This is a genomic window from Ruegeria sp. AE3 (assembly GCF_056542225.1).
This window is the reverse complement of the sequence record NZ_JBQFZL010000017.1, coordinates 1-51,383: the sequence shown is the minus strand read 5'-3', so window position 1 is coordinate 51,383 and position 51,383 is coordinate 1. Positions and strand designations below refer to the sequence as shown.

General features: G+C 55.4%; 53 protein-coding genes, 4 tRNA genes and 7 pseudogenes. 26 read left to right on the top strand and 38 right to left on the bottom strand.

The features are described 5' to 3' along the window. The first annotated feature begins 172 nt into the window (after positions 1–172). Positions 173–1,060 (top strand): LysR family transcriptional regulator, encoded by an 888-nt coding sequence (locus ACR0NZ_RS18900; protein ID WP_480521051.1) that lies wholly within the window; start codon positions 173–175, stop codon positions 1,058–1,060. A gap of 213 nt (positions 1,061–1,273) precedes the next feature. Here the strand turns inward: ACR0NZ_RS18900 and ACR0NZ_RS18895 are convergent, their stop codons facing one another. The 3 genes from ACR0NZ_RS18895 to ACR0NZ_RS18885 are packed head-to-tail and all read right to left on the bottom strand — an operon-like array spanning position 1,274 to position 4,211. After that, a complete protein-coding gene (locus ACR0NZ_RS18895) occupies positions 1,274–2,074 on the bottom strand; it encodes an outer membrane protein (RefSeq protein WP_480521049.1) in 801 nt (266 codons plus the stop codon). 60 nt (positions 2,075–2,134) lie between these two features. Continuing rightward, on the bottom strand, positions 2,135–3,718 hold the full coding sequence (locus tag ACR0NZ_RS18890; protein WP_480521047.1) for a sulfatase-like hydrolase/transferase: 1,584 nt from the start codon (positions 3,716–3,718) through the stop codon (positions 2,135–2,137). Positions 3,719–3,758: 40 nt separating this feature from the next. Next, positions 3,759–4,211, bottom strand: a complete 453-nt coding sequence (locus ACR0NZ_RS18885) for a hypothetical protein (RefSeq protein WP_480521045.1) — start codon at positions 4,209–4,211, stop codon at positions 3,759–3,761. A gap of 201 nt (positions 4,212–4,412) precedes the next feature. On the opposite strand from ACR0NZ_RS18885, the gene ACR0NZ_RS18880 reads away from it, so the two are divergent. The 3 genes from ACR0NZ_RS18880 (at position 4,413) to ACR0NZ_RS18870 (ending at position 7,603) form a co-directional block, all read left to right on the top strand. Then, the gene (locus tag ACR0NZ_RS18880; RefSeq protein ID WP_480521043.1) at positions 4,413–5,315 is read left to right on the top strand and encodes a LysR family transcriptional regulator; all 903 of its coding nucleotides are present in this window, start codon (positions 4,413–4,415) and stop codon (positions 5,313–5,315) included. A gap of 30 nt (positions 5,316–5,345) precedes the next feature. Next, positions 5,346–5,735, top strand: coding sequence for a DUF4440 domain-containing protein (locus ACR0NZ_RS18875; protein ID WP_480521041.1), 390 nt, complete (start codon positions 5,346–5,348; stop codon positions 5,733–5,735). 341 nt (positions 5,736–6,076) lie between these two features. Continuing rightward, positions 6,077–7,603 carry an amidase gene (locus tag ACR0NZ_RS18870; protein ID WP_480521039.1) on the top strand — a complete coding sequence of 509 codons (1,527 nt, stop codon included), beginning with the start codon at positions 6,077–6,079 and terminating at the stop codon, positions 7,601–7,603. A gap of 299 nt (positions 7,604–7,902) precedes the next feature. Here the strand turns inward: ACR0NZ_RS18870 and ACR0NZ_RS18865 are convergent, their stop codons facing one another. Continuing rightward, positions 7,903–8,718 carry a terminase small subunit gene (locus ACR0NZ_RS18865; protein WP_480521037.1) on the bottom strand — a complete coding sequence of 272 codons (816 nt, stop codon included), beginning with the start codon at positions 8,716–8,718 and terminating at the stop codon, positions 7,903–7,905. Positions 8,719–9,230: 512 nt separating this feature from the next. On the opposite strand from ACR0NZ_RS18865, the gene ACR0NZ_RS18860 reads away from it, so the two are divergent. Together ACR0NZ_RS18860 and ACR0NZ_RS18855 are read left to right on the top strand one after the other, a co-directional pair. Beyond that, the gene (locus ACR0NZ_RS18860; RefSeq protein WP_480521035.1) at positions 9,231–9,542 is read left to right on the top strand and encodes a helix-turn-helix domain-containing protein; all 312 of its coding nucleotides are present in this window, start codon (positions 9,231–9,233) and stop codon (positions 9,540–9,542) included. Then, positions 9,543–9,683, top strand: coding sequence for a hypothetical protein (locus tag ACR0NZ_RS18855; protein ID WP_480521033.1), 141 nt, complete (start codon positions 9,543–9,545; stop codon positions 9,681–9,683). It begins immediately after the preceding gene. Positions 9,684–9,782: 99 nt separating this feature from the next. Here the strand turns inward: ACR0NZ_RS18855 and ACR0NZ_RS18850 are convergent. Both ACR0NZ_RS18850 and ACR0NZ_RS18845 read right to left on the bottom strand, forming a co-directional pair. Next, positions 9,783–9,868: transfer RNA gene (locus ACR0NZ_RS18850), tRNA-Leu, on the bottom strand. 561 nt (positions 9,869–10,429) lie between these two features. Beyond that, positions 10,430–10,505: transfer RNA gene (locus ACR0NZ_RS18845), tRNA-Thr, on the bottom strand. 181 nt (positions 10,506–10,686) lie between these two features. On the opposite strand from ACR0NZ_RS18845, the gene ACR0NZ_RS18840 reads away from it, so the two are divergent. Next, on the top strand, positions 10,687–11,556 hold the full coding sequence (locus tag ACR0NZ_RS18840) for a hypothetical protein (protein ID WP_480521031.1): 870 nt from the start codon (positions 10,687–10,689) through the stop codon (positions 11,554–11,556). Positions 11,557–11,578: 22 nt separating this feature from the next. On the opposite strand, the gene ACR0NZ_RS18835 is transcribed toward ACR0NZ_RS18840, so the two are convergent. Further along, positions 11,579–12,484 (bottom strand): LysR family transcriptional regulator, encoded by a 906-nt coding sequence (locus ACR0NZ_RS18835; protein ID WP_480521029.1) that lies wholly within the window; start codon positions 12,482–12,484, stop codon positions 11,579–11,581. Between the two features lie 92 nt (positions 12,485–12,576). Between ACR0NZ_RS18835 and ACR0NZ_RS18830 the strand changes: the two genes are divergently transcribed. The 4 genes from ACR0NZ_RS18830 to ACR0NZ_RS18815 are packed head-to-tail and all read left to right on the top strand — an operon-like array spanning position 12,577 to position 18,183. Beyond that, positions 12,577–13,749 (top strand): pyridoxal phosphate-dependent aminotransferase, encoded by a 1,173-nt coding sequence (locus tag ACR0NZ_RS18830; RefSeq protein ID WP_480521027.1) that lies wholly within the window; start codon positions 12,577–12,579, stop codon positions 13,747–13,749. After that, entirely contained in the window at positions 13,746–14,948 is a 1,203-nt protein-coding gene (locus ACR0NZ_RS18825; RefSeq protein WP_480521025.1) for an acyl-CoA dehydrogenase, read from the top strand. The genes ACR0NZ_RS18830 and ACR0NZ_RS18825 overlap by 4 nt, the downstream gene beginning before the upstream one ends. An 11-nt stretch (positions 14,949–14,959) precedes the next feature. Continuing rightward, a complete protein-coding gene (locus ACR0NZ_RS18820; protein WP_480521023.1) occupies positions 14,960–17,149 on the top strand; it encodes a dehydrogenase E1 component subunit alpha/beta in 2,190 nt (729 codons plus the stop codon). Then, on the top strand, positions 17,146–18,183 hold the full coding sequence (locus ACR0NZ_RS18815; RefSeq protein WP_480496316.1) for an ACP S-malonyltransferase: 1,038 nt from the start codon (positions 17,146–17,148) through the stop codon (positions 18,181–18,183). The genes ACR0NZ_RS18820 and ACR0NZ_RS18815 overlap by 4 nt, the downstream gene beginning before the upstream one ends. Before the next feature lie 269 nt (positions 18,184–18,452). Here the strand turns inward: ACR0NZ_RS18815 and ACR0NZ_RS18810 are convergent. From ACR0NZ_RS18810 to ACR0NZ_RS18800, 3 genes and pseudogenes are all read right to left on the bottom strand, one after another. Beyond that, positions 18,453–19,288: pseudogene (locus ACR0NZ_RS18810) on the bottom strand (IS5 family transposase). A gap of 66 nt (positions 19,289–19,354) precedes the next feature. Then, positions 19,355–20,314, bottom strand: coding sequence for a cation efflux transmembrane domain-containing protein (locus ACR0NZ_RS18805; protein ID WP_480521021.1), 960 nt, complete (start codon positions 20,312–20,314; stop codon positions 19,355–19,357). A 566-nt stretch (positions 20,315–20,880) separates the two neighbouring features. Further along, on the bottom strand, positions 20,881–21,105 hold the full coding sequence (locus ACR0NZ_RS18800) for a hypothetical protein (protein WP_480521019.1): 225 nt from the start codon (positions 21,103–21,105) through the stop codon (positions 20,881–20,883). Positions 21,106–21,658: 553 nt separating this feature from the next. Here ACR0NZ_RS18800 and ACR0NZ_RS18795 point away from each other — a divergent pair. Further along, positions 21,659–22,414, top strand: a complete 756-nt coding sequence (locus ACR0NZ_RS18795; protein WP_480521017.1) for a MipA/OmpV family protein — start codon at positions 21,659–21,661, stop codon at positions 22,412–22,414. 90 nt (positions 22,415–22,504) lie between these two features. Here ACR0NZ_RS18795 and ACR0NZ_RS18790 read toward each other — a convergent pair. Further along, a pseudogene (locus ACR0NZ_RS18790) lies at positions 22,505–22,766 on the bottom strand (DDE-type integrase/transposase/recombinase); the annotation flags it as partial. 471 nt (positions 22,767–23,237) lie between these two features. Beyond that, positions 23,238–24,806 (bottom strand): hypothetical protein, encoded by a 1,569-nt coding sequence (locus ACR0NZ_RS18785; protein WP_480521015.1) that lies wholly within the window; start codon positions 24,804–24,806, stop codon positions 23,238–23,240. A gap of 218 nt (positions 24,807–25,024) precedes the next feature. On the opposite strand from ACR0NZ_RS18785, the gene ACR0NZ_RS18780 reads away from it, so the two are divergent. Continuing rightward, on the top strand, positions 25,025–26,764 hold the full coding sequence (locus ACR0NZ_RS18780) for an amidohydrolase (RefSeq protein ID WP_480521013.1): 1,740 nt from the start codon (positions 25,025–25,027) through the stop codon (positions 26,762–26,764). 522 nt (positions 26,765–27,286) lie between these two features. On the opposite strand, the gene ACR0NZ_RS18775 is transcribed toward ACR0NZ_RS18780, so the two are convergent. Next, a complete protein-coding gene (locus ACR0NZ_RS18775; protein ID WP_480521011.1) occupies positions 27,287–27,781 on the bottom strand; it encodes a hypothetical protein in 495 nt (164 codons plus the stop codon). Between the two features lie 339 nt (positions 27,782–28,120). Here ACR0NZ_RS18775 and ACR0NZ_RS18770 point away from each other — a divergent pair, with 339 nt between their 5' ends. After that, the gene (locus tag ACR0NZ_RS18770) at positions 28,121–29,092 is read left to right on the top strand and encodes a SphA family protein (protein WP_480521009.1); all 972 of its coding nucleotides are present in this window, start codon (positions 28,121–28,123) and stop codon (positions 29,090–29,092) included. Between the two features lie 9 nt (positions 29,093–29,101). Beyond that, complete coding sequence (locus ACR0NZ_RS18765; protein WP_480521007.1) at positions 29,102–30,070, top strand: hypothetical protein; 969 nt, start codon at positions 29,102–29,104, stop codon at positions 30,068–30,070. 222 nt (positions 30,071–30,292) lie between these two features. On the opposite strand, the pseudogene ACR0NZ_RS18760 reads toward ACR0NZ_RS18765, so the two are convergent. The 3 genes and pseudogenes from ACR0NZ_RS18760 to ACR0NZ_RS18750 form a co-directional block, all read right to left on the bottom strand. Further along, a pseudogene (locus ACR0NZ_RS18760) lies at positions 30,293–30,508 on the bottom strand (transposase domain-containing protein); the annotation flags it as partial. Between the two features lie 701 nt (positions 30,509–31,209). Continuing rightward, positions 31,210–31,698, bottom strand: a complete 489-nt coding sequence (locus tag ACR0NZ_RS18755; RefSeq protein ID WP_480521005.1) for an outer membrane protein — start codon at positions 31,696–31,698, stop codon at positions 31,210–31,212. Positions 31,699–32,014: 316 nt separating this feature from the next. Then, positions 32,015–32,650 (bottom strand): annotated as a pseudogene (locus ACR0NZ_RS18750) (IS6 family transposase); the annotation flags it as partial. A gap of 27 nt (positions 32,651–32,677) precedes the next feature. Here ACR0NZ_RS18750 and ACR0NZ_RS18745 point away from each other — a divergent pair. The 4 genes and pseudogenes from ACR0NZ_RS18745 to ACR0NZ_RS18730 form a co-directional block, all read left to right on the top strand. Beyond that, positions 32,678–32,854 (top strand): annotated as a pseudogene (locus tag ACR0NZ_RS18745) (IS21 family transposase); the annotation flags it as partial. 404 nt (positions 32,855–33,258) lie between these two features. Continuing rightward, positions 33,259–34,047, top strand: a complete 789-nt coding sequence (locus tag ACR0NZ_RS18740; protein ID WP_480521003.1) for a hypothetical protein — start codon at positions 33,259–33,261, stop codon at positions 34,045–34,047. A gap of 183 nt (positions 34,048–34,230) precedes the next feature. After that, a complete protein-coding gene (locus tag ACR0NZ_RS18735; RefSeq protein WP_480484943.1) occupies positions 34,231–34,920 on the top strand; it encodes a hypothetical protein in 690 nt (229 codons plus the stop codon). Between the two features lie 73 nt (positions 34,921–34,993). Further along, the gene (locus tag ACR0NZ_RS18730) at positions 34,994–35,242 is read left to right on the top strand and encodes a ParB N-terminal domain-containing protein (protein WP_480473583.1); all 249 of its coding nucleotides are present in this window, start codon (positions 34,994–34,996) and stop codon (positions 35,240–35,242) included. Here ACR0NZ_RS18730 and ACR0NZ_RS18725 read toward each other — a convergent pair. From ACR0NZ_RS18725 to ACR0NZ_RS18715, 3 genes are all read right to left on the bottom strand, one after another. Beyond that, positions 35,234–36,247: a fatty acid desaturase gene (locus ACR0NZ_RS18725; RefSeq protein ID WP_480521001.1), complete on the bottom strand. Its 1,014-nt coding sequence runs from the start codon at positions 36,245–36,247 to the stop codon at positions 35,234–35,236. The genes ACR0NZ_RS18730 and ACR0NZ_RS18725 overlap by 9 nt on opposite strands. A gap of 72 nt (positions 36,248–36,319) precedes the next feature. Further along, the gene (locus ACR0NZ_RS18720; protein ID WP_480473585.1) at positions 36,320–36,526 is read right to left on the bottom strand and encodes a cold-shock protein; all 207 of its coding nucleotides are present in this window, start codon (positions 36,524–36,526) and stop codon (positions 36,320–36,322) included. 504 nt (positions 36,527–37,030) lie between these two features. Beyond that, complete coding sequence (locus ACR0NZ_RS18715; RefSeq protein WP_480520999.1) at positions 37,031–37,420, bottom strand: MerR family transcriptional regulator; 390 nt, start codon at positions 37,418–37,420, stop codon at positions 37,031–37,033. Between the two features lie 98 nt (positions 37,421–37,518). Here ACR0NZ_RS18715 and ACR0NZ_RS18710 point away from each other — a divergent pair, with 98 nt between their 5' ends. The 3 genes and pseudogenes from ACR0NZ_RS18710 to ACR0NZ_RS18700 all read left to right on the top strand — a co-directional run. Continuing rightward, on the top strand, positions 37,519–37,842 hold the full coding sequence (locus ACR0NZ_RS18710) for a hypothetical protein (protein ID WP_480520997.1): 324 nt from the start codon (positions 37,519–37,521) through the stop codon (positions 37,840–37,842). Positions 37,843–37,846: 4 nt separating this feature from the next. After that, on the top strand, positions 37,847–38,065 hold the full coding sequence (locus ACR0NZ_RS18705) for a GDCCVxC domain-containing (seleno)protein (protein WP_480520996.1): 219 nt from the start codon (positions 37,847–37,849) through the stop codon (positions 38,063–38,065). A 316-nt stretch (positions 38,066–38,381) separates the two neighbouring features. Continuing rightward, positions 38,382–38,486, top strand: a pseudogene (locus ACR0NZ_RS18700) (IS5/IS1182 family transposase); the annotation flags it as partial. Between the two features lie 324 nt (positions 38,487–38,810). On the opposite strand, the pseudogene ACR0NZ_RS18695 reads toward ACR0NZ_RS18700, so the two are convergent. The 9 genes and pseudogenes from ACR0NZ_RS18695 to ACR0NZ_RS18655 all read right to left on the bottom strand — a co-directional run. Next, positions 38,811–39,077, bottom strand: a pseudogene (locus ACR0NZ_RS18695) (inositol monophosphatase family protein); the annotation flags it as partial. Then, positions 39,019–39,276, bottom strand: coding sequence for an ATP-binding protein (locus ACR0NZ_RS18690; RefSeq protein ID WP_480521055.1), 258 nt, complete (start codon positions 39,274–39,276; stop codon positions 39,019–39,021). The pseudogene ACR0NZ_RS18695 and the gene ACR0NZ_RS18690, both read right to left, overlap by 59 nt. 112 nt (positions 39,277–39,388) lie before the next feature. Then, a complete protein-coding gene (locus ACR0NZ_RS18685) occupies positions 39,389–39,736 on the bottom strand; it encodes a phage integrase central domain-containing protein (RefSeq protein WP_480520995.1) in 348 nt (115 codons plus the stop codon). Between the two features lie 220 nt (positions 39,737–39,956). Next, positions 39,957–40,031: transfer RNA gene (locus tag ACR0NZ_RS18680), tRNA-Phe, on the bottom strand. 79 nt (positions 40,032–40,110) lie between these two features. Then, positions 40,111–40,293: a DNA gyrase inhibitor YacG gene (locus tag ACR0NZ_RS18675; protein WP_480520993.1), complete on the bottom strand. Its 183-nt coding sequence runs from the start codon at positions 40,291–40,293 to the stop codon at positions 40,111–40,113. Then, positions 40,290–41,312 carry a ribonuclease E/G gene (locus tag ACR0NZ_RS18670; RefSeq protein WP_480520991.1) on the bottom strand — a complete coding sequence of 341 codons (1,023 nt, stop codon included), beginning with the start codon at positions 41,310–41,312 and terminating at the stop codon, positions 40,290–40,292. The genes ACR0NZ_RS18675 and ACR0NZ_RS18670 overlap by 4 nt, the downstream gene beginning before the upstream one ends. Continuing rightward, complete coding sequence (locus tag ACR0NZ_RS18665; protein ID WP_480520989.1) at positions 41,309–41,887, bottom strand: Maf family protein; 579 nt, start codon at positions 41,885–41,887, stop codon at positions 41,309–41,311. Before ACR0NZ_RS18665 ends, ACR0NZ_RS18670 begins: the two co-directional genes overlap by 4 nt. An 11-nt stretch (positions 41,888–41,898) precedes the next feature. Further along, positions 41,899–42,117 (bottom strand): translation initiation factor IF-1, encoded by a 219-nt coding sequence (gene infA, locus ACR0NZ_RS18660; protein ID WP_005978431.1) that lies wholly within the window; start codon positions 42,115–42,117, stop codon positions 41,899–41,901. 91 nt (positions 42,118–42,208) lie between these two features. Further along, on the bottom strand, positions 42,209–43,084 hold the full coding sequence (locus tag ACR0NZ_RS18655) for a carbon-nitrogen hydrolase family protein (protein WP_480520987.1): 876 nt from the start codon (positions 43,082–43,084) through the stop codon (positions 42,209–42,211). Between the two features lie 469 nt (positions 43,085–43,553). On the opposite strand from ACR0NZ_RS18655, the gene ACR0NZ_RS18650 reads away from it, so the two are divergent. The 3 genes from ACR0NZ_RS18650 to ACR0NZ_RS18640 all read left to right on the top strand — a co-directional run bounded on the left by ACR0NZ_RS18650 (position 43,554) and on the right by ACR0NZ_RS18640 (position 44,887). Further along, complete coding sequence (locus ACR0NZ_RS18650; RefSeq protein ID WP_480520985.1) at positions 43,554–43,790, top strand: hypothetical protein; 237 nt, start codon at positions 43,554–43,556, stop codon at positions 43,788–43,790. A 16-nt stretch (positions 43,791–43,806) separates the two neighbouring features. Continuing rightward, positions 43,807–44,235, top strand: coding sequence for a hypothetical protein (locus ACR0NZ_RS18645; protein ID WP_480520983.1), 429 nt, complete (start codon positions 43,807–43,809; stop codon positions 44,233–44,235). Between the two features lie 346 nt (positions 44,236–44,581). Continuing rightward, entirely contained in the window at positions 44,582–44,887 is a 306-nt protein-coding gene (locus tag ACR0NZ_RS18640; RefSeq protein WP_480520981.1) for a hypothetical protein, read from the top strand. Between the two features lie 208 nt (positions 44,888–45,095). Here ACR0NZ_RS18640 and ACR0NZ_RS18635 read toward each other — a convergent pair whose 3' ends face one another. The 9 genes from ACR0NZ_RS18635 to ACR0NZ_RS18595 all read right to left on the bottom strand — a co-directional run bounded on the left by ACR0NZ_RS18635 (position 45,096) and on the right by ACR0NZ_RS18595 (position 50,905). Then, positions 45,096–45,689 carry a GNAT family N-acetyltransferase gene (locus tag ACR0NZ_RS18635; RefSeq protein ID WP_480520978.1) on the bottom strand — a complete coding sequence of 198 codons (594 nt, stop codon included), beginning with the start codon at positions 45,687–45,689 and terminating at the stop codon, positions 45,096–45,098. Then, positions 45,682–46,080 carry a ketosteroid isomerase-related protein gene (locus ACR0NZ_RS18630; protein WP_480488382.1) on the bottom strand — a complete coding sequence of 133 codons (399 nt, stop codon included), beginning with the start codon at positions 46,078–46,080 and terminating at the stop codon, positions 45,682–45,684. Before ACR0NZ_RS18630 ends, ACR0NZ_RS18635 begins: the two co-directional genes overlap by 8 nt. After that, positions 46,077–46,535 (bottom strand): arsenate-mycothiol transferase ArsC, encoded by a 459-nt coding sequence (locus ACR0NZ_RS18625; RefSeq protein WP_209505795.1) that lies wholly within the window; start codon positions 46,533–46,535, stop codon positions 46,077–46,079. The genes ACR0NZ_RS18630 and ACR0NZ_RS18625 overlap by 4 nt, the downstream gene beginning before the upstream one ends. A gap of 3 nt (positions 46,536–46,538) precedes the next feature. After that, positions 46,539–47,018 (bottom strand): UPF0262 family protein, encoded by a 480-nt coding sequence (locus tag ACR0NZ_RS18620; protein WP_480520976.1) that lies wholly within the window; start codon positions 47,016–47,018, stop codon positions 46,539–46,541. Between the two features lie 98 nt (positions 47,019–47,116). Next, positions 47,117–48,418 (bottom strand): histidinol dehydrogenase, encoded by a 1,302-nt coding sequence (hisD, locus tag ACR0NZ_RS18615; protein WP_480520974.1) that lies wholly within the window; start codon positions 48,416–48,418, stop codon positions 47,117–47,119. 61 nt (positions 48,419–48,479) lie between these two features. Further along, positions 48,480–49,001 (bottom strand): GNAT family N-acetyltransferase, encoded by a 522-nt coding sequence (locus ACR0NZ_RS18610; protein WP_480520972.1) that lies wholly within the window; start codon positions 48,999–49,001, stop codon positions 48,480–48,482. Next, on the bottom strand, positions 49,002–49,478 hold the full coding sequence (locus ACR0NZ_RS18605) for a DUF2948 family protein (RefSeq protein ID WP_480520970.1): 477 nt from the start codon (positions 49,476–49,478) through the stop codon (positions 49,002–49,004). It lies immediately after the preceding gene. After that, a complete protein-coding gene (murA, locus tag ACR0NZ_RS18600; protein ID WP_480520968.1) occupies positions 49,475–50,743 on the bottom strand; it encodes a UDP-N-acetylglucosamine 1-carboxyvinyltransferase in 1,269 nt (422 codons plus the stop codon). The genes ACR0NZ_RS18605 and murA overlap by 4 nt, the downstream gene beginning before the upstream one ends. A 6-nt stretch (positions 50,744–50,749) precedes the next feature. Next, positions 50,750–50,905: a hypothetical protein gene (locus ACR0NZ_RS18595; protein ID WP_480520966.1), complete on the bottom strand. Its 156-nt coding sequence runs from the start codon at positions 50,903–50,905 to the stop codon at positions 50,750–50,752. Between the two features lie 83 nt (positions 50,906–50,988). Between ACR0NZ_RS18595 and ACR0NZ_RS18590 the strand changes: the two genes are divergently transcribed. Then, positions 50,989–51,063: transfer RNA gene (locus ACR0NZ_RS18590), tRNA-Thr, on the top strand. 247 nt (positions 51,064–51,310) lie between these two features. On the opposite strand, the gene ACR0NZ_RS18585 is transcribed toward ACR0NZ_RS18590, so the two are convergent. Beyond that, on the bottom strand, positions 51,311–51,383 hold a 73-nt coding region (locus ACR0NZ_RS18585; protein ID WP_480521053.1), incomplete at its 5' end, for a DUF3604 domain-containing protein.

The window sequence follows — 51,383 nt, the reverse complement described above, 5'->3', positions numbered from 1 at the left end:
ACCATTCCGGCCGACCGGAAATCTCGTATCGTACGGCGCGGCAATAGCATCCACCCTTTAGCTTTTCCATCATCCGATCCTCCAACTGCACCGCCGTAATGATAGGCATATTGCTAAATTTTTGACTTCATGCGACTCATTAATCCTGCCGTAACGTTAGAAAATCTATCATATGAATTGGTCGAGACTCCCGCCGTTGAACAGCCTGCGCGCCTTTGCTGCCGTAGCTACTGCAGGCAGCTATGCAGGTGCTGCAGGCCATCTGAACGTCACTCAGGCCGCTGTTAACCAGCAAGTCAAAGCGCTCGAAAACCGAATTGGTATTGCGTTAGTCCATCGGGTCGGTCGCGGCATTGAGCTGACGCGTTCCGGCGCCCAATTGGCACGGGATTTGGAAGCAGGCTTTGACATAATCAGCCGGGGCGTGGAACGCATTAATGAAGAGGCCATGCTCCGGCCGGTGCAGGTGACTATGCCACCGGCCTTTGCTGTTGAATGGCTCATGCCTAGGGTGGGCGAGTTTCAGCGGGCAAATCCGGAAATCACCCTGATGCTCAATCCGACGTCACAGATCGTTGAGCTCAGGCCGGGTGGGATCGACGTCGCCATAAGGTATCGAGATCAAAGGCGAGCCGAGCCGGATGTCGAGGCTGTCCTCAAGACAGACATGGTTGTCATCGGTACGCCATCGCTGATCGGGGCACGTGATCTGTCAGACTACAAGTCGCTTGCCGACTTGCCTTGGCTGCAGGAATTAGGGACCAACGAGGCGGCAGAGTGGTTCACTTTTCATGGCATCGTCCCAAAGCGACCTTTGGCGATTAACCACATGCCGGGCAACCTGATCATGCCAGCGGTCCGACGCGGCGATGGCATCACCTATACTGCCCGCGCCTTTTTTACGGAAGACATCACGGCTGGCCGGGTCGCTGTGCTCGCTTCCGAACCGCTTTTTGGCGTCTACCACATCGAAGCCTCACCAGGACGACAACGCCCCGAAGTATTGGCATTCATCAAGTGGCTCCGCTCGAAAGCCGAAGTCATTACAGTGTCGGACTGAAGTCGCCTGAGCTTTACGAGCGAACGGCCGCTCCGGGCTCGACCCGGTCATCTGAGAAATTTTGTCAGGAACTGAGAACGCCTCTCGCACCGAACGACCGAGTCGCGGGACGAAGCCGCCATACAAATACTTTGTCTTTGGCGGAATTTTGATAATCTCTAAGAGCGTCAGATCTACCAATCAAAATCACAAAACTGGCTGTATAGACCCAAATCAGAACCTGAATTTGACTCCAAGAACCGGCCCGTGCTGATCGACGTCATATTCGAACGCCCCCGTGGACAGCGTGTCGCTGTAGTCCATGCTGAAATATCGCCACCCAAAGAACAGCGAAGTTGTCTCCCACGGACGCCAATCTACACCAACATTGGCTCCGATTTGCAGGTCGTTGCCGCCTGCGCCAAAGCCGCCAAGCTCCAAGGATGCAATTGCAGTCCACCGCTCGTTAAGCACCCAAGTGCCGCGTGCACCGATTACCGGTTCCCACCAGCCTTCATCGCCGCCCAACACAGGGATTGGTGCCGGAGATGTTACTGTAATCTCCTGACGCAACGAGTTGTAGCGCGCGCCAGCCTGTAGATCGATGGCGTAGCGCTGCCCATTCCCCCTGATTGCGTCAACGGCCTTGTACGCTGCATATAAACCCAGCCATTCTTGACGAATATCAGCGCTGAACGAGGCGCTTCCAGGTGTGGGCAAGCTGCCATCGGCTTCAAGCGAAACATAGTTGGCGTCAATTATGAAACCCCAATCGGCGCGCCAGGCTTCGAATCTACCGGCTGCGGCGAAATCAAGGAGTTCCAGTGCATCGCCAAAATCGAGATCGAGTGGAACGGTTGTTCCTGCAACCGTTGAGTCTCCCTTTGTTTTAACCGGTAGAAACGCGTAGATCGAAAGGGTGTGACGCCATTCTGTTTCACTCTGGCCGCTGAGGGGAATTGCCTCGGATTGGGCGGCCGTACCAACGCTTAGAAGCGCAATGGTGATGGCAGTATTGAGCAAAGTGGTTTTCATTGTCTTGTCCTAAGAATGGAAGCGAAGCGGGCCATCTCAGGGATGACCCGCCAACCTGTTTCAATGACCTTCGGCGCTGAGGCGGGCCTCTTCTGGGGTCATTGGGGCGCGGTGCGGGAACTGCTCTACACGACCCATGTGCTGTTGCAGGATCTGCTGCATTGGCTGCACCACCCATAGACCTGGGTAGAGCGCCCCATACTTCTCGCCGGGATCGCGCATGACATTGTAGAAATCCATGCCAGGCAGACCGCCATGCCCCTCGGTGATGTGGATCTTGTGATCTTCGAAGCGGAAGGCTCCAAGCGTGTCGGCGCTGTAGTGAGCCATGAACTGGCGACGTCCGTGGCCTTCACCGTTCAGAAGAAGTGAAGTCTGATCCACACCGTCGGTGATCCGGTCGTCGGGTATCAGGTCCATCGCACCACCGATACGCGCAGCCGTGGTAAACCAATCGGTCACGTGCACAATATCCGTCGGATGCTGACCTGGCTCGATCATACCCGGCCACCAGGCCATTACTGGCACGCGCACACCACCTTCTAGTACGTCCCCTTTGGCACCACGCAGAAGCGTGTAACCGGCGGTTGGCCAGAAGGCGTACATTGGCCCGTTGTCGCTGGTCCAGACAACCAATGTATTCTCGGCAATGCCCTCAGCCTTCAGCGTCGTCAAAAGCTGATCGACATGCTGGTTATGCATCGCCATGAACGACGCTTGGCGATTGTTCTTGTCCACGTGATCGACGTCTGCAAACTCTTGGCTTGGCGCAATCTGCTGCGCGTAGGAAGCCCAGTAGATGTAAAAGGGATTCTCGTCGTTGGCGTGATCTTTTACGAATTGGGTGATCTGAGCGATGGACTCGTTTTCAAAGGCTTCTTGACGCTCGGGGGAAAGGTCACCTGCAACGCCTTCGATAGGAGTTCGTCCCTCACCCTTGCGACCGACATAGCCACCGATGGACAGGTCGATCCCTGTGAGTTCCTCGTACTGATCGTAGCCGGGGAAGTCAGCAAAAGGGAAAGTTCCGTTCGGGTCCTCGTATGAGGCTTGCCAGTAGTCCGGAGCACCGTTGAAGAGGCCATAGTAGGCATAGTCATAACCTTGATTCTCAGGCGCGTGTTCAGGCAGGTCACCGAGGTGCCATTTGCCCCACATGGCAGTGTTGTAACCTACCTCCGAAAGAATCTCGGCAGTGGTGACTTCTTCAGGAGAAAGCCCCTCCACCGAGCCAGGCCAAAGCACGCTCAAAAGGCCTGTGCGCACAGGGTGTCGACCGGTGTTGATCGCAATCCGTGTGGGCGTGCATGAGGGCTCAGCATAGCCCGACCAGAAGCGCATTCCTTCAAAGGCCATCTGGTCAAGAGCATCCGAGGGTGTTCCGCGGTGCTTACCACCACCTTGCCAACCCAGTTCGCCCCAGCCGACATCGTCGGTTAGAATGTATATGATGTTGGGCTTCTTGCCGAACTTAGCTTCCAGCTCAGCCAGCTTGGCGTCAATGGCTTCGTCTTCGGCAGCCCAAGCGGCAGCGTTACGTTCAGAATGAGCCATGTGCGGACCATCGGGTTCAATAGCAAGGGTAGATTGGACCCCGGCGAAGAACACGGCCGTAGTAAGCCCAAGTTTGTGGGGAAGATTCATCGTATTGCCTCCTAGAACTGAGCATGTCGGTGAGTTCGGGTCAATCGGAGCGTTGTTTTGTCAGGTCCGACAAACGTGCAAGTTCGTCTGCCAAAAGACGCGCATCTACTGCTTCAAGGGCGGAGAGCTCGGCATCTTCCATCGCAACCAACGCGAAGTCCAATGCCAGAGCTGCGTTTTGCTCAAGTTGCGCGGTGCAACGATCTGCGAGATGGGCATCGGCCCGTGTTTTGATTGAAACCAACTGCGCGCGCGCCATTTCGGAGCGCTTTGTTAGACGTTCGGCTAGGTCTTGCCAGGCCACTGCGATCTCGCTTTCAGTCGATTGAATGCGCGACTCCATTTGGCTTTGATGCCTTCGAAGAGTGTCTTTGAGCGCCTTGATACGCTGCTCGCGCCTGTCACCGGTTTCGGCGAAAAAGGCTTCTGCTCGCGCCTCGACGTCACCGATCAGAATCGACAAATCCGAGAGTCGTTCAGATAGTTTTGTCACTCCGGTTCCTTTCTATTTTGTTGTCCGGAAAGGCCGAAAACAAAGCTCTCCCGGCACCTGCCAAAGGGGTTCCGGCAGGTCTGCGCTTGGATCCTGATTTCAGTTGACTGGCTGTATTGCTGCCACCGGAGTTGCATAACGCATGCAATTAAATCAATATCTCAATTAGAATAACTAAAATTCTAAAAAGGAATTTTATAATTGGATCAGCTTTTTGCAATGAGCGCCTTTGTGCGAGTCGCCCAGACTAAGAGCTTCCAAGAAGCTGCAAGGCTGGAAGGTATGGCGCAGGGCACCATCAGCAAAAGGGTCGCAGCGTTGGAGAAACATCTCGGCACACAACTGCTGCGGCGCAACCAGCGCGGCATCACTCTAACTGCTTTGGGGGAGACCTATTTCGAGAGCTGCCTCCAAATCCTTGAAGACGTTGACGCGGCGGATTCCCGCATTCGAACCGATGCAGGAACACCCGCTGGCACAGTGCGCCTTTCCATGTCACCTGTTCTGTCGCGCCTGGTGATCGCCCCGCTTCTGGTCGCGTTTTGTCGGGAATATCCCGAAATACGCGTCGCCTCGTTTCTGACCGAGGATCACATCGACATCATAGGTGAGGGTATTGATGTTGCTTTTCGCGCACGACACATGGAGGACTCAGCACTCGTTGCATCACGCCTATCCTCCAACCCTCTGATCCTGGCAGCTGCGCCTTCGTATCTGGAACAAGCGGGACGGCTGGATCAGCCCGAAGATTTGGCCAATCATAAATGTCTCGTATTCTCACGTATGCGCGCGACACAAACATGGCGTCTAACTAAAGGGCGCAAGGAGCGAGACGTAGTGGTGGCAGGCGGGTTTGCAGCCGATCAGGGCGACACGCTTGTTGAATATGCGAGAAACGGTGCCGGGATCGTAATGATGCCGGAGTGGGTGATGGCGAAAGAACTGGCAAGCGGACAGCTTGAGCGCGTTCTGCCAGAGTGGGAACCGCCAAACATCCCGCTGCACATCGTATTTTCTACCAGCGCGGCTGTACCCTTGCGCACGAGGCTGCTGATCGATTTCATCCGGCGCGAAGTGCGCAGCAAAGCTATACTCCCTCGCTGAGTGCCAGCACTGTTTTGATGCAGATCATGGTTGGAACACCAAAAGGAGCATCAATATCTGTTGCAAGGTGATGAGGTTACGGCCGAAAGGATGTGCATGAAATTCTCCGCCAGATGGAAAGCCGCCTTTGACGCTCGCGATAGGCAAGCATTTGAAGCCATGATTCACGACGACTTCGCATTTGTCCGCCATCAGCTTGGAAAAGACCTGCACAAGGCCGAAATGGTAAACATTTGGTCCGTTGACGGACCAAGGCCGGTACGCCGGAACTATCGCGTCGTCTATGAGAACGACGGTATTCTCGTCACGCACCAGTTCATTGAATTTCCCAGCGGCGACAAGGAGTCAGTGATGGTGGTGATGCTGCTATCGGACGGACAGTTGTATCGGATGGAAACTGGCGCGACACCGATCGGGTGAGGCGGGTATATACTGGCGGATAACTGCGCGTGCTTTTTTGGGGGGCGATAATAAGGAGGGTATTGAATTAAAGGAACGCCCGCTTTGGGCTCGGTGCAGACGTTCGCCCGATTATCGCGAGCGACCGCAATGCCGACTAAGCGGTCATAGGCAAATAGTGCATGGAGCGAGAAAGCAATTGACCAGCATGCAGCCCGTCCGTCGCGCTATTTTCTTCTGCACTCAGCCTTAAAACACAGACTTCACGGATATTCCATTTGTCGCTGCCTCGGTTCACATTTTCGGTGCGGCATGTAACAGTTCAGATGTTTGTCGTCGATCATGAACCGGAGGCCGATCCCTTGGCATTTCCCAAAAAACGCCTGACGCGCCGAAAATTCCTTGGAACATTTGGGGCAACAGGTGCCTTTCTTGGCAGTGTGAGCCTTTCGTCAAATTCTTCATTTGCCGGAACGCGGCAACTTGACGACCTGGTCGAATACGATGCAGTCGGGCTAGCGCAACTTGTAAAAACGAAAGAAATCTCTGCGATCGAACTCGTCGAGCGGGTTATCCGCCGGATTGAAGCACTGAACCCCATAGTCAATTGTATGGCGACACCTACCTTTGACCGCGCGCTGGAAAAAGCGCGAGAAATATCCCCGGATACGTTTTTCGCCGGTGTGCCAACGATGCTTAAAGACATGGTTGATGTTGGGGGTGTCAGACGGACAGATGGCTCCCGGCTTTGGGCAACGAATATTCCGCAGAAGTCCGTCGCCTATGTCGATGCTCTGGAAGCATCGGGGCTTAACATGATCGGAACAACCGTTGCCCCCGAGTTCGCCAACGGTCTTGACAGTGAACTCTACGGGATGGCGATCAATCCTTGGAACCTTGACTATTCGTGCAATGCCTCAAGTTCTGGCGCGGCCTGTGCGGTTGCAGCGGGAATAGTGCCGCTTGTGCATGGCACAGATGGCGGTGGGTCAAACAGGCTTCCCGCCAGTGCCTGCAATGTCATTGGTTTCAAGCCCTCTCGGGGCCGCATGATGTCAGGCGAACAGGACGGCAGCCACGATACGTTCAAGACGAATGGACCGATTTGTAGAACCGTGCGCGATGCGGCTGCATTGATCGATGTCTGCGAAGACAAAGCCGGTCCTTTTCCGCCGATCGGTTTCATCGAAGGACCATCGAAACGCCGTCTGAAGGTCGCGTATGCCCGGATGGGCACCAAAGGTGTTGAACCCGTCGCTGCCATAGTGCGGGCACAGGACGCCGTCGCAGAATTATTGCGTGAACTCGGGCACGAAGTGACTGTCATCGAACATCCGATCGACGGAGCAGAGTATCTTCGCATGTTCCGCTATGCGTTTTTGCCAAAGTTTGCGCCGCTGCTCTCTTTGGCGCGCAGCACCAGTGGTCAGACATCGCTTGATACTGGGCTCCTGTCCAACTGGACGGCAACAACGATGCTGGAGGGGCAGTCCTATTCCACGGAACAACGGCAGGAAGGGTTGGATTATTTCAATGACATTTCGGCCAAGTTCGCGGCAGTTTTTGCGAACTACGACGTTATCTTTAGTGCCACTTCCCCTTCCGAGACATTGAAGCGGAGTGCGGTCAGCCACCGTGACGACTTCGCGTTCAAAGCCCATCTTCTTGAGAATTTGCTGGCGCTGACTTCCCCGGTGAATGCCGTGGGCGATTGCGCGATCTCACTTCCGCTTTCATTCTCCTCTGAAACAAACATGCCGGTTGGATCAATGTTCCATGCAGCAGCCGGAAACGACGCCACGCTTGTCGAGCTATCTTACGAACTTGAACAGGCCAGACCATGGAAAGAAAACTGGGCGCCATATTCCGCCAAGTTTATTCCAGTATGACCACAAACGAGGTCCGCATTGGGCTCTAAGCCGTCATAAGACGGTTTCTATCGGATGACAGGTTCTCATGCTGAGCGGTCATTACTCGGTAGATTCCATCAACTGCGCTGTCGTGATTCAAGGGCGACAGGAGGATTATCGATATCGCAACCGTTCTGGCTCGACCACGAGGGACTCAACCGCATCAATATCATTTCCTTGAAAACTACGCGGCGTTGCTGGGCTCCACAACCGCAAGGTTCTCAGCGGTACCATCCATTTCACCAGCAACGGCCTTCGATGGAGAGCGCACTAGCCGATTAGTCACTTTCGTTGCTGGAATTGACAGGCACTGCGTTGCCTGCGCCCATCATGCGCTGAACGAGGCGTTCGAGCGGGCTTGCCTCTTCCGGGGCGACCTTGCCCGCGAACATGCCCAAGTGTTTGGCGATGTTCTCAAGCGCCTTGGTGCGGTCTTGCATCTTGATTTCGATGCCCTGCTTGGTTTCCTTCACGCCATCGAACAGGAGGCGCGCAGCGGGACTGAGCTTGCGGGTGTCGGCCATGCGGGTGATTTCTGTCCCCATGCCGGAACACTCGGGACAATCGGGGTTTGGCGGGACTGTGAGGCGATAACCGTAGCCGCCTGCGTCGTCAGGGATGCGAGGATCCACGATTGCGCCAGACATGGCAACGTCGCGCTCTTTCTCGTCGTGGAACATCGAGAAGATCACGGTTGCCTTGCGCTCGGTAAACTTGTGTTCTGTTTTCCACTGGTACTGATGGTCGATGCCGTAGCAGTAGCGGCAGGGCGCGATGATGTGCTGGGTTAGCTCGTTGGGGTCTGCGAGGGCGATTTGCGTCCAGAGGTTCACAATGCCCTCTGCGTCGAGCATGACCTTGCTCTCGATCTGTTTGCGGCCCTCTGCGATGGCAGCGGCAACCTTAGCATTGCTTAGCAGTTTGGATGCGGTGACTTCCGCTGATCCTTTTGCATATCCGGCGCTTATTGCTGCCTTTTTTGCGTTCGGATCAGCAAGGTAGGCAAGCACAAAGGCCCGCTGACGCGGGTTTAGATCGAACTGATCTAGCCACCTGGTATCTGCCAAGGCTAGATTGTCGGTTGTGCTGCTCATTCCGGGGCGGTGCCTCTTGCGCCTCAAGATCGACCGCAGGATTGGTTCTAAATCCGCATTAAGCAACAAATTGTGATCATCAAAATCGCACTACCACCAATGTATTTGTTTATTTCTTTCTTTAGTGACTTCCTGATGACTTCCGACCTGACTTCTCGCCCGAATACTCGGATGATGCACATTATTTTGCACCATGTTCACTTTGGTGTTGCAATTTGCGACATGTTTACCAATTATATGAAGCCAAGGAGAACACGCACATGGAAAAGGTCATTGGTCGAGAAAGCTTCTAGCCCTGAGTTTGCGATCCACCAATGCAGCAAAGAATGGAAATGGCACTCATCAAACGGATCATCCCCCAAAAAAGTTCGTCGAACCTGCAGTTCTAAACCGATACTACCCAACCATCCACAAGGCCTAATTGACAGGCTGCAAGGCAGATACGGTTCACCGCACAGCAAACCCAATAGAAACCGCCATTGCGGGCTCCACAATGGCTCCAAAGATCGATCATGAAAATACGAATTAAAGAAATCCGCCAAGCCAAAGGTCTTACTCAGGAAGAACTTGCAGTGAAGGTTGACTTATCTCGTTCTTATTTGGCGCAATTGGAAAAGGGAACACGCCCACTCACCACCAAGAAGCAGGTTATTATTGCCGCAGCCCTTGATGTGGAGCCATCTGAGCTTGTAGATTTCAGCGCACCTGACAAAGACGACGAGGCGCTTCTTCTCGAGGCGTTCCGTGCCCTTTCCCCCGAACAGCGAAAAGCTTGGCTCGAATGGGCGAAAGTAGCTAAGGGGTCCGCCCTGGATAAAGAGTGAATGCTCTATACACCATGCCAATCGGATCAACCGATCTTATGCACCGAAAAAGACGGCAAGTTGAAGATCCACCAGGACACAGGCGTCAATATGGTGAAGGTTGCGGATCTGGAAAACCTGATCGGAGGAAAAGCGGCCTGAAACCGCAGGTACGAATAGCCAAGTGTGGGGCAGAATGTGGGTCAGTGAAAGTTGTCCCATTTCTTTATTGTTTATTTATAAGTGTTTAATTTACTTTTATGGTGCGGGCGGTGGGACTCGAACCCACACGGGCATACGCCCTTCAGATTTTAAGTCTGATATGTCTACCATTCCATCACGCCCGCATGGCGCGGCCCTTTCGGACAGTGCAACGTCCTTACAAGCACAACGAGATGATAACAATGTGCTTTGACCTGCCAGATCAGGAAAATTAGCGGGCAGCCCCGAAGGAAGTCACCTGCGCGCAACGGCACCCCGATCACATCCTCAGGCTTTGGCGTGGTCCGACACATCGCCAGGTCCGATGCATCGGATCGACTGACGGTGCCCCTTCCGGGGAACGTGTTTTCAATACCAATCCTTTTCCCGTTCTATCGGGGAACAAAAATTTGTCGCGGCGCAAGCGTACATAGCTCCCGACATTACCATATTGTATGAATCTGATTACCCAAAACCTGAGTCTCTCATTTCTGTACCAGAGCCACTTTCATGTCCCAACCCTGTTTCGGATTTGTTTTTTGTTACTGTCCAGCGAGTTAGACCTGAGTTCCCCTATTTCCCGATTGAGATGCCCATATACATGGCTACTCCGGGAAACAACGGTAAAGGACGGTTCCGCCCAACTCGAACGGATGCAGGTAAAGCCTCAGTGTCAGGTCTGGACGTTATAAATTTCAATGATTTGGTGGTGCCCCCACACGGACTCGAACCGCGGACCTACTGATTACAAATCAGTTGCTCTACCAGCTGAGCTATAGGGGCACTGGCAGTCGATTACTTCGTCCGACAGAGGACTGCAACCCTCATTTTTGACTCGAACTTGGGGATTGCCCGTTTTCCTGAGAAAGTGCAGAAACCGCGGGGTTGTTTCGTTGCAGATTTTCATGCGACGCAAAGACATAGAATGGGATGGACACAGCCCCTGAGGGTAAAAGGACTAAAGATGCAGGTAGTAATCCATGCCGGGGCCGCCTTTGCCGATGAAGGGCAAGTGCTGTCCTCGCTTTCGGCAATCAAGCAGGCCTTGGTGGATTGCCGTGCTGCGATCTTGGGGCCACGCGGCGGGCGTCAGTTTGTCAAGGTTCTGTCTGATGCTCTTGCTCAGGATTTGACTGATTCAGAAACGCAGGACGGGCTGCACGCCCTTCTTCCAGATGATCCAAATGTTGATCGTGTCATCCTCTCGAACGACAAGTTCTTTGGCCCAACACGTTCTGCCCTGCAACATGGACAGATTTACCCTTTTGCCGGGCAGCGGACAGCCTATGCCCAGACCTTGCTGGAGGATGCTCAAGTTGAATTATTCGTCGGTCTGGTGAACCCTGGGATTTTCATACCCAAGGTCCTGATGTCGATCCATGAAGATCACCGGCAGGAGATTCTGACCAGCACCGATCTGAGCTGCCTGAGCTGGTTGAGCATGATCGAAGATCTGCGCGATCTTGCGCCTCAGGTGCAGCTCACTTTGTGGAAGAATGAACACTTGCCACTGATTCTGGGGGATATCATGCGCGCAATGGCGGGCCTGCCCGGTGACGCTCCTCTGGTGGATGAGTATGCGTTGCTGTCGTCGCTTCTGACTGAAACCGGTCAACGGCATGTTCTGGACATCGTGCGGGGCAGCGACGGCCTCGACAAAGATACTCAACGCGAAGACCTTGCGCGGATATTGGAAGACCACGCCCGGCCCGATGAGGTCGAAGAGGAACTTGATCTGCCCGGCTGGAACGCCGACATCGTTGACGCATTTACAGAGCTTTACGAGCAGGATCTGGCAGTCATCCAGACCATGCCAGGTATCCGGGTACTGTAACCTTTCTTTCGCGGCTGCACCCTTACTGATGCCTTTTCGTTTGCCGGATGATCCAGTCCGCAAATGCTTGTACGGCTTCGTTCCTCTGCCCGGTTGGTGTGGCAATGAAATATGCGCTGCCCGAGGTATTCGCCAGTTGCCCGGTCTGGACCAGCGCGCCCGACGCCAACTCGGCCTCGATCAGATAGGACGGCAAAATCGCAGCCCCAAGCCCGGCAACTGCGCCTTCGATCAGCATCGAGAACTGATCAAAGCGCATTCCTGGAAAAACCGTTCTGGCCTCAAGTCTATGGCTGGCATGATATTCGGACCACAGCCCGGGCCGCGAGGTCAGATGCAACAGCGGCAGATCGAACACATGCTGTTCCTCGAAAGTCCGTTGGTCGCCCAACAACACAGGCGCAGCCGCTACAACAAGTTTTTCCGGGAACAGCTTGCGTAGCCGCGCACCGGGCCAGTCTTCGTGCCCAAAGTGAATGGCAAGGTCCATGCGCCGCTCTTCCAGGCTGAACGGCGTCGTGTAGGAATGCAGATCCAGTTCGATCCCCGGATGCAGGTGCTTGAAATCCGGCAGTCTGGGCACCAGCCACCGTGTCGCAAAGGTGGGCAGGACCGCCAAGGTCAGCAACGACGCACCGTCACCGGCCGCGATCGCACGATTGATCGTACCGTTCAGCCGCTCAAGGTCGCCTGCAAGTTCTTCAAACAAAGCGCGACCCGCTTTCGACAAGCGAACCGCACGTCCGACCCGGCGAAACAGCGTCACCCCCAGCGCAACCTCAAGTTCACGAACCTGACGGCTAACCGCGCCCTGCGTCACACCAAGCTCTTCTGCCGCCATGGTATAGCTTTCGTGGCGTGCAGCAGCCTCGAAACTGCGCATGAGGGCAAAAGACGGCAGGGAATTGATTCTGGGCATATCACTCATGAGTTTTAGTCACTGAAACGATACAAAACAGCGTATTTTTATCAAGTTACTTTGCAGATAGAACCTCAGTCATCTCCAGAGGAAGATTAACAGTGTTCCATCGCGCAAACCGACTAAACGGTATCGAATTGTCCGAAATCGTGCAGATTTCCGAGGCCGCCGCACGCTTGCGTTCGGAAGGGCGCGATGTTCTGGCATTGTCGACCGGTGAGCCTGACCTGCCCACCCCGCCCCATGTGGTCGAAGCAGCCCACGCGGCAGCGCTGGACGGCAAGACGAAGTACCCGCCGACGGCCGGGGTGCCCGATTTGCGCACCGAAGTTGCCCGGCAGGCCAAAGCCGAAGTTGCTCAGGTCATTGTGTCGACCGGTGCCAAACAGGTGATTGCCAATGCCATGCTGGCCAGCCTGAACCCCGGCGACGAGGTCATCATGCCCGCGCCCTACTGGACCAGCTATTCTGACATAGTGCGGATGGCGGGTGGAACGCCCGTCATTCTGCCTTGCCAGATGGATCAGGGATTCAAGCTTCTGCCGGAACAGTTAGAGGCCGCCATTACACCGCGCGCACGCTGGCTGATGCTCAACACGCCGTCGAACCCGTCGGGGGCAATCTACACGCAGGATGAAATTGCCGCCCTCGCATCTGTTCTGTCCCGGCATCCACAGGTTTGGGTTCTTGCGGACGAGATTTATCGCCATCTCAGCTTTACTCCGTTTGTATCAGTGGCCGAGGCGGCCCCTGACCTTGCCGACCGTCTGTTGATCGTCGACGGTGTCGCCAAAGCATGGTCCATGACCGGATGGCGCATAGGCTGGGGGATCGGGCCGGTCGAGCTGATCAAGGCGATGGTGGCCGTTCAGGGGCAGGTTACCTCGGGTGCCTGTTCGATTGCACAATGGGCCTCGCTTGCGGCGCTGACCGGCAGCGCGGGCCTGTTGGAAGAACGCCGCGCCGTATTTGCCGAACGCCGTGATCTGGTGGTTGCAGGGTTGAACGCGGTTCCGGGTTTGCGCTGCGCGGCACCCGACGGGGCGTTTTACGCCTTCCCTTCCTGCGCCGGACTGCTTGAGGATCAGGGTGGGCCTTTCAAAAATGACGCTGACTTCTGCACCTGGTTGTTGGAAGATGCTGGTGTCGCTCTGGTTCCCGGTCGCGCATTCGGGTTGCCCGGACATTTTCGCCTGAGCTTTGCTTATGCCCAAGATACAATTGCAGCGGGGCTTGCACGTCTCAAAGCCGCTGTAGAAAGGAAACTCTCATGAAACCACAATCCCGCCCCCAGCTTGGCCCTTTCACTTGGGATGACCCTTTTCTGCTGGAAGACCAGTTGGCCGAGGATGAACGCATGGTGCGCGATGCGGCCAACGCCTACGCGCAGGACAAACTGCTGCCCCGTGTAACTCAGGCTTTTGCCAATGAAGAAACAGACCCCGAGATTTTTCGCGAGATGGGGCAAATGGGCCTTCTGGGCACGACTATCCCCGAAGAATTCGGCGGCATCGGTGCCAGCTATGTCACTTACGGTCTGGTCGCACGCGAAGTGGAACGCGTCGACAGCGGTTACCGCTCGATGATGTCGGTGCAGTCCAGCCTCGTCATGTACCCGATCTATGCCTACGGAACGGATGAACAGCGCCGGAAATATCTTCCGAAACTGGCCAGCGGTGAGTCTATTGGCTGTTTTGGCCTGACCGAGCCCGATGCAGGTTCGGACCCCGGCGGCATGAAAACCGTCGCGAAAAAGACCGAAGGGGGTTATGTCCTCAACGGCTCAAAGATGTGGATTTCGAACGCGCCCATTGCTGACGTGTTTGTTGTCTGGGCCAAATCAGACGCGCATGACGGCAAGATCAAGGGTTTCGTACTTGAAAAAGGCACACCCGGTCTTTCAGCCCCGAAGATCGAAGGCAAACTGTCGCTGCGTGCCTCGATCACAGGTGAGATCGTGATGAACAATGTCGAGGTCGGGGAAGATGCTCTGTTGCCGGGTGTCGAAGGTCTGAAAGGGCCGTTTGGCTGCCTAAACCGTGCACGATACGGTATCGCCTGGGGATCTATGGGCGCAGCTGAGGCCTGCTGGCACGCCGCACGGCAATATGGTCTGGACCGAAAACAATTCGGTCGCCCTTTAGCGCAAACGCAGCTGTTCCAGCTGAAGCTTGCGAACATGCAGACGGAAATCGCCTTGGGCCTTCAGGCCGCTCTGCGCGTGGGTCGCCTGATGGACGAAGCCCGCGCAGCGCCAGAAATGATCAGTCTGATCAAGCGAAACAATTGCGGCAAGGCACTTGAGGTCGCACGCCACGCACGTGACATGCACGGTGGCAATGGCATCAGCCAGGATTTCCACGTGATCCGCCACATGGTGAATCTTGAAACCGTGAACACATATGAAGGCACTCATGATGTTCACGCCCTGATCCTGGGTCGCGCGCAAACGGGCCTGCAAGCCTTCGCCTGAGGACGACAAAGATGGATCGCGCAACCATTGTGCATGACAACTTCCTGCGCCGGGTTGCGGCACGGGATTTTCCCGATGGCGCGACGCCGTCTGGCCCACTGACAGCGTCTGAAGCGGTCGGGCTATATCGCGCGCAATGTCTCAGCCGCGCTTTGGACCGCCAAAGCCGGGCAATGCAGAAAGCCGGTCAGGGGTTTTATACCATTGGCTCCTCTGGTCACGAAGGGATGGCCGCCGTGGCGGCAGCCCTGCGCCCGACAGACCCCGCTTTTCTGCACTACCGCGACGCCGCGTTTCAGATCGCCCGGTCCGATCAGGTGCCGGGGCAGAGCCCGACATGGGATATTCTGTTGTCCTTCGCTTCATCCTCTGATGATCCGATCAGCGGTGGGCGGCACAAGGTGTTGGGGTCAAAAGCGCTTTGCATCCCGCCGCAGACCTCGACCATTGCCAGCCACCTGCCCAAAGCAGTCGGCGCGGCTTATGCAATCGGGGCAGCCCGCCGTCACAAACCAGAACATGCAGAAATGGCGGACGACGCCATCGTCTATTGTTCCTTTGGTGATGCCTCGGCCAACCATTCCACCGCGCAAGGCGCATTCAACACTGCACAGTGGACGTCTTACCAGTCGGTTCCCCTGCCGCTGCTGTTTTGCTGCGAGGACAACGGGATCGGAATTTCGACCAAGACACCACAAGGCTGGATCGCCGCGACATTCTCTCATCGACCGGGACTGAAGTATTTCTCGTGCGACGGGCTCGATATTTTCGAAACCTACCGTATAGCACAAGAAGCCGCCGCCTATGTCCGCAGCCGTAAGAAACCCGCATTTCTGCACATCCGCACGGTGCGCCTGTATGGCCACGCCGGAGCAGATATGCCCACCACGTATTTGCCGAAATCCGAGGTCGAAGCTGAAGAGTCGAACGACCCCCTGCTGCACTCCGTCCGTCTGCTTGAACAATCCGGTTCGATGCAACCGGATGACGCGTTGAAGGTATACACCGACACCTGCGACCGCGTAGCGCGCGTCGCCGACAAGGCGATCACCCGCCCTCGCCTGAAAACCGCAGGTGACGTGATGGCCAGCCTGATCCCGCCCGCACGCCCCTGTGCCCCGACCAATGGCCCGTCAGCTGAACATCGGGCTGAAGTATTCGGCGGCGACCTCAAAGCACATGCTGAACCCCAGATCATGTCGCGCCTGATCAACTGGGCCCTGAGCGACCTGATGCTTGTACACGGCGAGATCGTGATGATGGGCGAAGATGTCGGGCGCAAAGGCGGTGTCTATGGCGTGACGCAAAAGCTTCAGGCCCGTTTCGGACCCGACCGGATGATCGACACGCTGCTAGACGAACAGTCGATTCTGGGCCTCGCCATCGGGATGGCCCAAAACGGGTTTACGCCCATGCCGGAAATCCAGTTCCTGGCCTATCTTCACAACGCCGAAGACCAGTTGCGCGGTGAAGCGGCCACCCTGCCCTTCTTCTCGAACGGTCAGTACACCAACCCGATGGTCGTTCGCATCGCCGGGCTGGGGTATCAAAAGGGCTTTGGCGGGCATTTCCACAATGACAACTCGGTCGCGGTTTTGCGCGATATTCCGGGGCTGATCCTGTCCTGCCCATCGAACGGCGCCGACGCTGCACGAATGCTGCGTGAATGCGTGCGGCTGGCCCGGGAAGAACAGCGGTTGGTCGTGTTTCTGGAACCCATCGCGCTCTACCCGATGCGGGACCTGCACGAAGCCGGGGACGCAGGCTGGATGCACACTTACCCCGACCCATCCGAAAGGATCGGTTTCGGCGAGGTCGGCGTGGATGGAGATGGCGACGATCTGGCCATCGTTACCTTTGGCAATGGCGTCTACCTCAGCCATCAGGCGCGCAAATCGCTGGAGGCCGACGGGACAAAAACCCGGATAATTGACATGCGCTGGTTGTCGCCGCTTCCCAAAGACGCGCTGACCCGGGCCGTAAGCGGCGCCAAGCGGATATTGATCGTCGATGAAACCCGGCATCACGGCGGCGTGGCCGAAGCCCTGATGGCCCATTTCCACGAAACCACTGATGTGCCGATGGCTCGTATTACCGCCGAAGACAGCTTTATCGCCACCGGCCCGGCCTATGCCGCGACCATGCCATCGAAAGACAGCATCGAGGCCGCAGCAAGATCCATTATGGAGACGGGCAAATGAGGTCTGCGAAACAAACCGCTGTTGTCATCTGTCCGGGGCGCGGAACCTATAACAAACCCGAATTGGGTGTTCTGGGTCGGCATTTTACCGACAAGGCCCTGCTGGCACATTTCGATGGCATGCGGCGCGCACAGGGTCAGGAAACCCTAAGCGAACTGGACGGCGCAACACGGTATTCCGTGGCAAAGCACACGCGCGGAGACAATGCCTCGGCCTTGATCTATGCCGCCACGCTGGGCGATTTTCGTGCCATCGATCCGGAGAAAATCGACGTGGTGGCTGTGACCGGAAACTCGATGGGCTGGTATTCAGCCCTGGCCTGCGGGGGCGCCTTGACTGCCGAGGCAGGGTTCGAGGTGGTCAACACCATGGGAACACTCATGCAGCAGAGCCTGATTGGCGGCCAGTTGATCTATCCTTTCATGGATGCCGACTGGCAGCCGAACCCGGCACGCAAGGCCGAACTGCTGGCTTTGGTCGCTGAGATCGACGGCACCGGCGCGACCCTCACGCTGTCAATTGATCTGGGCGGGATGCTGGTTATGGCCGGGGATGAAGCTGGGTTGTCCGCCTTTGAAAACAAGGTGCCTGTGGTGCAGGAACGATTTCCGATGCGGCTGGCCAATCACGCAGGGTTTCATTCACATCTGCAACGCCCAGTTGCCGAAGCCGGTCGCGCCCGCCTTGCCGCAGATCTGTTCCGGCAACCCAATTTGCCCATGATAGATGGCCGTGGTCAGATCTGGTGGCCCGGAGCCTGTGATCTGGACGCGCTTTGGGACTACACCTTGGGTCATCAGGTGACCGAAACCTATGATTTCACAAAGGCCGTATCACAGGCCGCGAAAGAGTTCGCACCCGACATGTTCATCGTCACCGGACCGGGAACCACACTGGGCGGAGCCGTCGCGCAATGTTTGATCCTGAGCAATTGGGACAAGATGCAGGACAAAGCAAGCTTTCAGACCAGCCAACGCGAAGAACCTTCGCTGATCTCAATGGGGATCGAGGATCAACGCGCACGTGTGACCTGACCTTGCACACCTTGGCGGTTCGCCCGGCGCAAATCGATCTATCGCGGGCACTCCGCTCCACTCTTCCCACCGAACCTTCTGTTCAGAACCTGCCCAAAAAAGCGCCTACTTATCAAATCCACGCTTCCGAAACGGGAACAGATGACTGAGCGCCCAACCCCGCGCGGCGACCCGTTATCCAATGCTTCAGGTCATTTGGCACCTTCGCGCAAATCGGGACTCTTTCGATCGAGCACCTTGCAGACAGGCGACAGGGCTAGGGTCAGGATTCATAACCAGTAGATGACTAGAGCCGCGAGCGCGATGGCGGATAGGAAGACCTTGGGACAACGATCATAGCGTGTTGCCACGCGCCTCCAATCCTTGAGCCTGCCAAACATGATCTCGATGCGGTTTCGCCGCTTGTATCTGCGCTTGTCGTATTTGACCGGTGCCTTGCGCTGCTTTCGACCAGGGATGCAGGCGCGTATCCCTTTGTCTTTCAAGGCGTCTCGGAACCAGTCGGCGTCATAGCCACGATCACCGAGCAGCCAGTCCGCATTTGGTATGCTGCTGAGCAGAGCCCGAGCACCGATGTAGTCGCTGACCTGCCCGGCGGTAACGAACAGGTTGAGCGGGCGACCTTTGCTATCGCAAATGGCATGCAGCTTGGTATTCATGCCGCCCTTGGTTCGGCCCCTCTCGGCAGCATCCTTCGGATGCGCCTGCCGGGCAGTGAATCAGGCGGCCACGCCCCCCTTTTTCGCGGCCATGCTGGTCGCGGTACGATGTGCTTTCAGATAGGTCGCGTCCACTGCCCGGCAGTCGAAACGCAGTTTCGATGAGAGGGGATCATCACGGTCTTTTCTTCGCCGTGTTCGGCTGCCAGGCCGGCCTCCATCCGAGCGAAGATGCCTTTCTCGCTCCAACGCTTCCACCGGCTATAAAGCGTTTTGTGCGGCCCATACGCTTCCGGGGCGTCACGCCAGCGCAATCCATTGCAATTGATGAAGATAATCCCGCTCAGCACCCTTCTATCATCGACCCGTGGCCTGCCGTGCGACTTCGGGAAGAAAGGGCAAAGCTTGGCCATCTGCTCGTCTGTCAGCCAATAAAGGTCGCTCATATCACCGCTCCGTTTTCGAGCCGTGAATCACGCAACGAAGGGAAAATCAATGCATCCTGACCCTAGTTAGAGAGGGTTCAGTGAATCCGGCCAGCGCCTTGAGTGTTCCGTGATCACGAGCAGCACATCTGCGCCGGACAGTGCTTCGCGCGTATCACGGATCATGCGCAGGTTCAGGTCGTCGATAACAGACGCAGAAATCGGTCGGCCGGGATTGTAATAGACTGTAATCAGGAATGTTCGCCCAAGTTTGGTGACGGACAGATCCTGTAGTGATCCTCCATCCTGAACAATAGCAGCACGCAGAGCCCGTCGGGCTGCAGCGATGTCTCCGGGGCTTGCGCTGACGCCCGCCAATTCACCCAATCCTCTGCGAAAATCTGTGACGTAGGTTCCGACCGCCAACAAGCACAGTACTAGGACGATTACCGAGTCGCCCACCGGCGCAACTGGTGCCAGCGGACCGTCGCGGAACAAGTAGACGGCACCCAGCCCTACACCTGCCGCCGCCGTGATCAGCCCGTCGAACATCGCAGCCTTGGACTCGAGCCGCAGGATCGAGCTGTTCTTTCCCATTCGGCGCCAGGTGAAATGATGGAAGCCCCACATGAAGGTGCATGTGAGGCCAATCCCGGCGAAGTAGATGATCATCGGCGCAAAGTTCAACGGCTCAGGCATTATACCGTTGAGGTAGTTGTAGATATTCTTGATCGCATTCGTTATTGCGAACAAGACCAAGCCGAGAAGAGACAGTGAGCGAAATGTCGCAAAAATAGCCTCGTCAGCGGCGTAGCCGAAAGGGCGGACCTTGTCCGGACCCGCATCGATGCGACGACTGATCCGACGCCCAAGCAGCGCCGAGCCGAACCCGACCAGGGAGAACAGTCCGTCCATCATGATCGCGTTTGAATTCGACAACATACCAGCCAGCACCCCCGCGGCGGCCATGAAAAGGTTTCCCCACATGGCCACGCTGAGAGAGCGTCTTTCCAGCCGTTTTCTGCTATCTGAATTCAGCGTCATCATATTTTGCAGTCCTGATGTGACATCAATCTGCTCTTCCAATATCCTTCCGTTGATGTTTCGCCAACACTTGTGGTGAATATTAGAAGAATCCGTCAACAGGTCAGTGGTTTATCCCCATGGCATCGCCATTTGTGGACAGGTCCCTTCATAAAGAGTTTTCTTGGCGCCTGAGATCATTTAGCCAGCACTCATTTCTCCGGCCTCACATGATTGTTGATTTCCACTGAAAAGTGACCCGGTAGGCCTGATAACTTTCACTGAGAATTGACCCTTGTGAACACATTGCTCCGAGGATTTTGTTTGGGGAGACTTGAAGTGATCGGCATGGAATTTTTTGAGTGTCATACGACGCTGGGCATTGCGTGACAAAATGCCAATCCGCGATAATTAACGGCGCACGGGGCTGTCTCGCAACACCGTCAGAAAGTATCTGCGCGAAGGTGCTGTAGAACCGAGGTTCAAGACGCCGCCGCGTTTGAGCAAGTTGGTTCCGTATGCGGATCGGTTGCCTGATGGCTCTCACTTTGCCCAAAGAAACAGCGTGGAGTAGTACAACTTGATTTACGTCAGGCAAAGTAGATCGCCTGACGGATCAGACCAACTGAATTGGCTATACCCCAGTTCAGCATCTGAAAATGTGTGTTCTGGCTTCCTTCGTGGCCGAACCAGTTGCAGAAATAGTTTCCCGCGATCAGAAAAGCGGCCCAGATGGCGCGATACAGCGCGACACTAATCATATCAAGACAGAGCGCCGCCGGAAGAGCGACAAACCCCACAGCAGCGCTAGCCATTGCACTGACACCAGTCACAGACCGGCAACGTCCAGGACGGTTTTCGCAGCCAGTGTGGGCTGTCGCACCTCTTCAGTGCGTAACCGCCTGTTAAAGGTATGTTCGTACAAGCCCTACGCCGATCCGGCGAACACGATCGCCGGTCTTGTCAAACCAACATGGTCTGATAGGCTTTGGGCGCTCGGTTGGTCTCGTACGACGTTGCTTTGAAAGGCCTTCATCCGAAGTACCTCTTATATTGTTCCATTAGAATTCGTTTGAGGCAAAGAATAACGTCCAGGGCTTCTTACTCGGACAGTGGGCCCAATTGGGGCAACAAAACGGAGGCGCGTGCATGAATCGGACAATACCTGCAGACCCTTCACAGCCAAACATTCCCTATCGTTCGCGCTCGGTTAATCCAGAATTGAAAGTACTATGTATTCTAGTCGAAGCTGCAAATCGTTTTTTTCCAGTTGCTGACACAAAACGGTCGCCGATCAGAGCAGGTGTTGGTCTAGTACTGGCAGTAGCTCTGATATCTAGTCCCATTCAGTCTTTCGCAGAAGTTACCGTGATAGGTCCCGGCGAACGCGTCACAGTGGAGGATGGCGGGCGACAGACGTCGATGATCGTCACAGGTGTTCTGGGTGCACAGGTTGTTCCGGAGTATTTCGGAGCGAATAGTCAGCAACTTTATCCAATGGGAAGTGTCGAAGTTCCGTTTCTGTTTTCTCAGTTTCTTCGGTATGGCGATCCGGTCCTGACGGAAGATCCATTGGTATTTCCTCCCGGGTTCATTCCCAGGCTATCAGCGCGATATGTTCCGCCACGGGACTCTTCCGACTACCCAGAGCTGACTGGCCTGGAAGATGTCGGTCTATCCATCGAAATCGGCGCAGGGGTCGGATATGTTTCGCGAAACGCCGAAGTTTTTGCAGATCTTCGGTATGGGCTGGGCGGGCACGACAGTTTCGTCGCCGCAATCGAAGCCAATTACATAGCGCGCCCGATGGATCGCATGACAGTGCGCTTCGGGCCGCGACTGTTGTTTGGTACAGACAAATATAATCAGACTTATTTCGGAATTACGCCGGACGAAGCCATACGCAGTCAATACCCCGCCTACGACCCAGCTGGAGGGTTGGTCAGTGCAGGGTTGGAACTCGTCGTCACCCACAGGTTCGCCGATACTTGGTGGCTGGAAGTTGGTGCCAAATACGAAAGGTTTCAAGACGCGGCTGCCGGCTCACCCATCGTTCGTAATGGGTCCGCCGATCAGTTCGAAGTGCGTGTTGGTCTCCGTCGCGCCTTTTTAGTGCGCTTCTGACGTGGTCGAAACCATTTCGCACAGACCACTTGTAGGGGATTTGTTGCAAAGATGTGAGCCCGTCGAGTTGTATCAGCAATCGCCTGTGAGTCAGACGGCGAGCTCAGCGAACTGCTGAAATGGACAGAGTCAAGGTTTTGATTTGGCCCTTGCGGATCATGTACGACACTTCAATTCCGTCGAGCGTTGCCGCCGCTGAAGCGAAGGCCTTGAACCCCAGCATTGGTCGCGTGCGTCTCTTGATGAAACGATGTTCCTGTTCCACGATATTGTTCAAGTATTTCCGCCTCACCATCTCAATCGGGATCGTGCAGACAAAGTCTTTGAGCATTTTATTGATGGCCTTAATCCCCGTTACTCTGATTATGCCTCCTTCATTTTAAAAGTTTTTTCGTGTGTCCAGATGCCGAGCATCAGGATCGCAAGTCTTTTGGCAAGAGCGACAACGCCTTTTTGTGACTGGTAGGGGTTTCGAGAGCCCGAGCCCATCTCTGTAATTCCGATCCATTGCCCAGTTTTACTCGGTTCAGAAAACTGTCTGCCGTCATCGACTACCGGGTAAATTTAGGGGGTAACTCAAGAACACTGCGAAGAGAATCACATCATTCGGATACTGTGCGCCTTGGAAGGAGATCATAAACAGACTTTCGACTTCAATATTTTGATATCCATTCACTCGAAGCACTTATGAGCGTCAGCAGTCAAAACTTAGCAACAGATCCCCTCGACTCTGCCCGTTTCGTCAATCCGACGAGTTGGCAATCTGAACCCATAGCGATCGCAAATCTATTTGACCGACCTAAAACTTTGCAATGAAACCTATCTACTCGCCTCGCACCTCGACGCATCGGCTCGCCTCAAGCCTCTTCAGTCCCTCGTCAATTCGCGCACGTAGCCGATCGTCCATCATAATTTTCGCTGCATAGTCTGTGGGATCGACGCCGCGTTCTGTGAATGGCGCGATCGCGGCGCGGGCACTTTCGAGCTCCCCGGCCAGCGCATGCGTGACCGCGATCAGTAACCAGTCGTAGATCGCATCGCGCGCGTCGATGTCACGGACAAGGTCGGAGGCTGAGCAATAATCTCCCGCGATCAATGGTTCCATCGCGAGCGATATGGACACCCAGATTGGCAGCAACGGGTTGCGTTCGCGCGCTTCTCGCACAAGCGCAAGGCCGTCTTCGATGTCACCCGACTTTGCGAGCCAGCCACCGACCAATGCCATCATCAGCGTCGCGTTTGGGTTAGCATCGACGGCACGCGAGATTAGATTTCGGTACCGTGCAGCGTCCCCCTGTGATTGGGTAAAGGCTGCTGAGGCAAAAAGCGCCTCCTGGCAATTGGGAGCCAGAGCGATGGCCTTCTCAGCGTGGATTCTTCCCGGCTCGATCACATCTTCGATCGGGGTAGCGCCGAGTGTCGCTGCTTCGATCAATGCTATCGCAACCAAAGCATGGGCGAGACCGCTCGATGGGTTGTGCCGGAGGGCGCCTTCTGCGAGCTCCTGAAACTCCTTCAGGCTATCAAGTCGTGATGTACCTACGTGTGCATGAAACGCCAGAAGCGCTTCATAGACGCCTGCATCCGTAGCACTGCGGCCGGTATATTGCGCGTTCAGATCTTCGGCGACGATACCGTAGGCATCAGCCAACCGTCTCGCACATTGGCACGCGATGTCCTCCTGAAGTCCGAATACATCGGCATAGTTGGACTCGATCCGAAACCGGTCTGACCAGATCAAGGTCTCATCAGGAAGCCGGCTCAACTGGACTAAAATGCGAAGGTTCCCACCGGCCTCGCGAACGTTGCCACGCAATATGTAGTCGACCCCTCCTGCAAGGGCCGAATTGTTGTTGTCAGATGCGATCACGCTCTCATGCCAACCGGAAATCACGCGTAGATGGCCAAAGCGCGCCAGCTCAAGTGCGATCTCCTCGGGAAGTCCGTCTCGGTACAATCGCGCCTTTTCTCCATCTTCTCCGGTAAAACCCAGGATAGCCAGCTTGGGCAACTCCGTCTGCGGGGTCCTTATTACCTTGGCCCGAACTGGAGGTCGCGTTTCGAAGCAAGGCCGATAGTGCCCCTTTGGCACCGATACCACCAACTGGTCTCCGGCGCCCGAGGTCAGGTAATAGTGTTCGAGTGCCTTTCGCAACTTGATCGCTTCGAGCCGGACGACGGGATCGCTGTTAGGGTCGAAACTGGCGTCGCGACCGAAAACATCCATTGCCAGTGCAGTGCCCTTAAGGAGATCTCCACGTCCGGCGAGTTCTTCCTTCACAAGGTGGGTCAGGAACCTTTGAACCCGTGGCCCGGCGGTGAAATCCGAAGAGGAAAGAATGCGATTGAGTTGTGCAGTGACCGCTTCCTCATCTGGTTGAATTTCGGTCAATGCTTTCACACTCCCTAGCACCAACTTGTATCGGGTTCATACAGGCCGATGGTAGCAGCGTCGAAGAACATGGTCGAGAGGGCCGCCCGGAAACTTCGCAGCAGAGCCTCCTAAACATAACGGTGGACCAGTTCAGTAAGGGTGGCGCAGTTCCGCATTATCGATGGCAAATTGATATTATTCATATATGATGGAACGACTAACAGGGGAGACAACAGATGAAGTTTATTTCTGCCAGTGTACTGGCGTTATGTGCCAGCCTTGCTCATGCTCAGGATGCCGCAGACCTGGTTTTGAAAAATGCTTTCGTCCTGACAATGGACAATGAAAATCCCGAGGCGCAAGCCGTTGCCGTACGAGGCAATCAGATCGTGTATGTTGGCGACGTGAATGGCGTGGAAAGCTTGACTGGCGAGAACACCGAAGTCCTTGATCTGACCGGCAAGATGGTGCTCCCCGGCTATGTCAGCGCCCACGACCATGTTCTTGGCTCCGCGTGGTCGACACTAGGCGTCGATCTGAATGCGGCAAAAGACAAAGAAGAAACACTGCAGATGCTGCGGGACTACGTGGCGGAAAACCCGGATCTGCCGATCGTTGTCGGCCAAGGATACAATGCAACCCTTATGGGGGGGGCGCCGACTGCCGCTGAGTTGGATGAAATCATCCCCGACAAGATCGCGATTATCATCGACTTCACCATTCACGACGCGTGGCTGAACACCAAGGCGCTCGAAGCCGGAAACATCACCAAAGATACGCCGGACCCGGTGCCAGGGGTTACTTACTGGATCAGGGATGACGACGGGAACCCATTGGGCGTCGGCAAGGAAGGATCGTGGTTTCCTGTCTATACGAAGGTCGCTTGGGATCCCGAGCGAATGATCGAGGAAAGCCGCGAAAAACTTCAGCCACAAGTGGTCGCAGGCGGCACAACAACAGCACTGATTCCTGGTGTTGTCACTCCGAATTTCACAAACGCACCTGGCATGTTCGATGATTTGGAGGTTTCCATGAAGGTGCTTGAAAAAGCGCTCGCCGACGGTGATTTGCCAGTGCGAACGTTTGTTCAACCGGCCTACAAGGACGCGACAGCCGATCCGGTTGAATTTGCGGCGCGGGCACGTGCAATGGCCGACAAGTACAACGGTGACTTGTTTCGCGTACATGGCATCAAGTTACACCCCGAAGGGACATGGAGTGCCGGCGCGGTTCTGATGCTTGAGCCGTTCGAGGGAACAGACAATATAGGCATCTCGGCGGTGAAACCGGATCAGATGAAAGAGGTCGTCAAGGCCGCAAACGACCAAGGTCTAGATGTTTTTGCCCATGTTGAAGGGTCGGGCACTGTGCGTGGGATGATTGACGCGATCCTTGCGTCGCGCGACTCCGGCAACGCGGACGAGCGCAATGCGCTGCATCACTATCAGATCGTTCATCCTGATGACCAGCAACGCATGATCGACAACAGCATTCCGGTAAACATCACCCCGATTTTTTCGGTAGATTGGGCTGGGCAGGATCAGGACTTTCTCAGCATGTTGGGTGACACGCGCACGAACGAGCGTGTTTCTCAATACAGGCCACTGGCCGATGCCGGGGTCAGCGTCAGCCTTGCAGGAGATTACCCATCCGCGCCGATGTCGACCAACAGTATGCTCTATCAGATCTATACTGCGGTTACGTTCAAGAACCCCCTGGACCCCGCGAACTCTAAGAAGTTCCCAAATGGAGCTGCCCCGCTGGACCTGATGCAGGCGATTGAGGCCGTAACAATCAATCCAGCTTGGCAATTGAGAATGGAAGACAAACTGGGCTCCCTAGAGGTGGGGAAATTGGCCGATATCGTGATTCTGGACCGAAACATTCTGGAATTGGATAATCCCGAAGAGCTGCTGACGACCAAGGTTCAAGCAACGATTATGGATGGACAATTCCGCCATCGGGATGGACTATAGTCGCGGTCAATACGACCGAACTTCAGAGGCACCCCACATTATGGAGGTGCCTCTTTTTTCGTTTTGACCCAGATGTTTGATCCCAAGGTTTGATAATGCGACCCTTTCGCAGCCCTGGAATTGGGACACATCATATTCGCGACGGATGTAGGTCGACATGATCTGCGAGGTCAAAAGGATTCGGTACCGCCTGCACAATCTGAATTCAGGGCCAAATCGAATACTCCACATTCCGAACCATCAGACGCCTGTAGGCGAGCACTTGGGGCGGGACAAAAACAGAATTCGTCCAGATCGCCGCTGCCTCGCTTTCGTAGCTGACGTGATCGTCGAGCACTATCCGCACGACCCGTGTACGTGTCTCAGGTGAATAGCGGTTCGCTCTGTTGTCTTTTTAATGCTCCGATCTTTCCTTGATTTGGAGCCTCAGGAAAACCCGGAGCGGGTCACTTCAAGGCTGCCGAGCATACCTCAGGCTAATCCCGAAACGCTTTAGTGTTGAGCTTTTAAGGCCAACAAGCATCAACGGTGCACCGTGTTCTTTCTGCGCTCGAAGAGGGAAAGAATATGTGCCGCAATCACCATTACCAGCCAAATCAAAGACGAACTGAAATTTTCGGCCGCAGCAAGTGGCAAAACCGCAAACCCAAATAATATTGAAACGAAATCACTTGCTTGCCAGCCATCGGCAAGCAGGTCGGGCAATAATCCAAGAAAGCTGCCGAATGTGCCTGCAATCAATGTTGACAAAAGTCCGCCAACCAATGCTGTAACCCATCCCCCAACGCCTGAACGACCAAACATCGGAGCAAGCAGAAACCCCATGAACGCCCCGCCCAACGTCATCGCAATCACGTAGCGTGTCACCAGCCCGAAGTTCTGTTTCGCCCACTCGTCACTCAACCCGCCGGGAAGGTCCCGTGAAAGGAAGAGCAGGAATAAGCTTGCACCGATCACGGCCATTACCAATGTTGCTGCTCGTCGTGGCGCTTTATACTGTGATTTCGCGACTGTCATTCAATCGGTCCAAATCGAGAGGGATTTTGATGGGTGCGAGCGGGGCCGCTCCGTGGCTCGGTTTTTTCGCGTATACAGGTCAACCGCATCAATCTGCTTGTTTAATTATACAACAAATCGCGTGCGCGGCGTCAACGGCAAGCAAGGGAATTGAAACCATGCAAAACAACCCGGAACATTGATTGCATTTGCGGTCGTCAAATGGTCGGGGCTGCCGTCGGTGCCACTCAACTGTTTCTAACGAAAACAGTTAACGACCGTGGGGAGCAAGTCACGGCCTATTAACAAATAAACAAATTTGATTATGATCGCCTTACAAAGGCGGCGAGGTGTTCCATTATGAAGCGGTTTTGGCAAGTTCTCCTATCTTCAAATTCAGCACGTGCATTTTTCCCTGTTTCGACACAGGTTTCAGCGGTTCTCGGCGCTCTGACATTCATTGCAGTTTCGATAATCGGCGGCACAGCGGCGGCTCAGTTTCCAATTGCGGGAAGCTACGGGTTGGGTGGCGGGTTGGGACAAACCTCTGCTGTACTGCCTCCTCAGGGAACTAGGGTAATCGAAAATGGGTGGATCAACTACGATATCCAACGTTATGTCGATGACAACGGAGATGACATCGGTGCACCAACGCCCACAGTCAACGCGGCCCGGTTGACCTTCAGATATGTTTTTCGTGACGTCAGGATACTCGGGGCCGATTATGCGGCAGGCGTTGTCCTGACTTACCGAGATCAGATATTGCGGCCTGAACCCGGGTCGGGGACAGACTACCATCTGGGAGACACAGTTGTCACACCAATCGCGTTGGGGTGGCATCACAATACCTGGCACTTTCAAACATCCTACACCTTTTGGGCCCCAACCGGAGAATTTGAAGCGGGTGGAAGCACCAACACCGGCAAGGGCCTTTGGAGCCACATGCTGTTCGTAGGATCAACATGGCAGCAGGACGCAAGCCTGCCTTGGGCGGCAACGTTTCAGGCACGTTACGAAACGTTCGGACGCCAGAAAACCACCGATATTCGCCCAGGTGACGTCCTGTCATTGGAGTTTGCTTTTGGAAAAGAAGTCGCCCGGGGCTTCAGTCTGGGGCTTTTGGCGGCACGATCATTCCAAGTTTCAAAGCAAAGCGGTACACCCGGAGGCAATCCCTCAAAATATGAGATCAACCTAATCGGAGCTGAAGGTGTCTGGAAACCCAAAGATCTTCCAGGCGCTCAGATCGCCTTGCGCATGGGGAAGGAATTTGACAACCGAAACACGACGGAAGGCTTCGCGACCCTGCTGTCGCTTGCCTACGCATTTTAACCGGAGTGCATGAGGTCATTCGGTGAATCGTTTACCTTCAAAGGCAAAATGAGAGAAGATCGTGCCTGCGTGGCGATTTTGGCTATGAGTGTAGGCTGTGCTGCGACAGCGCAAAGTACTGATCCGGATGCTTCAGAAGCGGCGGCACGCGCAGCATTGTCAGTTTTGAGTATTGCTGCCACCCCAAACGAAACAATGTCTTCTTTTTCTTTTCTAAGGGCAACAGGCGACACAAAAAGCCTTAGATCAAGCCAACTCCGAGGCGGGTATCACCCGCTCGAAAATGGCTTATATCTTGAAGGGCTTGTGGCTTATCAGAAATACAACCCGGTGCTTTTCTTTCCAGAAATTGCACCTGGTGTCGATGTGGACGTGACCTGGGCAAGTGTAGCGGCAACCTTTGGTTTAGGCTGGGAGTTTCCGTTGAAAAACGACTGGCGCATTCGTCCGGTCGGGCATGTATCATTCGGCCATGTTACGGCTGATGCTTCAATTATTGACTTCCCGTTGCTTCCGGTCAATTCGCAGTCGGCGGATTCAGTTGACGGAAACCTGAATGCACTGGGATTAGGGGCATCTGTCGCCGTATTCAAGGAGACCCAGGTTGGCCTTTGGCAGGCAGAATACCGATTTCGCCAAACGTTTCTGGAGTTTCACCCAATTGACGAACCACAAGCCGGTTGGGCCAAGGCCAACTCCAACCAGACGACGCTTTTTTCTCGCCATCGCTATCCTTTGAAAGATGTCAGGTTCTTCAACTTGCCCACGCACCTAGTTCTGGATGCTGGACTGGTGTACTATCGAGGGGATGCCGCAAAGGTTCTGGACACCGATTGGTTGGCAACTGCTGGTGTCGGCATCGAGTTCGACGCAAGCCGAATTGGTGTTCCATTGGTTCAGGCCGGGCGGATAATGCTGAGTGGTGTAATCGCCGAGGATTTTGACGGTTATTCCATAGGCTTGGGCCTAAGGTTTTAGCGTCGCGCTCAACTTTGAACTTAAGACAATGTTCGGACGTGGGTTTCCCCGTTGGGAATCCAAATCTATGAATCTTGTAAGTTTCTGGATCTGTTGCAAACTTTTGACCTATGGCCTTCGTTGAGTTAGCGCCTGTTTGGCTGATGGCAGGTGTTGTCACGTTAACCCGCGATCCGCATAAAGATCCTGGTTTTTGGATTTCAAACGTAAACGGTAACTCGATCACACGTAGGCAGCGAGGTTCCAGGGCAAGAGATCGTCGATCTGGCTTTGTTTGTGGCCGTTGACGATGGCTGAGAGCGTTGCGGTCAGATATACATGTGGATCGACGTTGTTAAGCTTGCAGGTTTCGATCAGCGAGGCGATGACGCCCCGGTTTTCGGCGTCCGCGTCGTGTCCGGCGAAGAGCGCGTTTTTCCTGTTCAGGGGCAGTACCCGTTCATTCTGCCCATGTCGGGCAGCTTTCCCGTGTGCGTTACGGATGGAATGCCTATTTCGGTTCAGATATCCGGGTGTTTCAATCCCGCCAGCGCGGTGATGGACAATACGTAGCTTTGGAGCGCGATCATGGCGCCGGAGTGGGTTCTTGACGCGGCAGTGTGTTCGACCCTGAGTTTGGGCGTCCCGCTGGTTTCCATTGCTGCGCTTAATGATCTTCATGGTGTTCTCGCGTCCCTGGGGTTCCGGCGAAGCGTTTCGAAGAGGAAACGACAAAGGAGGCCGAGTATGATTCCGGAACGAAGGACCGATCCAGCGCAGCTGCCGCTACCCTTTCATCCCAATCCGATTATGCAGATTACGCAGGAGGAGAAGGCAACTGCTCTGACCGCGCTGGCCCAACTTCTGCTTTCGGCCGAGCCTCCCCCACTGAACTGGTCCACCGCTATGTTTAGGAAACGGAGGACCACGAATGTCCTTTACGACCTTCTCACTGTGGCTCTGCTTGGTTCCGGGTTTCTTTCTCATCTCCACTCCTTGGTGGTTACGATGAGCCAGAAATCCTCTCTTATCAAATCAACCTAAACTGTCCCATTAGCACTGACGTCAGAAACTGGTTGTGAATCCTGACCCTAGAATCAATTACCCCGACTACGCATAAATTATGTGAAGTCGGGATATATTTGGTTAGCTTGCCACTCCTAAAAACGGTAGTTCAAACCGAATGTCGCAGTGGTGACACTAAAATTATTGTCTCCGCCGGATGTGTCAAACCTGTCTTCAAGAATTTCGCCGAATAGTGAAACGTTATTAGAAATGCGGTGCTCCAATCCAATGCCGATTGTATATCCCCATTCGTCATTGGTTGCACTACTCGCAGCGTAAGCTGAGCCGGTCGTTACGTAGGCCAAGGTGTCTCCAAAAGAGTAGCCACCCCGAATTTTGATGCGGCTCAAGCTGTCCAAGTCGCCAATACCTGCGGAAACATTGGAGTAGCTGGAGTCAACTGAAAGACCAGCTACCCAACTACCGTCAATTCCCCAATCGCGACCCACATGAAGTCCAACCAAGTCGCCATGGCCGTCCAAGTCCTCTGCAAGGTTCCCATAGCCAAAACGGGCTCCGACGTAGCTGCCATTCCAGTCTGCTGCGAAAGCAGGAACAGAGGTGAACGCCATCACTGTGGTCATTGCGATCGCCGCGGGTTTTATTACCATTCTTCCAGACATTGTCTTACCTCGGTGAGTTGTTCGTTTGAGATCCGACGGTATGAGATTTGTTAACCGTCCTCTGGTTAACTGTGGAAGATTGAGAACATTCTGGAGGTTCGAAACTGTAAGTTACAGTTACCGAACTGAACCTTCCCATCTGAATAAAACTGACCTGCCCGGTGTTGTTACGTTAGCTCGCGATCAAGCAAAGAATACTGTTTAATAAAATTCAGGCTGCTTGAGTGGCGGCATTTCAGGCGTCAAATGCTTCGAGGCGGTGATATCGAATTGTTCAGGCGGAGCGGCGGCGAGCGGGGACGCTGGAGCGGTTGCGGATTGCGGAGTGTGTCGCCATGTACCTTTGCAACCCTGCTGGAGAGCGACGGCCTTGCATTGTCCTTTCTCGCTTTCGGAATGGGAGATGGCTGTTTTCGGCGCGGTTATTGAGGCCCTTGTGCGACCAATGCTCCAGACCCGGCGCGACCTCTCGCTTGGCGGCACCATACGAGCGCAGCATGTCCTTGATGATCCGCTTGGGAGTGAAACCAAGACGCTTTATCAGGCGGCGTAACAGCCGTTTTGCAGCCCGTTTGTCCCGTTTCGGTTGGAGTATTTCATCCAGCACGATTCCATGCCGATCGACCGCGCGCCAAAGCCAATACTTGCGACAATAGAGTCTCACAACAACTTCATCGAGATGCCAGACATCGCCAGGACGGTTCAGTCTCTGCCGCAGGTTTCGAGTTACCGCCGGCCCGAACTTGAAGAACCAACGCAGGACGGTTTCGTAAGAAGCATCGATCCCCCGCTGCAGCATCAACTCTTCAGTTTCCCACAGGCTCAGATTGAAGCGAACGTACAGCCACACCGCTTGCGCGATGATCTGAGGTGGAAATCGGTGGCGCCTGTAGCTGACCGATGACGAAATCATCGATGTCACCTACGTCTAAATCGTATCATAGTCACCCTCGAGCGCAATCGCTACAGCGGCCCGGCCAGCCTCATAAACTGCTGTATCTGCCGGCATGTTTACACGGAACGGTTGGTCGTTTTGGCGGAAGGCCAGACCGTTTGTGCCCACGATCGCATCATCGATCTGTCACACCACAAATCCGGCAGCGTGATCTATGACTGGTGACATCACTTCGCTGTGATCCAACGCAAGCCCGGCGCCCGGCGCAATATCTAGCCTCAACAATCTCGCCGAATAACTTGGCAATGCCGTTTCAAAAACTATCTGCCCTAGTGGAGTTAGCGTTGCGACGAGGGAAACTTCCTTGACTCTATGCTGGCTAAGGACCACTAAAGTGCATTGGTGAAAATTACTCGTCGTCGCGATGCTGCCGGCTTCGATGATCCAATGGCCTTCAGACTAATTGTAGCATGTGCCCAGCACAGGAACGGGTTTCGCTGGGGTCTTCGCTATGAGCTCGTTCCTCGCAAGCATTCGCAACTGTCACCTGACATGCACCAGTCACCGCGTGACCCATGAAAGAAGGCGCCGTATGAACAGCACATGGCTCATTAATTGCGTGCTTGATGGCCGATAGATCAGGTCTCAGGCTCCGCTTCAATCAGTCATTCATCGTGTTTACGCGCTGCATTCTTTGTTTGATCCCAGCACTTTTGGTGTCGCTCTCAGGAACAAAGCTTCCTGCCCAAGTCGCAGGCAATGCCGATGGATCAGTTTGTGACGAAGGTTTCGAAAACAAGAATGGATCGTGCCAAAGAACAGACTTACCAGAAAACGCATATTTGACAGGTAGCTCCTATGGCAGTGGCTGGGAATGCAATCACGGTTTTCAGAATGTCGGAGATCTCTGTGAGGAAATAAGAGTTCCTGAAAATGCCTATCTTGCATCAACCGGAGATCAGTGGGAGTGCAATCGGCTGTTCCAGCGTGTCGAAGAAAAATGCGAAGAACTGATCGCACCTCAAAATGGATACGTCGAAACCAGGTTTGGCGCACAGGAAATACACTGCAACTGGGGATTTCGTAAGGAGAACCAGGATTGTGTTGCAATAGAAGTCCCAAAAAACGGTCGTCTGAGCGATAAAAAAAGCTCGGATGGTTGGGTATGCCTCAGAGGTTACAACGCAGCGGAGAGCGGCTGTGAGCCTGTGGCTGTTCCACAGCATGCGTATCTTGAACCAGATTCCTACTCTGGATGGAAATGCGAACGTGGTTTTCGCGCAAACCGGGACAGGTGCGATGCGATCCTTGTTCCTTCAAACGCTCATTTGAATCGAAGAGGTGATGGTTGGGAATGCAATCGGCCGTTCACACGACAGAACGATAAGTGCGCCGAAAAAATTCCGCGAAAATAGGTTCGTAGAAATCAATATCGCCTGACAAATCCGGAAGGACCAAGCCGTGAACCATAACTCGATTGACGAAAATCTTGGCAAAAGGATCAAAGCCGAAAAGGCGCGTCGCCGGTCCCACGGGATTAAGATATCTATAGCGTTAGCAGTGTTTGTTGCAGCGGTAATTGTAGTGGTGTTTCTCTGATGCGTAAAAATGCCCCTCAAGTGACCCTTTCTGACTCAAAGATGTCAGTGCGTGGTCTGGAACAAAGAGCATTTCAGGACCGCAGTGTTCGCAAGACGCGGAACGCTGACGTATCAGAAGTGATCGAAGTAGAATTTGGAAAGTACTTGATTAAGGCTGGCATTCTGAGCGGTAACAGCGTTGCGCGCGCATTCCCCAAGCCACCAGCGAAAACGCAAGGTTTGATTGCTGATGCAGTTGGCGAAACACCGTCATTGGCCATTGAAGCCTTAAAAGAAATTCTCGAAGAGCGAGACAGGAAACGCAGCGCTCGACGTCGTTTGGAGGCGAACTCCGGCAACTTCATTCCCAGTGAAGGAGAATATGTCGAAGCATTGCGCCAGATCAGGCTCTCCACTGCGCAGGTCACCATGCTCAAAGCACTTACAATCGCAGGCAAGGAAGGACTGAGCATTGGTCAGTTAACTAAGGCAGCTGGTTACAAATCGCGCGAGGCGTCCGTCAAGGTCTTCAAGAAAATCGGGCTATCGATTGCAGAATATCTGGAACTCGAGCTTCCCGAAGCCGGATCGGCACAGAATGATGGCGCCGCTCAGGTATTGGCATTTTCTCACGTCAAAAGTGACGATGAACCAGCGACTTGGATCATGCATCAGGAGCTGCGCGATGCTGTTCGTTCGGTTCTATGACGCACGTTCCAGCGCCTGCCTTTGAAGCGAACTTCGAACCGGAATAAACGCAAGAAAGGCGCACACGTAGCTTATGTTGGAGAAAAAACCATATCCGCTCGACCTGATCTATGTACCTGTGAAACGGGCCAAAACACTTGATCAACAAAAGGTTCTGACGCTGGCAGAAGATATCCTGAAGAATGGCCAGAAGACGCCGATCCAGATACGTGCGGACAACAAGCGGTTCGTGCTGATTGAAGGCCTTCACCGACTAGAGGCCATTCGCGCCCTAGGCGGTGATACGGTTGAAGCCTATTTGGTCCGTGCCAGACTACACTAAACTCTTTTTGAGATTGGCGTTCGACAAAGCCTCGGAAAATGCCAGCAGGCGCTGACCTTCTTCATCCCAAAGATGCAATCGTGCACAGTGAAAGCTCTCGAACAAAGTAATACGCTGGCAATTTTCCAACTCGGAATGGTCGCGCAAAACTTCGTCAAGCCGGTAAAAAGGTATGCGGCTGGCAAGGTGGTGAACATGGTGCACACCAATATTGGCAGAGAACCACCGCAGGATACCTGGCAGGGCATAGTGAGAACTTCCATAGAATGCTGCGTTCTGAAGATTCCACCCTTCTTCCCGCTCCCAGGTCGTGTGTTCAAACTGGTGTTGAATGTAGAAAAGCCAAATACCAATCGACGCGGCGACGATCATGGTTGGCAGGAATACATAAACCAGTACATCCATGCCTCCGGTCCAAAAAATCAGAGCCAGGACCACCGCAATCGCGGCGTTTGTTCCCATTGCACTTGCCCAATACAGCCAGCCTGACCGCATGAAACCAAAGGGCAAGCGATTTTGAAGAAAGAACGTGTAGACCGGTACAATACAGAACAGGAAGAAGGGGTTCCGGATTAACCTGTAAGCGGCACGACCGGCCCACTTTCGCTTCAGGTATTCCTCTACAGTCAACGTAGGGATATCGCCCATCCCGCGCCGATCAAGGTTGCCGGTTGAGGCGTGGTGAATCGCATGGCTTTGCCGCCAGACGTCATAGGGTGTGAGGACGAGAACACCCAGGACCCGACCGGTCCAATTGCAAACGGTGCGGTTTCTAAAGAAAGATCCGTGACCACAATCATGCATGATGATGAAGAGACGCACCAGAAATGCGGCGTTCAGGATGGCCAGTAGAACAGCGACCCAGACACTAAAAGATAACGCAAACCACGCTGCGCCCCATAGCGCGAAAAAGGGAATGACGGTGATTGCCAGCTCAAAAACGCTACGCTTCGTATCAGGCACACGGTATTGCGCGAGCGCCCGGGTCAATTCCTGCTGTTGCAACTGACTTGTTCTCCAACGCCTCTGAGGAACCCCCTGAGCATTCGGGCACCCCAGAAGGGTGCCCATAGCAGGCTATGCGAGTGCCAGGTTGGCAGCGCTGTCGCGACCATCACGGCCAGCTTCGACGTCGAAGGTAACCTTCTGGCCGTCCTTCAATTCGCTGATGCCGGAACGTTCAAGTGCTGAAATATGCACGAACACGTCGCGCTTGCCACCTTCAGGTTCGATAAAGCCAAAACCTTTGGTCGAGTTGAACCATTTTACTGTGCCATTTGCCATGGTCGAAGTCTCCTAATACTTGCCGCCCGCATTATTGCGGCGACTCGGCGTGGTCGGTCTGAATCGAAAGACTGAACGCCGAATTTGGGAGACAGCAGGTCGAAAAAGAAAAACGTGAGCCTTGCGTATATGGGCTTAGCGTACACACGATACAAGTCTTGATACAATGGAAAGCGACAGAAGATCTGCGTCTGCCTAGCCCAAGTTTGGACAAAGATAAGCAGGACCATTGCTCTGTGGTTCGGAAATCAGAAGTCGGCTTCTGTGATAAAACCTGCCCAGTGCGTATGCAGCAAATTGATTGCTCAGATTCGGCAGGTAGGGCTGACTGTCCGAATTCACCGCGCGCTACAAGAACACTGCGGCGAGGCACAAATGTCATTGATTGGTGGAAACATTGCTAAACCAACGAGTTGACCTCTCTAACGAACGGCAGATTTTGCGCGACCCGAATCTTGGGTCATGCTGCGTTGGCATAGGGCGACTGCGAGCCTCAAAGTGCAATTAGTAGGTCCGTATCTGCGCAAGCATCGGGCAAGAAACGTTCCCGATTTTACAGTTGGCCGTAAGTTCATTCAGGGCGGCCTCCAATCGCTTAAGTTCGTTTATCTTCATACGCACATTGGAGATATGAAGCTCGGCCAGTTCCTTAACGGATTGGCAATCCTCGCTATCACCTTCGGACAGGTTGAGAAGCACCTTTGCATCGGCAAGCGAAAAACCCAAGTCTCGGCACTTCCGTAGAAAACGAAGCCGTCCAACATCGTGCGCGGCGTACATGCGTCGATTATTCGATGCTCTTTCTGGTTTAGGCACGATCCCTTCGCGTTCGTAATAGAGGATAGTTTCAATTCCGACTCCGCTTTGCCGGGATGCTTCCCCAATCGCAAACATGTGAGATTTCCTGCCTTGATCCTGTAGTGGCTACAGAAGTTATACGAGAAGTTGCTGTCTCCACAACTCCGCACGTCATGGTTCATGAGGGAAACGGAATGCAGAAATACCTTAGCCTCAGCTACTTGGGATCTCTATCAGCACTTGGCGTCGCGACTTGCTGCGTTTTGCCCATGATAGTGATGTTAATGGGGCTGGGCGGCAGTTGGTTGGCAATCTTTGGAAAGCTTGCCGCAGCGAGTTACTATGTGCTGACGATTTCAACGGCGCTCGTCGCGATATCGTGGCTGGTATCTTATCAGCGCGGTTCCTTGCCGACGTTGAAATGGCGGCTTGCAGGAACGACTCTGATCACCGGCGTGGCTTGGGTCGTTGTGTTTAACGAGGCACGAATTAACGATTACCTGATCATGAAGATGTGAGACTATGACAAAACAAACTGTAGTCCTGGAAAGCACCCTGACTTGCCCGAACTGCGGCCACAGCGAAACCGAGGAAATGCCAACGGATGCTTGCCAGTGGTTCTATGAATGCAAATCGTGCAAAACAGTTTTGAAGCCATTGGAAGGCGACTGTTGTGTTTACTGTTCATATGCCACGGTCCCGTGTCCACCAATTCAGCTAGGCGATAGCTGTTGCAGATGAAGCGAAGGATGGCTTTGTTGAGCGAACTGTGTGTTGCAGCCGCGAGCATCGCGGCGATTTGCATGAATGACAGGTTTTCCGCTGCTTGGCCGCACAAGATATTCGGCAGTTGCAGCGTTGTTCCAGCTGCAAGCGCATGCACCAATAAAATCCAGGGTACAGGTTGGGTTCGAAACGCTATTTCGCCGAATCGCGTACGAACGGTTGGTTAAAGCCGTGAAGCTGACATTCCCGGTCTTCTCTACTTCCGAAAGGCTTTGTTGCACAATTGGCGTGAGGGATTCCCTGTTTGAATCCAGTGGGGTAGCTATGAGGTATGAGCAGTTGGTCCGCTACGACGTACAAGACCATGAACTGGCCTTCGTACAACACGGCGCTTAGGCAGCGTGGTTCGCTATCGATCTGGTTTGATCCTGAGATGGAATTGTAAAAGTCCGTCCAGGGAAAGGGGATGCGCGCTCAAACCCTGATCTGTGCAACAAAGCCATCCTTGGGGATGCAACCCCAACTCAAAGGATTACATTGCCTCACCCCCTTTGCAGGAGAGTTTCTTCGATAGCTTCTGAAGCGGAAGACGACCTTACAGGTAATTGTTTCAACGGCATTGCCAAGTTATTTGTGTGTGAATGAGAGGGGTGAGGCTTGGGCTTGTCACGTGGTCATTTCGGCCGCATAGCCAAAAGTTTGCGACAAAGCCGTTTGAAACTTATGATAGGTATAGATAGCAAGCGGCTCCGAAATCATCTTACCCGTGGATGGCTGCTTTTGTCAGGTCGTGAAGTTTAGAATTGCTGGCCAAGACAGCCCCCCCTCTTTCAATGAATTCGGAATATGGGGGGAAATCGACCTTGCCGCCTGCCTCCTCCACAATGAGCATTCCGGCAATGGCGTCCCAAGGATTGAGATGTGCTTCAAAAAACGCATCGGCCCGTCCAGCGGCAACGGTAAGCAAGCTATAAGCGGCAGATCCGTTTCGACGATATTCCATGCCATGGTCGATCAGTCTCTGGACTTGATCGAGATAGTCGTCGGCGCCGTGGCGCGCGGATCTCCGTCATGCCCGAACCATCATCTGCCAGCTCTATCCATGGCTCGTCCGCAACAGTGTCGGCGATCAGTTCTACCGTTCGAGCGCCAGCGGTGATCGCGTTATCGATGATATCTGCGAGAGCTGTTTCGAGGCTGTCGCCTAAGTCCCGATGCCCCTCGATGAGCCACGCCGCGTATGGGGTCGCATCCCAATCCGCTCGCGGTTTGCTGTTGATCCGGCCCCTTGATCCGGGCCGATTGGATGTAGAATCCGTTCCCGTTTCTTTCTCGTGATTAGGTTGCGGTCAAGGCCTGCTGAGCGGAGCCGTTGCGTAGCTCAAGGCGCGCTTGCGTGAGCGTCAGGGCATCCTTCAAACCATAGGTCGGATCATTGTCCGCCAGTCCCAGCGCGATAGCATAGCGAAAGACAGCCCCGGCAGCAGACCTCATCCGTACGGCGCTTTCGTGATTGCCCTTTTTTTCCATCTTCCGCAGCGGAGCCAGAATATCCCGTGCCGTTATTTGCGTGATCGGCATATTCCCGATGTCTGCGCAAAGAAGCCGGTGAAACCAGGCGGTCTTTGCCAGTGTTGCTTCGGCACGGCCTTCGCTGCGCTTCTTCTCCAGCAGTTCTGCTGCCAACTTTGAGAAGGTAGCATTATTCTCTGCCTCTTCTCTGGCTTTCTTGTCTTTGCGAACGCTGGAAGGATCCGGTAATCGTGTGGCACGTACCCCTATTCGGTACCCCATTCGGGGGTAGATTACAGCGCACGCAGCAGGACAACATCGGACAGTCCGACAGTAGAAATCCTGCAACTACAGGCTACTATCAGTCAGAATCGGACGCAACTGGATGGTAAAGTGGTGCCCGGGGGCGGAATCGAACCACCGACACGAGGATTTTCAATCCACTGCTCTACCCCTGAGCTACCCGGGCACGGGAACGACGTTTGTCGTTGGGTGGAGGCGTTCTATGACTTGCTACCGGCAGTGTCCAGAGGCTTTTTTACATTTTTTCAGTGCGGTCGCATTGTATTGTGTTCGTCCGTATCTCCCTCGGTCTCAGGGTCGTCTTCGCGCTGAGACGGGACCGCGTAAGAGCCATTCAGCCACTTGGCCAGATCAATGTCTGCGCAGCGTTTCGAACAGAACGGGCGGAACTTCTTTTGCGTTTCTTCTCCGCAGATCGGGCAGCTCATTTCAGGATCTCAGCGACAGGTAACCGGCTGCGTTTGCGCTGCAACTCGAAATGACCCAGAGGTGTCCACCCCGCCAATATCGTCTCGTCCGGATCCGACTTGAAGGCGGCACGCAGGACGGATTCGAACCCTCGGCGGTCTTTCTTGGGCATTGGGGCCAGATCCAGTGTGATCTGCCCTGCCAGCCCACGCACACGCAACGCACGTGGCAAAGCTTTGGCACAAGCGAAGTTGGCTTTTGTTCCTGCCGCCAGCGACGTATCCGCGCCTGTGTTCACATCTACGGCCACTAATGCGCGGGTCGGTTCGATATAGAGGTGTCCGCCTCCGGGTAGAGGTTCGGAGATGCCACGGGCAACATCCAGCGCATCCAGCACACCATGGGTTTCAAAACTGCCGGTTTTGTTCACAACCTCGGCAGGATCGGTCCAGTCGCGCCATGCGAGGATATGCGGGCTGTCACCTTCGCTGAGCAGTTCGACGTCGGACCCCTCGTCGTTCATCACTTGTTCAGCTTGCACAAGCATGGCCGAAATGTCGTCGGCAATGTCACCGGCATCCGCATCCATGCAGCAGGAGCGGAGGATCAACCCGTAGGGGCTGTCGCCCATTTGTTCATGCGCGATTTCAAGCAGTTGATCCCGCCTGTCTTCATCCTTGATGCTGCGCGAGATGTTCAGGCCCGGCGCGTCGGGCGTGACAATGGCAAAGCGACTTTTGAACAGGATACGGTTGGTTACAGGGATGGCCTTGCCGGGCTCGGCATATCCGCCAACCTGCACCAAAAGCGTGGCACCCGGCGCTAACCCTTTGACTTGTCGCAGAAAAGCTGGGCCGTCGGGTGTAACCAGGAACATGCCGCCCTGCCCTTTGACCGGTCGATCGGCACGGGCGCGATAGATGGTGCCGGGCGCGGGTGCGTCGGTGGCGATCAGGAGATCATCAAGCTTTCCGTCGACCATCAATGCCGCGGCTTCGCGGTCTTGGATATGGTCCAGAACGATGGTTCGACCCTTCATGATGCCTCGCTATATAGTGGGTAGCCGATCCCTTGCAGCAAGGCGGCGGTCTCGGACAGGGGCAGCCCCACGATGCCAGTGAACGAGCCCGAAATCCATGGGATGAATGCGGCGGCAGGGCCTTGGATCGCGTAGGCCCCGGCTTTACCCTGCCAATCACCGGTCGCCAGATAAGCGTTGATTTCAACGTCCGACAGGCGTTTGACCTTGACCTGCGAGACGACATCGCGCTGCAGGATGCGATCCCCGCGCCGAACGGCGACCGAAGTGATCACCCGGTGACGGCGACCGGACAGAGCGTACAGGAACTCTGCGGCTTGGCCCTCATCCTCAGGCTTGCCCAGAATACGCCGCCCCAGTGCAACAGTCGTGTCCGCGCAAAGCGTGATGTCGTCGCTATCCGATTGAACTGCCTTTACTTTTTCACGCGTAATACGGCTGCAATACGGAACAGGAAGCTCACCCTTCAGCGGTGTTTCATCGATGTCAGGGGGACGGATGGCGTCGGGCTGCACGCCAAGCTGCGCCAGCAGGTCCAGCCGCCTTGGGCTGCCCGATCCCAGGATAAACGCCATCTCGGCAGACGTTATTTGAAGCGGTAGTTGATCCGACCCTTGGTCAGATCATAGGGGGTCATCTCGACCTGAACCTTGTCGCCGGCCAGAACACGGATGCGGTTCTTGCGCATCTTTCCTGCCGTATGTGCGATGATTTCATGGCCGTTTTCCAGCTCGACCCGAAACGTCGCATTAGGCAGGAGTTCCTTCACGACACCGGGAAATTCGAGCGTATCTTCCTTGGCCATGTTGTCTCCATCATTAGGTTGCGCCCGCAGAATCTGCGGGGATGTGCGCTTAAATGAGCCTATTTTTCCCTTATTTCAAGGGCGGATTCATCTAAAGGGCGGATAATGTGACCGTTTCGACTCGGGCGTCCTGCTCTGGCCAATGGGTCCGGTTCAGCACGTGGCCATCGGCGCGGACCGTGGCGATGTCGGACAGGTCGACATCCGCATAGGTCCAGCCGGGCTGATTCAGAGTGCCCTCGGCCAGCACTCCGGTGGCTGGGAACCCCTTGTCCGGCGGGCCGAAAACGCCGCCCATGCCGGTGTTCATATCCACAGCTTCGGACCAGCCGTTGGCTCCGACCAGCGATGACATGACCGTAACACATTGATTTTCCAAGGCTCTTGACATCGATCCAATGCGAACACGCCAATATCCCGACAGCGCTTCGGTGCAGGACGGTACAAGGATCATATCCGCTTCGCTGAGTGCGCGGCCCAACAAGGGAAACTCGCTGTCATAGCAGATCAGAACACCGATTTTGCCCAGCGCGGTGTCGAACAGCTTGAGCGGACCACCCGGCGCAATGTCCCAGTCCTCGCGTTCAAAGCGGGTCATGATCTGCTTGTCCTGATGGTCGCGGCCACCGTCCGGGGCGTAGAACGCGGCGCGGTTCACCGGGCGGCCGGACCCATCCACAACCGGGGCCGATGCACCCAGAATGTACGTTTTGTACGCGCTTGCGAGGCGCGAGTGCAAATTTTGTACATCCTCGAACCGGTCCGAAACCGTGCGGATCGAGCGTTCGAGATCACCCGCCACCTCGGCACCATCAAGCGTCGACACCTCCATCGCGCCGTATTCGGGGAACACCAGCAGCCCGGCCCCCTGCCCGGCAGCCTCGGCAACCCAGCGGTCCAGCTTGTCCTCGTACTGCGCCCAGCTGTCGAGCCAGTCGAGATCATATGCGGCGGTTGCGACTTTCATTGATGGGGTCCCCTGAGCCGACGTGTCGTGGCACTAAACCGTGAGAGCCGCCGCGTGTACAGATCAATCTGATTATGGGGATGGGTGAAGGGGGGGAAGGAGCCCCAAAGCTGCCGTTGTTCGTTTTCTCAACTCAGGCCTTTTGGGCGCACACCATTTTAAAACGTGTCGTCTGTTCTCGTACGCCATTCTCGAAAAAGTGGACATTCAACGGATTGTCGACCACCCAAAGCGCCAAAAGCACATTCAGGGCCTCTACAACGCTGGGGAATTCCACCTAGCCAGCCGGGCCGCTGGCGGTGTGATGATCAAGGGTATGACCGCTGGGGCGCTGATGGCTGAGGCTAACGTGGCAGACCCGGATGCAAAGCCTGTAAAGAATCCAGAAAGTGTTCGACGCTGGTTGCGCGACGGGGCAAAAGGTCTCAGTTGTGAAATTGATTCAGAACAAGATTTGTGAGGAAAGATTATGATTGACGACGGGGACTATCCGGGGCTTTGGGACAGTTTCTATGATGGGTTGGACGAGGGAATGTACAGCTTCGGCTTCACGTTCCCATTCTTGCTAGTGTACCTGATTGCTTGGTTCGGGACGATCATTTGGATACCAATGGCAATTCGATTGGCGCGCAAGCATATCGTTAAACCGGCACAGGAGATGCTTGTAACAGCGAAAGAGCAACCCGGCGGCGATGAAGATCAATAGTCGGGAGCGGGCGCAAATGGTCGTAAAGACTTTGACATGCGACAGAAGTTGCAACTTTAGAAAAATGCGCAGGCTTGAGATGGAGGGTCTGGTTGAAATCTTTGCGGTCGCGATCGAGGGGAATGAGAGAAATGGGAAGGCCACAAACAAGGTTCTCCCGACTGCCATAATAGGCAGTAGATTCGCCCTCATAAGTGAGGAAGATTACCCTCGCTCCCAGATCGCCGCGGATAGTTGCCTATATGAGAAAATTCTGAGCGTGCTCGGCAAAGGAAATCGAGAGGACGCATTGCATTTGGAGGCCCACATTCGCGACGGGCGGGACGCATTTGTAACTGAAGACGGCGACGACATCCTATCTCAGAAAGAAGTTCTTAGAGATCAGTTCGGCGTTACAGTATTGCACTCAAATGAAGTGCGCTCTTGGCTTAAGAGCAGTTCATAACAAGGAGCAGCCAAATGCCAGAAAGTAGATTCAAAAGGCCTGCGGGCATTTATCAGAATCGAAACGATCCCGAAGACCAGTATCGCGCTGGGTATCAACATGGGGCATATGCGGTATTGAAGGAGCTGCAGGGAGTGTTGCCCCCGAACAAAGCTGAGCTTTCCAGATGGATAGAAATTGAACTTCAGAAGTGGCGACACGACATCAACGCTAGCCCCGAGCCCCCAAAACTCAAACGTTCACAATAAGGAGCGGACATCTAAAAAAATTAGAAGTTGCAACGGCTTGTGTGTTTCATCATTCTGCCTCTGAAAGCTGTTTTTAGCCAAATAGAGGAACTAGAAAGATGAGTGGAAGGGAAATAAGAGGCAAGATCGAAGGCGATATTGAGGTGGTCCAGGATGGACAATTGTTCGGAATGGTAACTGGTTCCGTCACGGTAATGGCACCCAGTTATTACGTGGTGTATGGGATGGTTTGTGGAGACCTCATCGCGCAACCCGGCTCAACTGTTGTGGTTCAAGGTACGGTAGTGGGAGCTGTGATCAACAACGGCGCCAATATTGAGATAGCAGGGATGGTTGGTTCAATTCAAGAAAACGACGGCGTATTGCGGGCTCGCATCATTGACGGCGCGGTAATTAGAAACTGAGAAAACTACGTGTGAAGGTCCACTTTTGGGAGCCCTTGGGTATTTGAATGTCCGCATTGGGACTCGCTAAGTGAGCCCATCTGCTTCGGAATTCCTTGACGACCTGAGCATACGCCGTTGGCTTTGCACACGCAGCGAATGTCTGCAATGTGGCCTCACTCCCGGCAACACACAGAAAAACCCTGCTGCACCGCTCCCAACCCGGACCCTACAAATCCCTGATCCAGAACTGCAACGGCTTCAGCGTTTCTCCCTCCTCCCCGATATCCTTCCACGAGAATTGGACGATTGCGCCGGGTAGGGGCTTGTATCCGCGGGCGCGCCAGAAGGTATCCAGCGGGCGGTAGTGGTCGGGGCGCAGCGGGTGGTCGGTGGGGCGCTGCACGCTGCAAAAGGCGCATTTGGCAAAGCCCAGATCGCGGGCGTGCGCCTCGCGCGTGTCGAAGAATGTGTGGCCAATACCCTGCCCGCGATAGTCCGGCAGCAGGACGGATTCAGCGCAATAGAAGATCTGCGACAGGTCCAGCCCGGTGTCTGCGAAGGCTGCGGCGAAATCGTCGGCGTGGTCGGTCAGCGGCGCACCGGTCGAGGCGCCGATCAGGCGGTCGCCGTCGAAGGCGCCGACCACGATGGCCTTGTCGCTGTCGCGGTAGGATTGGAGGTATTTGCGTTCGTATTCCAGATCGCCGTCATAGAGGTAGGGCCAGGCGTGAAACACCCTGATCCGCAGGCGGGCGACATCGTCCAGAGCGGCCCCAAGCGCCGCTCCGGTCAGGGGGCGGACGTCACTGACGTCAGCCATTCGAGACCTGTTTGGTCCAGTCTGCAAGGTTATAGAAGGTGGTGACGCGGGTGATCTTGCCGTCCCTGAGATCAAAGAACGACCCGGCAGGCAGGCGATAGGTCTGGCCGTGCGCGTCGGGCAGGCCCTCGTCGGTTTCCAGATAGGTGCCGTTGACGATGAACTCGGCCGCGGCGCGGGTGCCGCCCTGAGCCTCGAACACGACGATGTCGGTCAGGTTTTCTCGGTAGCAGCGGTTCATATGGGCGCAAAAGGCGGCGAACTTGTCCTTGCCGACGCGAATCTGTCCTTCGTTCACGTGATGGGCCACGTCATCGGACAGGCAGGCCAGCATGCCATCGACGTCACCGGCGTTGAAGGCATCGAAATAGGTTTTGACGGTCTGGTTCATGTCCCCTCCGTTGGTTCGCCCCAGCGGTCTTTCAGATGCTGAATGATCTGGTCGCGGGTCTGTCGGTAGTGGTGTAGCTTTTGTTCGCGGGTCTCGCCCATCCCGGTAGGGTCCATTATTGGCCAATAATCGACATCGAGGTGAAAAACACGGGTCAGTTCCAGCGCCTGACGCTGGCTGGCGGGTGAAAGCGCCACAACCAGATCGAACGAGCTGAGGTCATCGCCCCATTCCTGCATCTCGTCGAAGGAGCGCGACCGGTGGCGGGACAGTTCCACGCCGACCTCGTGGCAGACCGCGATGCTGAAGCCGTCGATTTCCAGATCGTTATGCACACCGGCGGACTGAACATAGGTGCCGGTGCCATAGAATTTCTTCATCAGCCCCTCGGCCATCGGGGACCGAACCGCGTTGTGGTCGCAACAGAACAGGACCGACTGCGGCAGAGGCTTCACGCGTCAGCCCCCAAAATGCAGAACGCAGATCAGCGTGAACAGGCGGCGGGCGGTGTCGGTGTCGACATCTGCCTTGCCTTCCAGCCGTTCCTGCAAAACACGGCTGCCTTCGTTGTGGATACCCCGGCGGGCCATGTCGATGGTTTCGATCTGGCTGGGTGGCAGCGATTTCACCGCGTCAAAATAGCTTTCGCAGATCTGGAAGTAATCCTTGACCACTTGCCGGAAGGGGCCGAGCGACAGGTGAAACTCGGCCGCTTTTTCGTTGGCCTCGGTTTCAATGTCGAAGACAAGCCGTTTGTCGCGGATCGAAAGCTGGAGGTGATAGGGGCCCTCGGGCACAACGCGGTCGTCGCGTTTGGGCAGCGAGAAGCTGTTTTCTTCCAGCAGATCATAGATGGCGACCTTGCGCTCCTGCTCGATCTCGGGCGTTGGCGGCGGCAGATTTCTATCATCCAGTTCGATATGCGAGATGCGGGTCATCTTTACAGTCACATTCCTTGCGTCAGCACAGACCTATAACAATGATATTCGGCGAGCAACGCACAGAAACGCCATATGCGCCCGGTCTTTGCGTCATTTCAGCCATTCAGGCGGTTCAGGCGCGCGGTGACCGAGAGGCCATGCGCCTCGAGGCTTTCCGAGCGCGCCAGCTGTTCGGCGGCAGGACCGATGGCACGCAGAGCTTCGGGGGTCATCTGGCTGAGCGTGGTGCGCTTGAGGAAGTCCATCACGCTGAGGCCAGACGAAAACCGTGCTGAGCGGGCGGTGGGCAACACGTGGTTGGGACCGCCGACGTAGTCGCCGATGGCTTCGGGTGTGTACTGACCCAGAAAGATGGCTCCGGCGTGGATGGTTTTTTCGCTCAGCGCGCGCGGGTCGGCCACGCAAAGTTCCAGATGTTCCGGAGCAATGCGGTTGGACAGGGCTGCGGCCTCGTCCAGGTTGCGCACGGTGATCACCGCGCCGTAGTCACGCCAGCTGGCCCCGGCGATGGCGCGGCGTTGCAGGGTTTCCAGCCGTTTTTCGACCGCCTGCGCGACAGATTGGCCGAATGCGGCATCGTCGGTGATCAGGATCGACTGCGCGCTTTCGTCATGCTCGGCCTGGCTGAGCAGGTCCAGCGCAATCCAGTCGGGGTCATTGTCCTTGTCGGCGATGACCAGAATTTCCGAGGGGCCCGCGATCATGTCGATGCCGACCTTGCCAAAGACGCGCCGCTTGGCGGCGGCGACAAAGGCGTTGCCCGGCCCGGTGATCTTGTCGACCGGCGCGATGGTGTCGGTACCATAGGCCAGCGCCGCCACGGCCTGCGCGCCACCGATGCGATAAACCTCATCCACACCAGACAGTTTTGCTGCCAGCAGCACCAGCGGGTTCACCTGTCCGTCCGGGGTGGGCACCACGATGGCCAGCCGTTCCACACCGGCCACCTTGGCTGGGATCGCGTTCATCAGCACCGATGACGGGTACGAGGCCAACCCACCCGGCACGTAAAGCCCTGCGGCCGAAACAGCAGACCAGCGCCAGCCGAGTGTTGCGCCCGTCGCATCCGTCCATTCCTGATCCTCGGGCATCTGCCTTTCGTGGTAGGCCCGGATGCGGGAAGCGGCCAGTTCCAGCGCCGTGCGATCTTCGTCCGAGACCTGCGCCACCGCATCCGCGATGTCCTGTGCGCTGAAGGCCAGCGTTTCGGGCGTCAGCGTCAGCCGGTCGAATTTGGCCGTCAGTTCGATCACCGCCTCATCGCCCCGGTTGCGCACATCGTCGATGATCTGCGCCACGACCGCATCCACATCCGGGCTGTCCTCGCGCTTGGCCGAGAGCAGGGTCCGGAAGGCGGGTTCGAATTCGGGCGATTTGGTATCAAGGAAAACGGGCATGATCTGGCACTCCGGGCGTTGCGCATTGGGACATATCGCCCGGAGCGCGCGGCCTCAACCCTCAGTCCCCAAAGTGCAGCGATTTGCGCATCGGGTATTGCGGAACGCCGTGCCAGTCACCGGGCCGGCCTGCCGGTTGCCATCCCTGTTTCAGATAAAACGCGTGCGCCGTTTGGGTGGCATCCAGATGCGCCTCGGCACAGCCGCACACAGTCAGTTGCCGTTCCAGCCGGTTGAGCAGCGCACGCCCCACGCCCTGCCCCGTATGATCCGGATCGACATAGAGCAAAGTGACCGTCCCAGTTTCCAACAGCCCCCCGACGGCGGCCACCTGCCCCCGGTGTTCGGCCAGCCAGATCTGCGATCCGGGCCTGAACCAGCCCCGTATGGTGGCTGGGTCCTTGTTATCGGTCCACCGCCTTTGATGGTCCGAGTCATTCTTGTGATCGGCCGCGCAAAGCTGCGTGATCGAGCGGATCAGAACCCGGCTGAGGTCGAACACGTCGAACACGGTGGCCGGACGCAGGGAGATGCCTTCGGGCACCTTTGAAAACGCCTGAGAAATCCCGCGCTTGTTCTGCATCTATTCGGGGTGATGCGGGGCCTGACGGGAGGGGGCGTGATAAGGGCGCGTGACGTCCTTGAGGGTGGCATCCAGCGCCTCGACCGTCAGGCGGATCGCGCCGTCACCGGCCAGCGTCAGCAGGACATGGCCCGCGCCATCCTCGCCGGGTTCGAAAACGACCGACATCAGCGACATGATCATGTCGGTGTCACCGCGATCAATGCCCTGACTGGACACCGAGAGAACCGAACCGAAGACCAGCACCGACTGCACCCGTTCAAACGGGCGGTCGCGGCGGGCGGCGGCATCCTTGTCTTCCCAGCGGAAGCGGTTCAGCAGCAGGCCAAAGCGGCGCTGCGCCGGTTGCCACTTCATCTCGGTCACTGGAAACACGGCATCCTGCGCGAGGGTCGAGATTACCTGAAGGTCATCTGCATCCTCGGCCCCAAGATTAAGCGGCGCCTCGCGCCCGTCTTCAAAACTTGCGTCTGTCATTGGCCCTTGATCCGTTCAATCTTTGCACCCACGCCTTCCAGCTTGCGCACCACATGTTCATATCCGCGGTCCAGATGATAGACCCGGCTGACCGTTGTTTCCCCTTCTGCCGCCAATCCGGCAAGGATCAGCGAGACCGAAGCCCGCAGATCCGTCGCCATCACCGGCGCCCCTTTCAGGCGTTCAACACCGGCGACCGTGGCGGTGCCGCCATGCACCTCGATATGCGCGCCCATGCGCACCAGTTCGGGGGCGTGCATGAAGCGGTTTTCGAAAATGCGTTCTTCGAGAACCGAAGTGCCTTCGGCGGTGCACATCAGCGCCATCATCTGCGCCTGCAGGTCGGTCGGGAAGCCGGGGAAAGGTTCGGTCACCACATCCACCGCGCGCACGCGCCCGTTTTTGCGGGCCACTTTCAGGCCGCCCTCGGTTTCTGAGACATTGACGCCCGCCGCATCCAGTTTGGCCGCAAAGGATTCGACCAGTGACATGCGCCCGCCCAGCAATTCCACCTCGCCGCCACAGATCGCCGGGGCCAGCATATAGGTGCCCAGCTCGATCCGGTCGGTGACAACCTGATGTGTGGCCCCGTGCAGCCGGTCGACGCCCTGAATTTCGATGGTCGAGCTGCCTTCACCAGAGATCTGGGCACCCATCTTGCGCAGGCATTCAACCAGATCGACGATCTCGGGTTCGCGCGCGGCGTTCTTGAGCACCGTGGTGCCCTTGGCCAGCGTGGCGGCCATGACGATGTTTTCTGTTGCTCCGACAGAGGCAAAGCGCATCTGATGCACGGCGCCTTTCAGACCACCCGGAGCTTTGGCGTGCAGATAGCCGTCCTTCAGCTCGATCTCGGCGCCCAGCGCCTCGAGCCCTTCGACATGCAGGTCCATTGGCCGCGCGCCGATCGCACAACCGCCTGGCAGTGACACGACCGCCTGCCCGAACCGCGCCAGCAAGGGGCCCAGCACAAGGTTCGAGGCGCGCATCTTGCGCACGATGTCATAATCGGCGGTCTGACTGGTCAGGCTGTGGCTGGACATTGCAATCACCTGACCGTCTTGCAGCGAAGACACCTCGGCCCCCAGTGATTGCAGCAGCGCGGTCATGGTCTTGATGTCGCTCAGCCGCGGCGCATTGGTCAGCGTCAGCGGTTCTTCGCTTAGCAATGTTGCGGGCATCAGCGTCAGGCACGCATTCTTGGCCCCCGCAATCGGTATCTGACCGTTCAGCGGGCCATTGCCCGTTACCAAAATCGAATCCATCTGCTCTTATCCCTTGTCCTTGTCAGGCTTGTCCCCCGCGGTCACGCGCGCCTTGGCCTGCGCCTTGCGACGCGCCATGTTGGCCTTGAGCGCCGCCTTCAGCCGCGCTTCGCGCGCATCGCCGGGTTTACCTTGTTTTTTGGGTGAATTTTTATCCGTCATGATCTTTCTCTACAGGAGGCGAAAAAAACCGTCCAGACACCCTTGCGCCGCGTTTCGTTTGAGTCTAATCACCCGCCCACAGCGCTGCTGTAGCTCAGAGGTAGAGCACTCCCTTGGTAAGGGAGAGGTCGAGAGTTCAATTCTCTCCAGCAGCACCATATCCCTTAAAAATTCACTTAGTTATCAATATATTACGCTTTTGAATATATTTTAGGATTACTCCTTGGCCCACCTTATGGAAATACCATTCTCAATTTGGTTGTTTGCTATCCGAAAAATCGGCGCGAGTACCAACTGTGGTATACGATATTGGTTTTCTCGAAGCCTTGCGACACTTCCGGTAGCACAGCAGCGCCATCAAAGGGGCTGTCGAGGGTTACTGTCATCCCAAACTTCCGCCTTCCATCAGCCTTGCGGCGTGTACCAGATCGGAGACGTGTAGGCGCGCTCCTGCTGCGACATTGGTGCGCCTTCAGGA

What these genes read in the sequence shown, in the direction of transcription:
- ACR0NZ_RS18735 (WP_480484943.1), top strand. Translation starts at nt 34,231, where the DNA reads ATGCGTAAAAATGCCCCTCAAGTGACCCTTTCTGACTCAAAGATGTCA.
- ACR0NZ_RS18665 (WP_480520989.1), bottom strand. Translation starts at nt 41,887, where the DNA reads ATGGCGTTTATCCTGGGATCGGGCAGCCCAAGGCGGCTGGACCTGCTG.
- ACR0NZ_RS18800 (WP_480521019.1), bottom strand. Translation starts at nt 21,105, where the DNA reads ATGGCTAGCGCTGCTGTGGGGTTTGTCGCTCTTCCGGCGGCGCTCTGT.
- ACR0NZ_RS18650 (WP_480520985.1), top strand. Translation starts at nt 43,554, where the DNA reads ATGATTGACGACGGGGACTATCCGGGGCTTTGGGACAGTTTCTATGAT.
- ACR0NZ_RS18610 (WP_480520972.1), bottom strand. Translation starts at nt 49,001, where the DNA reads ATGCAGAACAAGCGCGGGATTTCTCAGGCGTTTTCAAAGGTGCCCGAA.
- ACR0NZ_RS18860 (WP_480521035.1), top strand. Translation starts at nt 9,231, where the DNA reads ATGAAAATACGAATTAAAGAAATCCGCCAAGCCAAAGGTCTTACTCAG.
- ACR0NZ_RS18775 (WP_480521011.1), bottom strand. Translation starts at nt 27,781, where the DNA reads ATGACAGTCGCGAAATCACAGTATAAAGCGCCACGACGAGCAGCAACA.
- ACR0NZ_RS18890 (WP_480521047.1), bottom strand. Translation starts at nt 3,718, where the DNA reads ATGAATCTTCCCCACAAACTTGGGCTTACTACGGCCGTGTTCTTCGCC.
- ACR0NZ_RS18770 (WP_480521009.1), top strand. Translation starts at nt 28,121, where the DNA reads ATGAAGCGGTTTTGGCAAGTTCTCCTATCTTCAAATTCAGCACGTGCA.
- ACR0NZ_RS18645 (WP_480520983.1), top strand. Translation starts at nt 43,807, where the DNA reads ATGGTCGTAAAGACTTTGACATGCGACAGAAGTTGCAACTTTAGAAAA.
- ACR0NZ_RS18835 (WP_480521029.1), bottom strand. Translation starts at nt 12,484, where the DNA reads ATGAGTGATATGCCCAGAATCAATTCCCTGCCGTCTTTTGCCCTCATG.
- ACR0NZ_RS18705 (WP_480520996.1), top strand. Translation starts at nt 37,847, where the DNA reads ATGACAAAACAAACTGTAGTCCTGGAAAGCACCCTGACTTGCCCGAAC.
- ACR0NZ_RS18630 (WP_480488382.1), bottom strand. Translation starts at nt 46,080, where the DNA reads ATGAACCAGACCGTCAAAACCTATTTCGATGCCTTCAACGCCGGTGAC.
- ACR0NZ_RS18670 (WP_480520991.1), bottom strand. Translation starts at nt 41,312, where the DNA reads ATGAAGGGTCGAACCATCGTTCTGGACCATATCCAAGACCGCGAAGCC.
- ACR0NZ_RS18865 (WP_480521037.1), bottom strand. Translation starts at nt 8,718, where the DNA reads ATGAGCAGCACAACCGACAATCTAGCCTTGGCAGATACCAGGTGGCTA.
- ACR0NZ_RS18620 (WP_480520976.1), bottom strand. Translation starts at nt 47,018, where the DNA reads ATGACCCGCATCTCGCATATCGAACTGGATGATAGAAATCTGCCGCCG.
- ACR0NZ_RS18805 (WP_480521021.1), bottom strand. Translation starts at nt 20,314, where the DNA reads ATGATGACGCTGAATTCAGATAGCAGAAAACGGCTGGAAAGACGCTCT.
- ACR0NZ_RS18815 (WP_480496316.1), top strand. Translation starts at nt 17,146, where the DNA reads ATGAGGTCTGCGAAACAAACCGCTGTTGTCATCTGTCCGGGGCGCGGA.
- ACR0NZ_RS18595 (WP_480520966.1), bottom strand. Translation starts at nt 50,905, where the DNA reads ATGACGGATAAAAATTCACCCAAAAAACAAGGTAAACCCGGCGATGCG.
- ACR0NZ_RS18780 (WP_480521013.1), top strand. Translation starts at nt 25,025, where the DNA reads ATGAAGTTTATTTCTGCCAGTGTACTGGCGTTATGTGCCAGCCTTGCT.
- ACR0NZ_RS18675 (WP_480520993.1), bottom strand. Translation starts at nt 40,293, where the DNA reads ATGAGCTGCCCGATCTGCGGAGAAGAAACGCAAAAGAAGTTCCGCCCG.
- murA (WP_480520968.1), bottom strand. Translation starts at nt 50,743, where the DNA reads ATGGATTCGATTTTGGTAACGGGCAATGGCCCGCTGAACGGTCAGATA.
- ACR0NZ_RS18715 (WP_480520999.1), bottom strand. Translation starts at nt 37,420, where the DNA reads ATGTTTGCGATTGGGGAAGCATCCCGGCAAAGCGGAGTCGGAATTGAA.
- ACR0NZ_RS18635 (WP_480520978.1), bottom strand. Translation starts at nt 45,689, where the DNA reads ATGGCTGACGTCAGTGACGTCCGCCCCCTGACCGGAGCGGCGCTTGGG.
- ACR0NZ_RS18755 (WP_480521005.1), bottom strand. Translation starts at nt 31,698, where the DNA reads ATGACCACAGTGATGGCGTTCACCTCTGTTCCTGCTTTCGCAGCAGAC.
- ACR0NZ_RS18655 (WP_480520987.1), bottom strand. Translation starts at nt 43,084, where the DNA reads ATGAAAGTCGCAACCGCCGCATATGATCTCGACTGGCTCGACAGCTGG.
- ACR0NZ_RS18720 (WP_480473585.1), bottom strand. Translation starts at nt 36,526, where the DNA reads ATGGCAAATGGCACAGTAAAATGGTTCAACTCGACCAAAGGTTTTGGC.
- ACR0NZ_RS18640 (WP_480520981.1), top strand. Translation starts at nt 44,582, where the DNA reads ATGAGTGGAAGGGAAATAAGAGGCAAGATCGAAGGCGATATTGAGGTG.
- ACR0NZ_RS18710 (WP_480520997.1), top strand. Translation starts at nt 37,519, where the DNA reads ATGCAGAAATACCTTAGCCTCAGCTACTTGGGATCTCTATCAGCACTT.
- hisD (WP_480520974.1), bottom strand. Translation starts at nt 48,418, where the DNA reads ATGCCCGTTTTCCTTGATACCAAATCGCCCGAATTCGAACCCGCCTTC.
- ACR0NZ_RS18740 (WP_480521003.1), top strand. Translation starts at nt 33,259, where the DNA reads ATGGCCGATAGATCAGGTCTCAGGCTCCGCTTCAATCAGTCATTCATC.
- ACR0NZ_RS18900 (WP_480521051.1), top strand. Translation starts at nt 173, where the DNA reads ATGAATTGGTCGAGACTCCCGCCGTTGAACAGCCTGCGCGCCTTTGCT.
- ACR0NZ_RS18765 (WP_480521007.1), top strand. Translation starts at nt 29,102, where the DNA reads ATGAGGTCATTCGGTGAATCGTTTACCTTCAAAGGCAAAATGAGAGAA.
- ACR0NZ_RS18840 (WP_480521031.1), top strand. Translation starts at nt 10,687, where the DNA reads ATGCAGGTAGTAATCCATGCCGGGGCCGCCTTTGCCGATGAAGGGCAA.
- ACR0NZ_RS18825 (WP_480521025.1), top strand. Translation starts at nt 13,746, where the DNA reads ATGAAACCACAATCCCGCCCCCAGCTTGGCCCTTTCACTTGGGATGAC.
- ACR0NZ_RS18730 (WP_480473583.1), top strand. Translation starts at nt 34,994, where the DNA reads ATGTTGGAGAAAAAACCATATCCGCTCGACCTGATCTATGTACCTGTG.
- ACR0NZ_RS18605 (WP_480520970.1), bottom strand. Translation starts at nt 49,478, where the DNA reads ATGACAGACGCAAGTTTTGAAGACGGGCGCGAGGCGCCGCTTAATCTT.
- infA (WP_005978431.1), bottom strand. Translation starts at nt 42,117, where the DNA reads ATGGCCAAGGAAGATACGCTCGAATTTCCCGGTGTCGTGAAGGAACTC.
- ACR0NZ_RS18895 (WP_480521049.1), bottom strand. Translation starts at nt 2,074, where the DNA reads ATGAAAACCACTTTGCTCAATACTGCCATCACCATTGCGCTTCTAAGC.
- ACR0NZ_RS18820 (WP_480521023.1), top strand. Translation starts at nt 14,960, where the DNA reads ATGGATCGCGCAACCATTGTGCATGACAACTTCCTGCGCCGGGTTGCG.
- ACR0NZ_RS18855 (WP_480521033.1), top strand. Translation starts at nt 9,543, where the DNA reads ATGCTCTATACACCATGCCAATCGGATCAACCGATCTTATGCACCGAA.